Origin of the sequence: Bacillus sp. 7884-1 (genome assembly GCF_002272245.1) — a bacterium.
Classification (GTDB): domain Bacteria; phylum Bacillota; class Bacilli; order Bacillales; family Cytobacillaceae; genus Neobacillus.
This window is the reverse complement of record NZ_NPDD01000054.1, coordinates 1-57,671: the sequence shown is the minus strand read 5'-3', so window position 1 is coordinate 57,671 and position 57,671 is coordinate 1. Positions and strand designations below refer to the sequence as shown.

The 57,671-nt window shown below is 38.5% G+C and carries 57 protein-coding genes (1 of these 57 running past the window's edge); 56 read left to right on the top strand and 1 reads right to left on the bottom strand.

The window, feature by feature from the left end:
- The 4 genes from rsgA to spoVM form a co-directional block, all read left to right on the top strand.
- A protein-coding gene (rsgA, locus tag CHI06_RS06940) for a ribosome small subunit-dependent GTPase A (RefSeq protein WP_095247694.1) crosses the window boundary here: on the top strand, positions 1–420 show its 3' portion. It extends 462 nt beyond the left edge of the window; the window shows 420 of its 882 coding nt (coding positions 463–882); its start codon lies off the left edge, out of view; it ends in the stop codon at positions 418–420.
- 2 nt (positions 421–422) lie between these two features.
- Positions 423–1,067 carry a ribulose-phosphate 3-epimerase gene (gene rpe / locus CHI06_RS06935; RefSeq protein ID WP_095247700.1) on the top strand — a complete coding sequence of 215 codons (645 nt, stop codon included), beginning with the start codon at positions 423–425 and terminating at the stop codon, positions 1,065–1,067.
- 58 nt (positions 1,068–1,125) lie between these two features.
- Positions 1,126–1,773, top strand: a complete 648-nt coding sequence (locus CHI06_RS06930; RefSeq protein WP_095247693.1) for a thiamine diphosphokinase — start codon at positions 1,126–1,128, stop codon at positions 1,771–1,773.
- 95 nt (positions 1,774–1,868) lie between these two features.
- Positions 1,869–1,952, top strand: a complete 84-nt coding sequence (gene spoVM / locus CHI06_RS06925; protein WP_035445740.1) for a stage V sporulation protein SpoVM — start codon at positions 1,869–1,871, stop codon at positions 1,950–1,952.
- Positions 1,953–2,051: 99 nt separating this feature from the next.
- Here spoVM and rpmB read toward each other — a convergent pair whose 3' ends face one another.
- On the bottom strand, positions 2,052–2,240 hold the full coding sequence (rpmB, locus tag CHI06_RS06920) for a 50S ribosomal protein L28 (RefSeq protein WP_095247692.1): 189 nt from the start codon (positions 2,238–2,240) through the stop codon (positions 2,052–2,054).
- Positions 2,241–2,488: 248 nt separating this feature from the next.
- Between rpmB and CHI06_RS06915 the strand changes: the two genes are divergently transcribed.
- From CHI06_RS06915 to pnp, 52 genes are all read left to right on the top strand, one after another.
- A complete protein-coding gene (locus CHI06_RS06915; RefSeq protein ID WP_063251637.1) occupies positions 2,489–2,851 on the top strand; it encodes an Asp23/Gls24 family envelope stress response protein in 363 nt (120 codons plus the stop codon).
- 36 nt (positions 2,852–2,887) lie between these two features.
- Positions 2,888–4,570 (top strand): DAK2 domain-containing protein, encoded by a 1,683-nt coding sequence (locus tag CHI06_RS06910; protein WP_095247691.1) that lies wholly within the window; start codon positions 2,888–2,890, stop codon positions 4,568–4,570.
- 102 nt (positions 4,571–4,672) lie between these two features.
- Complete coding sequence (sdaAB, locus tag CHI06_RS06905; RefSeq protein WP_095247690.1) at positions 4,673–5,335, top strand: L-serine ammonia-lyase, iron-sulfur-dependent subunit beta; 663 nt, start codon at positions 4,673–4,675, stop codon at positions 5,333–5,335.
- 30 nt (positions 5,336–5,365) lie between these two features.
- Positions 5,366–6,244 carry an L-serine ammonia-lyase, iron-sulfur-dependent, subunit alpha gene (gene sdaAA, locus CHI06_RS06900; protein WP_095247689.1) on the top strand — a complete coding sequence of 293 codons (879 nt, stop codon included), beginning with the start codon at positions 5,366–5,368 and terminating at the stop codon, positions 6,242–6,244.
- Position 6,245: 1 nt separating this feature from the next.
- Positions 6,246–8,294: an ATP-dependent DNA helicase RecG gene (recG, locus tag CHI06_RS06895; protein ID WP_095247699.1), complete on the top strand. Its 2,049-nt coding sequence runs from the start codon at positions 6,246–6,248 to the stop codon at positions 8,292–8,294.
- Between the two features lie 115 nt (positions 8,295–8,409).
- Entirely contained in the window at positions 8,410–8,994 is a 585-nt protein-coding gene (gene fapR, locus CHI06_RS06890; RefSeq protein WP_095247688.1) for a transcription factor FapR, read from the top strand.
- Complete coding sequence (gene plsX, locus CHI06_RS06885) at positions 8,991–9,995, top strand: phosphate acyltransferase PlsX (RefSeq protein WP_095247687.1); 1,005 nt, start codon at positions 8,991–8,993, stop codon at positions 9,993–9,995. Before fapR ends, plsX begins: the two co-directional genes overlap by 4 nt.
- 14 nt (positions 9,996–10,009) lie before the next feature.
- Positions 10,010–10,957, top strand: a complete 948-nt coding sequence (gene fabD, locus CHI06_RS06880) for an ACP S-malonyltransferase (RefSeq protein ID WP_095247686.1) — start codon at positions 10,010–10,012, stop codon at positions 10,955–10,957.
- Complete coding sequence (gene fabG / locus CHI06_RS06875) at positions 10,954–11,697, top strand: 3-oxoacyl-[acyl-carrier-protein] reductase (RefSeq protein ID WP_095247685.1); 744 nt, start codon at positions 10,954–10,956, stop codon at positions 11,695–11,697. The genes fabD and fabG overlap by 4 nt, the downstream gene beginning before the upstream one ends.
- A gap of 69 nt (positions 11,698–11,766) precedes the next feature.
- Positions 11,767–12,000, top strand: a complete 234-nt coding sequence (locus tag CHI06_RS06870) for an acyl carrier protein (protein WP_095247684.1) — start codon at positions 11,767–11,769, stop codon at positions 11,998–12,000.
- Between the two features lie 166 nt (positions 12,001–12,166).
- Complete coding sequence (gene rnc, locus CHI06_RS06865; RefSeq protein ID WP_095247683.1) at positions 12,167–12,910, top strand: ribonuclease III; 744 nt, start codon at positions 12,167–12,169, stop codon at positions 12,908–12,910.
- A 54-nt stretch (positions 12,911–12,964) separates the two neighbouring features.
- Positions 12,965–16,531, top strand: coding sequence for a chromosome segregation protein SMC (gene smc, locus CHI06_RS06860; protein ID WP_095247682.1), 3,567 nt, complete (start codon positions 12,965–12,967; stop codon positions 16,529–16,531).
- 19 nt (positions 16,532–16,550) lie between these two features.
- Entirely contained in the window at positions 16,551–17,540 is a 990-nt protein-coding gene (gene ftsY, locus CHI06_RS06855) for a signal recognition particle-docking protein FtsY (RefSeq protein ID WP_095247681.1), read from the top strand.
- 85 nt (positions 17,541–17,625) lie between these two features.
- On the top strand, positions 17,626–17,958 hold the full coding sequence (locus CHI06_RS06850; RefSeq protein ID WP_095247680.1) for a putative DNA-binding protein: 333 nt from the start codon (positions 17,626–17,628) through the stop codon (positions 17,956–17,958).
- A 12-nt stretch (positions 17,959–17,970) separates the two neighbouring features.
- Positions 17,971–19,323, top strand: coding sequence for a signal recognition particle protein (gene ffh, locus CHI06_RS06845; RefSeq protein ID WP_095247679.1), 1,353 nt, complete (start codon positions 17,971–17,973; stop codon positions 19,321–19,323).
- Positions 19,324–19,431: 108 nt separating this feature from the next.
- Complete coding sequence (gene rpsP, locus CHI06_RS06840; RefSeq protein ID WP_095247678.1) at positions 19,432–19,704, top strand: 30S ribosomal protein S16; 273 nt, start codon at positions 19,432–19,434, stop codon at positions 19,702–19,704.
- A 5-nt stretch (positions 19,705–19,709) separates the two neighbouring features.
- Positions 19,710–19,940 carry a KH domain-containing protein gene (locus CHI06_RS06835; RefSeq protein ID WP_095247677.1) on the top strand — a complete coding sequence of 77 codons (231 nt, stop codon included), beginning with the start codon at positions 19,710–19,712 and terminating at the stop codon, positions 19,938–19,940.
- 86 nt (positions 19,941–20,026) lie between these two features.
- Entirely contained in the window at positions 20,027–20,413 is a 387-nt protein-coding gene (locus tag CHI06_RS06830; RefSeq protein WP_095247676.1) for a YlqD family protein, read from the top strand.
- 14 nt (positions 20,414–20,427) lie between these two features.
- On the top strand, positions 20,428–20,946 hold the full coding sequence (rimM, locus tag CHI06_RS06825) for a ribosome maturation factor RimM (protein ID WP_095247675.1): 519 nt from the start codon (positions 20,428–20,430) through the stop codon (positions 20,944–20,946).
- Positions 20,946–21,686 (top strand): tRNA (guanosine(37)-N1)-methyltransferase TrmD, encoded by a 741-nt coding sequence (gene trmD / locus CHI06_RS06820; RefSeq protein WP_179292551.1) that lies wholly within the window; start codon positions 20,946–20,948, stop codon positions 21,684–21,686. The genes rimM and trmD overlap by 1 nt, the downstream gene beginning before the upstream one ends.
- Before the next feature lie 147 nt (positions 21,687–21,833).
- Positions 21,834–22,178, top strand: coding sequence for a 50S ribosomal protein L19 (rplS, locus tag CHI06_RS06815; protein WP_095247673.1), 345 nt, complete (start codon positions 21,834–21,836; stop codon positions 22,176–22,178).
- Positions 22,179–22,259: 81 nt separating this feature from the next.
- Entirely contained in the window at positions 22,260–22,811 is a 552-nt protein-coding gene (lepB, locus tag CHI06_RS06810) for a signal peptidase I (protein WP_095247672.1), read from the top strand.
- A gap of 18 nt (positions 22,812–22,829) precedes the next feature.
- A complete protein-coding gene (ylqF, locus tag CHI06_RS06805) occupies positions 22,830–23,705 on the top strand; it encodes a ribosome biogenesis GTPase YlqF (RefSeq protein ID WP_095247671.1) in 876 nt (291 codons plus the stop codon).
- A gap of 93 nt (positions 23,706–23,798) precedes the next feature.
- Positions 23,799–24,575, top strand: a complete 777-nt coding sequence (locus CHI06_RS06800; RefSeq protein ID WP_095247670.1) for a ribonuclease HII — start codon at positions 23,799–23,801, stop codon at positions 24,573–24,575.
- A 220-nt stretch (positions 24,576–24,795) separates the two neighbouring features.
- Positions 24,796–25,956 carry an ADP-forming succinate--CoA ligase subunit beta gene (gene sucC / locus CHI06_RS06795; protein ID WP_095247669.1) on the top strand — a complete coding sequence of 387 codons (1,161 nt, stop codon included), beginning with the start codon at positions 24,796–24,798 and terminating at the stop codon, positions 25,954–25,956.
- Between the two features lie 23 nt (positions 25,957–25,979).
- Complete coding sequence (sucD, locus tag CHI06_RS06790) at positions 25,980–26,882, top strand: succinate--CoA ligase subunit alpha (RefSeq protein ID WP_095247668.1); 903 nt, start codon at positions 25,980–25,982, stop codon at positions 26,880–26,882.
- A 71-nt stretch (positions 26,883–26,953) separates the two neighbouring features.
- Positions 26,954–27,820, top strand: coding sequence for a DNA-processing protein DprA (dprA, locus tag CHI06_RS06785; protein WP_095247667.1), 867 nt, complete (start codon positions 26,954–26,956; stop codon positions 27,818–27,820).
- 338 nt (positions 27,821–28,158) lie between these two features.
- Complete coding sequence (gene topA, locus CHI06_RS06780) at positions 28,159–30,237, top strand: type I DNA topoisomerase (RefSeq protein ID WP_095247666.1); 2,079 nt, start codon at positions 28,159–28,161, stop codon at positions 30,235–30,237.
- Positions 30,238–30,436: 199 nt separating this feature from the next.
- A complete protein-coding gene (gene trmFO / locus CHI06_RS06775) occupies positions 30,437–31,744 on the top strand; it encodes an FADH(2)-oxidizing methylenetetrahydrofolate--tRNA-(uracil(54)-C(5))-methyltransferase TrmFO (protein ID WP_095247665.1) in 1,308 nt (435 codons plus the stop codon).
- Positions 31,745–32,092: 348 nt separating this feature from the next.
- Positions 32,093–32,635, top strand: a complete 543-nt coding sequence (gene hslV, locus CHI06_RS06770; RefSeq protein ID WP_095247664.1) for an ATP-dependent protease subunit HslV — start codon at positions 32,093–32,095, stop codon at positions 32,633–32,635.
- Between the two features lie 16 nt (positions 32,636–32,651).
- Positions 32,652–34,055 carry an HslU--HslV peptidase ATPase subunit gene (gene hslU / locus CHI06_RS06765; RefSeq protein ID WP_095247663.1) on the top strand — a complete coding sequence of 468 codons (1,404 nt, stop codon included), beginning with the start codon at positions 32,652–32,654 and terminating at the stop codon, positions 34,053–34,055.
- A gap of 55 nt (positions 34,056–34,110) precedes the next feature.
- Entirely contained in the window at positions 34,111–34,890 is a 780-nt protein-coding gene (gene codY / locus CHI06_RS06760) for a GTP-sensing pleiotropic transcriptional regulator CodY (protein WP_095247662.1), read from the top strand.
- 194 nt (positions 34,891–35,084) lie between these two features.
- Positions 35,085–35,789: a 30S ribosomal protein S2 gene (gene rpsB / locus CHI06_RS06755; RefSeq protein WP_095247661.1), complete on the top strand. Its 705-nt coding sequence runs from the start codon at positions 35,085–35,087 to the stop codon at positions 35,787–35,789.
- Between the two features lie 251 nt (positions 35,790–36,040).
- Complete coding sequence (gene tsf / locus CHI06_RS06750) at positions 36,041–36,922, top strand: translation elongation factor Ts (protein ID WP_095247660.1); 882 nt, start codon at positions 36,041–36,043, stop codon at positions 36,920–36,922.
- A gap of 110 nt (positions 36,923–37,032) precedes the next feature.
- Complete coding sequence (pyrH, locus tag CHI06_RS06745; protein WP_095247659.1) at positions 37,033–37,755, top strand: UMP kinase; 723 nt, start codon at positions 37,033–37,035, stop codon at positions 37,753–37,755.
- 2 nt (positions 37,756–37,757) lie between these two features.
- A complete protein-coding gene (gene frr / locus CHI06_RS06740) occupies positions 37,758–38,315 on the top strand; it encodes a ribosome recycling factor (protein WP_095247658.1) in 558 nt (185 codons plus the stop codon).
- A gap of 218 nt (positions 38,316–38,533) precedes the next feature.
- The gene (locus CHI06_RS06735; RefSeq protein WP_095247657.1) at positions 38,534–39,313 is read left to right on the top strand and encodes an isoprenyl transferase; all 780 of its coding nucleotides are present in this window, start codon (positions 38,534–38,536) and stop codon (positions 39,311–39,313) included.
- 42 nt (positions 39,314–39,355) lie between these two features.
- Positions 39,356–40,144 carry a phosphatidate cytidylyltransferase gene (locus tag CHI06_RS06730; protein ID WP_095247656.1) on the top strand — a complete coding sequence of 263 codons (789 nt, stop codon included), beginning with the start codon at positions 39,356–39,358 and terminating at the stop codon, positions 40,142–40,144.
- A gap of 21 nt (positions 40,145–40,165) precedes the next feature.
- Complete coding sequence (gene dxr / locus CHI06_RS06725; RefSeq protein ID WP_095247655.1) at positions 40,166–41,308, top strand: 1-deoxy-D-xylulose-5-phosphate reductoisomerase; 1,143 nt, start codon at positions 40,166–40,168, stop codon at positions 41,306–41,308.
- 17 nt (positions 41,309–41,325) lie between these two features.
- Positions 41,326–42,585 carry an RIP metalloprotease RseP gene (gene rseP / locus CHI06_RS06720; RefSeq protein WP_095247654.1) on the top strand — a complete coding sequence of 420 codons (1,260 nt, stop codon included), beginning with the start codon at positions 41,326–41,328 and terminating at the stop codon, positions 42,583–42,585.
- 345 nt (positions 42,586–42,930) lie between these two features.
- The gene (locus CHI06_RS06715; RefSeq protein WP_095247653.1) at positions 42,931–47,253 is read left to right on the top strand and encodes a PolC-type DNA polymerase III; all 4,323 of its coding nucleotides are present in this window, start codon (positions 42,931–42,933) and stop codon (positions 47,251–47,253) included.
- A 327-nt stretch (positions 47,254–47,580) separates the two neighbouring features.
- A complete protein-coding gene (gene rimP, locus CHI06_RS06710; RefSeq protein WP_095247652.1) occupies positions 47,581–48,051 on the top strand; it encodes a ribosome maturation factor RimP in 471 nt (156 codons plus the stop codon).
- 39 nt (positions 48,052–48,090) lie between these two features.
- The gene (nusA, locus tag CHI06_RS06705) at positions 48,091–49,212 is read left to right on the top strand and encodes a transcription termination factor NusA (protein WP_095247651.1); all 1,122 of its coding nucleotides are present in this window, start codon (positions 48,091–48,093) and stop codon (positions 49,210–49,212) included.
- A 19-nt stretch (positions 49,213–49,231) separates the two neighbouring features.
- The gene (gene rnpM / locus CHI06_RS06700) at positions 49,232–49,516 is read left to right on the top strand and encodes an RNase P modulator RnpM (RefSeq protein WP_095247650.1); all 285 of its coding nucleotides are present in this window, start codon (positions 49,232–49,234) and stop codon (positions 49,514–49,516) included.
- Positions 49,513–49,815: a YlxQ family RNA-binding protein gene (locus tag CHI06_RS06695; protein WP_095247649.1), complete on the top strand. Its 303-nt coding sequence runs from the start codon at positions 49,513–49,515 to the stop codon at positions 49,813–49,815. Before rnpM ends, CHI06_RS06695 begins: the two co-directional genes overlap by 4 nt.
- Positions 49,816–49,834: 19 nt before the next feature.
- Positions 49,835–52,108, top strand: a complete 2,274-nt coding sequence (gene infB, locus CHI06_RS06690) for a translation initiation factor IF-2 (protein WP_095247648.1) — start codon at positions 49,835–49,837, stop codon at positions 52,106–52,108.
- Positions 52,105–52,386 carry a DUF503 domain-containing protein gene (locus tag CHI06_RS06685; RefSeq protein WP_095247647.1) on the top strand — a complete coding sequence of 94 codons (282 nt, stop codon included), beginning with the start codon at positions 52,105–52,107 and terminating at the stop codon, positions 52,384–52,386. The genes infB and CHI06_RS06685 overlap by 4 nt, the downstream gene beginning before the upstream one ends.
- Before the next feature lie 16 nt (positions 52,387–52,402).
- Positions 52,403–52,774 (top strand): 30S ribosome-binding factor RbfA, encoded by a 372-nt coding sequence (rbfA, locus tag CHI06_RS06680; protein ID WP_095247646.1) that lies wholly within the window; start codon positions 52,403–52,405, stop codon positions 52,772–52,774.
- Between the two features lie 60 nt (positions 52,775–52,834).
- The gene (gene truB / locus CHI06_RS06675) at positions 52,835–53,755 is read left to right on the top strand and encodes a tRNA pseudouridine(55) synthase TruB (protein ID WP_095247645.1); all 921 of its coding nucleotides are present in this window, start codon (positions 52,835–52,837) and stop codon (positions 53,753–53,755) included.
- Positions 53,756–53,787: 32 nt separating this feature from the next.
- The gene (ribF, locus tag CHI06_RS06670) at positions 53,788–54,735 is read left to right on the top strand and encodes a bifunctional riboflavin kinase/FAD synthetase (protein ID WP_095247644.1); all 948 of its coding nucleotides are present in this window, start codon (positions 53,788–53,790) and stop codon (positions 54,733–54,735) included.
- A 229-nt stretch (positions 54,736–54,964) separates the two neighbouring features.
- The gene (rpsO, locus tag CHI06_RS06665) at positions 54,965–55,234 is read left to right on the top strand and encodes a 30S ribosomal protein S15 (protein ID WP_095247643.1); all 270 of its coding nucleotides are present in this window, start codon (positions 54,965–54,967) and stop codon (positions 55,232–55,234) included.
- Positions 55,235–55,460: 226 nt separating this feature from the next.
- Positions 55,461–57,584 carry a polyribonucleotide nucleotidyltransferase gene (gene pnp, locus CHI06_RS06660; protein ID WP_095247642.1) on the top strand — a complete coding sequence of 708 codons (2,124 nt, stop codon included), beginning with the start codon at positions 55,461–55,463 and terminating at the stop codon, positions 57,582–57,584.
- Positions 57,585–57,671 lie beyond the last annotated feature (87 nt).

Genomic DNA, 57,671 nt, shown 5'->3' with positions numbered 1-57,671 from the left:
CCGCATGTCGAAAATAAAATATCAGTGTTTGCAGGTCAATCAGGGGTGGGAAAGTCATCTTTATTAAATGTGCTGCGGCCAGATCTTGAACTAAAAACAAATGATATTTCCTCCCATTTAGGCAGAGGGAAGCATACAACGCGACATGTTGAATTAATTAGTGTGGGTAATGGTCTAATTGCTGACACACCTGGATTTAGTTCTTTGGAATTCACTACGATTGAGGCAGAAGAGCTAGCGTATTGCTTTCCTGAAATAGCACGAGAAAGCGAAAATTGTAAATTTCGAGCCTGTTTACATATCAGTGAGCCGAAATGTGCAGTGAAAGCAGCGGTTGAAGCCAAAAAGATTACTCAATATCGCTATCAACATTATGTTGATTTCCTACAAGAAATAAAAGAAAGAAAGCCGAGGTATTAATGATGGTGAAAATAGCACCTTCCATCCTTTCTGCTGATTTTGCCAGATTAGGTGAAGAAATAGTCGCCGTTGAAAAAGCAGGAGCTGACTATATCCATATCGATGTTATGGATGGTCATTTTGTTCCAAATATTACGATAGGGCCATTAATTGTGGAGGCAATTCGTCCGATAACAAAGCTTCCGCTAGATGTTCATCTTATGATTGAAAATCCTGACCAATTTATTGAAAATTTTGCTAAGGCAGGAGCAGATTACATTACAGTCCATGTTGAAGCTTGCCGACACCTTCATCGGACCATTCACCATATTAAATCTTTTGGAATAAAAGCAGGAGTAGTCTTAAATCCAGCTACTCCAGTTGAGTCTATTCAGCATATTTTAGCAGATATTGATATGGTGCTTTTAATGTCCGTAAATCCAGGTTTTGGCGGTCAAAAGTTTATACCTGAAGTCCTGCCTAAAATTAGGAAAGTTAAGGAAATGGCGAATTCAATAGGGAAAGAACTTGAGATAGAAATTGACGGCGGGGTAAATCCTGAAACTGCAAAACAATGTATGGAGGCTGGGGCAAACGTTCTAGTCGCGGGATCGGCTATTTATAATCAAGAGGACTACGCAGCTGCCATATCGTTAATAAGAGGTTAAACAGTACAAGCCGGCTATATTGCTGGCTTTTTTTGTAGTAAAAAGGGGGTTAGTTTGCGTGCATATAAATATCTTAGCCGGGGGACCTACTGAACTATTGCCTAATTTGAAGGAATATTTAGGTGATTATGAAGTTTGGGTTGGTGTTGATCGAGGGGTTTACAGCCTACTTAATATGAATATTACCCCGAAAATCGCTTTTGGCGACTTTGATTCTGTAACCAATGAAGAATATAAGGTTATCGAAAAACATGTAAAGGCTATGAAAAGGTATAAGCCTGAAAAAAATGAAACAGATATGGAGCTCGCTTTAAATTGGGCAATTAAACAAAAGCCTGATTTAATCAGAATCTTTGGTGGCAGCGGCGGCAGACTGGACCATTTCTTAGCGAATGTCCAATTATTGGTCAAGCCTTTATTGGAAGATAATCATGTAGAAATTTTTCTTATCGATAATCAAAATATCCTATCATTAAAAGGCCCTGGTAGTTATAAAATGAGAAAGAGGGCAGATAAAAAGTATGTTTCTTTTGTTCCTCTAACCCTTAACGTGAAAGGGCTCACTCTGGAAGGATTTAAGTATCCATTAAAAGATCGTCATATTACCATCGGCTCAACATTATGTATTAGTAATGAACTTATTAGTGATAATGGTACTTTTTCATTTTCAGAAGGCATATTATTAGTGATAAGAAGTAATGATTAATAGCTAATAAAGAGGTACTGATTTCGTCCGTATGAATAAAATAGAAAAGGCGTACGAGAGAAGTTTAGATGTGTGAGATTGTGAGGAGGGACATAATGAAGTTTTATACAATTAAACTGCCAAAGTTTTTAGGTGGACTTGTCCGAGCGATGATTGGTGCATTTAAAAAGAATGAATAGAAGAAAGTCTAAGCACCTATTTGTGGGTGCTTTTTTATTTTGGGGGAAAGAAGGGTAATATAGTAAGAAAGGGCACCCTAATTAGGATGCCCTCACATATTATACGCGTTCTACTTTACCAGATCTTAACGCTCTTGTAGAAACCCAAACACGTTTAGGCTTTCCATCAACAAGAATACGTACTTTTTGTAGGTTAGCACCCCATGTACGCTTGTTAGCGTTCATAGCGTGTGAACGTGTATTACCAGATGTTGTTTTTCTACCAGTTACAACACATTTACGTGGCATAAATGATTCCCTCCTTATTACCAAAAGCTTTATACAGCATTTACGTTATTGTCTAAAGATACTTTAATAATTTATCATACAACCTGTTTGAATGCAATAGTGATTAATAAACGTTTCAAGAAAAATACCTTGACATGCATGATTATTGATTATGTAGTCAATAAGAATTAAGTATCGCTTTCATATTTTTCTTGACTATAGTAAAATGACTTTAGTCAAGGAGCAATTTCCAAAAGGGGGAACGATTCATGTCCATCGAATTAAAAACTAAGTTCGGACAAATTGATATTTCAAATGAAGTAATCGCCACCATCGCTGGAGGTGCCGCTATCGATTGTTATGGAATTGTCGGTATGGCATCAAAAAGTCAGATAAAAGACGGTCTTACAGAAATTTTAAGAAGAGAAAATTTTACTCGTGGAGTTATTGTTCGCCAAGAGAATGAAGAAGTACATATTGATATGTATATAATTGTCAGCTATGGAACAAAGATTTCCGAGGTTGCTCATAACGTGCAATCAAAGGTGAAATACACACTTGATAAGACCGTTGGACTTGCCGTTGACTCGGTAAATATTTACGTTCAGGGAGTTCGTGTAACGAACCCTTAAGTGGTGTAACGAACCGCAAGTAGAGGAGGAAAGTTTGTGTCTATTACAGCTTTAGACGGAAAACGTTTTGCAGAAATGGTGATTCAAGGTGCGAATCATTTAGGAGCCAACGCAAAAATGGTTGATGCGTTAAACGTTTTTCCTGTGCCCGATGGTGATACTGGAACGAATATGAATTTATCAATGACCTCAGGGGCAAAGGAAGTAAAAAATAATGTTCAGGAACATATTGGAAAAGTTGGACTAGCTTTATCAAAGGGGTTACTTATGGGTGCTAGAGGTAACTCCGGGGTAATCCTTTCCCAATTATTCCGTGGATTTTCTAAAGCAATTGAAACAAAAGCAGCAATCACTGGAAAAGAATTCGCATCGGCTTTGGAGTCAGGTGTGGAAACTGCCTATAAAGCAGTAATGAAGCCGGTGGAAGGTACGATTTTAACGGTTGCAAAGGATTCAGCAAAAAGAGGTGTTCTTGCTTCCCAAAAATCTAACGATATTATCGAGATTATGGAAGAAGTTTTAAAAGAGGCAAAAGCATCACTTAAGCGCACACCTGACCTGCTTCCTGTTTTAAAGGAAGTTGGAGTAGTTGACAGCGGCGGGCAAGGGCTTGTGTTCGTTTATGAAGGATTTCTTGCTGAATTAAAAGGTGAGCAGCTTCCGGATTCACCTGAAAACTACCCTTCGATGGATGATATGGTCAATGCTGAACATCATAAAAGTGTCCAAAGTCATATGAATACAGAAGATATTGTTTTCGGATATTGTACAGAATTCATGGTGAAGTTTGAAGAGGCTAAGCTGGCAAAGCATCCTTTTGATGAACAGGTTTACCGTAATGATCTTAGTAAGCTTGGTGATTCCTTATTAGTTATCGCTGATGAAGAGGTTGTAAAGGTACATATTCATTCTGAACAGCCTGGTAATTGCCTTAGCTACGGACAAAAGTACGGAAGTCTTATCAATATCAAAATTGAAAACATGAGGCAGCAGCATTTAAATATTGTTGGAGAAATGCACACGCCTTTAGTTTCTGATAAACCACAGGCACATAAAGAACAGCAGGAGTATGGAATTGTTACAGTTTCAATGGGTTCTGGGATTGCCGAGTTATTTAAGAGTATCGGTGCACACGCAGTTATTGAGGGCGGACAAACAATGAATCCAAGTACAGAGGATATTGTTAAGGCTGTTAAAGAGGTGAATGCAAAAAAGGTATTTATTCTTCCAAATAATAAAAATATCATTATGGCTGCTCAGCAAGCTGCTGAAGTATCAGATGAAGAAATCTATGTAATCCCGTCTAAAACTGTTCCTCAAGGTCTCTCTGCTCTTTTAGCGTTTAATCCAGCTGGAGATGTTGAAACAAATGAAGCATCGATGACCGAAGCAATGCAGCATGTAAAGACGGGTCAAATTACTTTTGCCGTTCGCGATACCCAAATCGATGGATTAGAAATTGAGAAAGATGATTTCATGGGAATTGCTGAAGGCAAAATAGTTGTAAAAAACAAAGATAAAGGGAAAGTTGCACAAGAATTGCTTTCTAAGATGCTGGATGAGGATTCGGAAATATTAACCATTATATATGGTGAAGATGTTACCGAGGATGAGGTAAATGAACTTGTAACGTTTGCCCGCGCGCATTTCGAGGATGTTGAAGTTGAACTTCATGATGGAAAACAACCATTATATTCATTTATCTTTGCAATAGAATAAGTGATAAAATAGAAGGGGAAATAACCCTTCTATTTTCTTTTTTCTGTGTTATAAATATAGATGGATACCAAAGAGATTTATTTGTCCTAGGGGGAGAAACGAATGAAATATAGAAGTGTTTTTGACATAATCGGACCTGTAATGATTGGCCCATCCAGCTCACATACTGCTGGGGCTGCGAGAATTGGCAGAGTCGCTAGGAGTTTATTTGGCAGGGAACCAAAATGGGCAAATATTTCTTTATATGGCTCATTTGCTAAAACATATAAAGGTCATGGGACAGATGTTGCGATTGTTGGTGGCTTGTTAGATTTTGATACAGATGACGTTAGAATCATAAATGCAATAGATATAGCGAAGGAACGGGGCATCAAACTCCGTTTTATAGAAGAGGACGCTATTACTGACCACCCAAATACCGCCAGAGTGATTATTGGCGATGATAAAGGTGAATTAGAGCTAGTTGGAATTTCAATTGGCGGGGGAAAAATAGAAGTGACAGAGTTAAATGGTTTTGAACTTAAATTATCAGGAAACCATCCAGCCATTTTAGTGGTTCATAATGATCGTTTTGGTGCAATTGCCAGTGTATCAAATGTACTGGCAAAATACGAAATCAATATTGGGCATATGGAAGTTGCAAGAAAAGAAGCAGGAAAGCTTGCGCTTATGACCATTGAAGTTGACCAAAACATCGAAGATAAAATCCTTCATGAACTAGAACAACTGCCAAATATACTAAAAGTTACTAAGATAGTGGACTAAATAAACTAGAAACATCAAGGGGGAAGGCAATTGTTTCGTAATGTTGCAGAGTTAGTAGAGCTTGCCATTAGCAAAAATAAAAAAATCTCAGAAATTATGATTGAGCAGGAAATGGATGTCACCGGACGCAGCCGGGAAGAAGTATTTGCCTTTATGGATAGAAATTTAAAGGTCATGGAGGAAGCGGTTGAGCGTGGTATGAATGGAGTAAAATCACATTCGGGGTTAACTGGCGGCGATGCTGTCCTTATGCAGAAATATATTGAAAAAGGTAACTTCCTGTCTGGCAAAACCGTCCTTGACGCAGTGAGCAAAGCGGTCGCAACGAATGAAGTCAATGCAGCGATGGGAACGATTTGTGCTACACCGACTGCAGGTTCTGCAGGAGTTGTGCCTGGGACATTATTTGCAGTGAAAGAAAAACTAAATCCAACTAGAGAGGAAATGATTTCTTTTCTTTTCACGGCGGGAGCTTTTGGCTTTGTCGTTGCTAATAATGCTTCGATTTCAGGTGCTGCTGGCGGCTGTCAAGCGGAAGTTGGTTCAGCTTCAGGAATGGCTGCGGCAGCTATTGTAGAGATGGCAGGAGGTTCACCAGAGCAATGCGCAGAAGCAATGGCGATTACATTAAAAAACATGCTCGGACTGGTATGTGATCCTGTCGCCGGTTTGGTGGAAGTACCATGTGTTAAAAGAAATGCAATGGGAGCCGCAAATGCAATGGTTGCGGCGGATATGGCATTAGCAGGGATTACAAGCAGGATTCCATGTGATGAAGTCATAGACGCCATGTATAAAATAGGTCTAACGATGCCGACAGCTTTAAAAGAAACTGCACAGGGAGGGTTGGCGGCAACTCCGACAGGTCGTGAACTCGAAGCCAAGATCTTCGGTATTCCGCGCGTTTAAAGTGAATCATTATCTTAAACAATCAGTTACAGAAATAAAAGGTATTGGGGAAGAAACAGCTGAGAGTTTAGCGGAAATGAGAATATTTACCGTTCAGGATTTATTAGAGTATTTTCCATACCGTTATGAAGATTACCGACTTCGTGACCTAACTGAAGTTCAGCATGAAGAAAAAATTACAGTTGAAGGGAAGGTTCATAGTGAGCCTTCTCTTACATATTTTGGCCGGAAGAAATCGAAGCTGATGATCCGAATGTTTGTCGGGCAATATCTTATTAAAGTTGTATTTTTTAACCAGCCGTACCTAAAAAGTAAAATAATCATGAATGAAACGATTACTGTTACAGGTAAATGGGACGCCCATCGTCAAACGATAACTGCTAATGAAATGCAGGTCGGACAAAATGCAAAAATACAAGATTTTGAGCCTGTCTACTCACTTAAAGGGAAAATTACGACAAAAGGAATGCGGAAATTTATTTCGATTGCCTTTCAACAATTTGGCAAATATATTGGAGAAAGTCTGCCATACTCCCTCGTTAAAAAGTACCGTTTGCCTAACCGCAGTGATGCAATGAAAGCCATGCATTTTCCAGTTAACCAAGAGGACGTAAAACAAGCACGCCGTCGTTTAGTTTATGAAGAATTTTTACTATTTCAGCTAAAAATGCAGGCATTACGTAAATTTGAACGGGAGCATGCACCAGGAATCGAACAAAACTATCATGTGACAAAGGTTGAGGAATTTATTAAATCGCTGCCTTTTCCGTTGACGAATGCGCAGAATCGCGTTGTAACGGAGATATTAACAGATCTAAAATCACCTCTTAGAATGAATCGCCTTCTGCAGGGTGACGTGGGCTCAGGAAAAACGGTAGTGGCAGCCATTGGGTTATATGCTAGTTTTACAGCAGGTTACCAAGGTGCATTAATGGTTCCAACTGAAATTTTAGCTGAACAGCACGCTGAATCTCTAAAGGGATTATTAGAACCTTTTGGACTTAAATGTGAATTATTAACGAGTTCTGTTAAAGGAAAACGGAGAAGAGAAATTCTTCAAAACTTAGCTGAAGGAAAAGTAAATATTTTAATTGGGACACATGCTCTTATTCAGGATGAGGTATCCTTTAAGAAATTAGGGTTTGTGATTACCGATGAACAGCACCGCTTTGGTGTTGAACAACGAAGAGTATTACGGGAAAAAGGAGAAAATCCTGATGTTCTGTTCATGACGGCCACTCCAATACCAAGAACGCTTGCCATTACCGTATTTGGTGAGATGGATGTATCGGTCATTGATGAAATGCCTGCAGGGCGTAAAGCAATCGAAACCTACTGGGCAAAACCGGATATGCTTGGAAGGGTCCTTTCTTTTGTGGAAAAGGAACTGGTAAAAGGGCATCAGGCTTATGTGATTTGCCCGTTAATTGAAGAATCAGACAAGCTGGATGTCCAAAATGCGATTGACGTCCATACTACTTTAACCCATCACTTTCAAAATCGTTATAAGGTTGGACTTATGCATGGACGGTTAAGCTCGGAAGAAAAAGATACGATTATGAAGGCATTTAGTACCAATGAGGTACAATTGCTGGTATCAACAACAGTGGTAGAAGTGGGAGTCAATGTCCCTAATGCAACAATGATGGTTATCTATGATGCAGAGAGATTTGGTCTATCACAACTCCATCAGCTCCGAGGAAGAGTAGGAAGAGGCAGTGACCAATCCTATTGTATCTTGTTAGCTGATCCAAAGTCCGAAGTAGGTCAGGAGAGAATGAGAATTATGACCGATACCAATGATGGATTCGTTTTAAGTGAAAAGGACCTTGAATTACGTGGACCAGGTGATTTCTTTGGAAAAAAACAGAGTGGTGTACCAGAATTTAAACTGGCAGATATGGTTCACGATTACCGTGCACTTGAAACAGCTAGAAATGACGCTTCTCTAATGATACAGTCTAAGACATTCTGGAATGATAAAGAATATGAATATCTTAGAAATCAGCTAGATAATACAGGTGTTTTAGAAGGCGAAAAATTAGATTAACTAAATAATCCTATCAGGCAGATTGTAAGAATGTAAACTTATTCTTGCAATCTGCTTTTTCTAATTTTATACTACTATTAGTACCTAGTCATAATAGCTCGGACGGTGTGTATTGATGAGAAGAACAAAAAAAGAACGTCAGCAGATGTTAAAAGAGACCATTAAGGAAAATCCATTTATTACTGATGAAGACCTTGCAGATAAATTTCAAGTCAGTGTGCAAACCATTCGCCTTGATCGATTGGAATTATCTATTCCTGAATTGCGGGAAAGGATAAAATATGTTGCAGAGAAAAAATTTGAAGATGAAGTTCGGTCTCTGCCGATAGAGGAAGTAATTGGTGAAATTATTGATATTGATTTAGATCAGAGTGCCATTTCGATACTCGATGTGAAAGAGGAGCATGTCTTTATTCGAAACCAGATAGCCAGAGGCCATCATGTTTTCGCACAGGCAAATTCTCTTGCTACAGCGGTCATTAATGATGAATTGGCGTTAACAGCAAAGGCAAACATACAATTTAAACGGTCAGTTAAACAAGGTGAACGAGTGATTGCCAAAGCAAAAGTAATTAAAATAGATGACGGCATCGGCAGGACAATTGTCGAAGTGACAAGTTTTGTAAATAACGAGCATGTTTTTAAAGGCGAATTTGAAATGTACCGTTCAGAAAAATCATTAAAGGATGAGAAAAGATGAAGTTAGCTATCGATGCAATGGGTGGCGACCATGCTCCTAAAGAAATCGTAATCGGTGCAATGAAAGCTGTAGAAACATTTTCAGATATATATATAACCCTTGTTGGGGATGAAGTCAAAATTAAAGAATACTTAACAAATTCGGAACGGATTAACATTTTACATACAACGGAGGTTATTCTAGGAACGGACGAGCCTGTGAGAGCTGTTCGCCGCAAAAAAACGGCCTCTTTGGTATTGGCTGCACAGCAAGTAGCGGATGGAAATGCAGATGCTTGTATATCGGCAGGAAATACAGGTGCATTAATGGCTGCAGGATTGTTTGTTGTAGGCAGGATTGAGGGGATAGAACGGCCTGCCTTAACACCTACTTTACCAACAATTGGCGGAGAAGGATTCCTATTATTGGATGTCGGGGCAAATGTAGACGCCAAGCCTGAGCATTTGCTTCAATATGCCATAATGGGTTCCATCTATTGTGAAAAAGTTAGAGGAACAGCTAACCCTCGGGTGGGTCTACTAAATATCGGGACGGAAGAAAAGAAAGGGAATGACCTAACAAAAGCAGCATTTGAACTTTTGAAAAAGGCAAATATTAATTTTATTGGAAATGTAGAAGCCAGGGATTTGCTTGATGGCGCAGCGGATGTCGTTGTGACGGATGGGTTCACTGGTAATATGGTGTTAAAAACCGTTGAGGGTACAGCGCTATCTATGTTTAAAATGCTAAAAACTACGTTAATGAGCAGTATGAAAAGTAAACTTGCTGCCGCGGTATTAAAACCTGAATTCAAAATCTTAAAAAACACATTAGACTATTCTGAGTATGGCGGTGCGGGTCTTTTTGGCTTAAAGGCACCGGTCATCAAAGCCCATGGCTCTTCAAACGGACAAGCAATCTTTAGCGCGATTCGTCAAACAAGAGAAATGGTTGAAAAGGATGTTGTCGGGCTCATTAAAAAGACTATTGAAAATGAGAAGATATCTAATTCAGAAGTGTAGGAAGGGGTGCACATATGGGAAAAATAGCATTTGTATTTCCAGGGCAAGGCTCACAAATAGTTGGGATGGGACAGCAGCTTGCTGAGCAGTTTCCTGAGGTAATGCAATATTTTAAAAAAGCAGACGAAACACTCTCGGTTGATTTAAGTAAACTTATATTTGAGGGACCTCAAGAAGAATTGACCAAAACCGTGAATACACAGCCAGCCCTATTAACAACAAGTATGGCTATTCTAGAAAGATTTCAAAAATCTGCAATTAAGCCTGATTACGTAGCTGGACATAGTCTGGGTGAATATTCAGCCCTTGTAGCAGCTGGTGCACTAACCTTTGAGGATGGCGTCTTTGCAGTGAGAAAAAGAGGAGAATTTATGGAGGGTGCAGTTCCAAATGGTGAAGGTTCGATGGCCGCTATTTTAGGACTTGCCCGTGAACCTCTTTCAGAAGTAACAGCTGAAGTAAGTGACTCTGGCTTCCCAGTTTCTCTGGCGAACTTGAATTGTCCAGGTCAAATTGTTATCTCAGGATCTCGAAAGGGTGTTGAGCTTGCAGGGGTAAAAGCGAAAGAAGCCGGTGCAAAAAGAGCGATTCCCTTGGAAGTCAGCGGTCCATTTCATTCTTCATTAATGAAACCTGCTGCTGGAGAATTGCGAGATGTTTTAGATGGTCTTGATATGAAGGATGCGCATGTTCCTGTGATTGCGAATGTTTCAGCAAATCCAATGACTTCAGCATCAGAAATTAAGAAAAATTTAATTGAGCAGCTATACTCACCTGTGTTATGGGAAGATTCTGTTGTGAAAATGATTGATTTAGGTGTTGATACATTTATTGAAATTGGTCCTGGGAAAGTACTTTCAGGGTTAATTAAAAAGATCAACCGCAGTGTTAAAACGTACTCGATATCTGATGAGGAAAGCTGTCAATCTGTAATCGAGGCATTGAAGGAGGAAAATCTATGACTTTAGCAGGCAAAGTTGCCTTAGTAACGGGGGCATCCAGAGGAATAGGAAGAGAAATTGCCCTCGAGCTTGCAAGACAGGGAGCAAATGTCGCAGTCAACTATGCTGGCAGTGAAGGAAAAGCGAATGAAGTGGTAGATGAAATAAAAGCCATTGGGAGAGAAGCATTTGCGATTAAATGTGATGTATCCAATAGTGAAGAAGTGTCCACTATGGTTAAAGAGACAGTAGATCGATTTGGTAAATTGGATATACTTGTTAATAATGCGGGTATTACAAAAGATAATTTACTAATGAGAATGAAAGAAGACGAGTGGGATGATGTGATTAACATCAATCTTAAAGGCGTTTTTCTTTGTACAAAAGGCGTTACCCGCCAAATGATGAAGCAGCGTGTGGGACGTATCATTAATATCACTTCAGTTGTTGGTGTAAGTGGTAATCCAGGACAAGCTAACTATGTGTCAGCAAAAGCCGGTGTGATTGGCTTAACGAAAACTACTGCGAAAGAGCTTGCCTCCCGTAATATTACCGTTAATGCTATTGCGCCAGGATTTATCACCACCGATATGACCGATAAATTAACGGAAGAAGTCAAAGTAGAAATGTTAAAACAAATTCCATTAGCCCGTTTAGGAGAACCTAAGGACATTGCGAAAATGACAGCTTTCCTAGCTTCTGAGGAAGCATCCTATATAACAGGTCAAACGATTCATGTAAATGGCGGAATGGTGATGTAAAATTATTTTTTAATACGTTTATTATTTTATTGAAATACTCTATAATAGCTTGAGGGGAGGTGAACTACAATGGCAGAGGTATTAGAACGTGTTACAAAAATCATCGTTGACCGTTTAGGTGTAGATGAATCACAAGTTAAGCTTGAAGCTTCATTCAAAGATGATCTTGGTGCTGATTCCCTTGACGTAGTTGAACTAGTTATGGAATTAGAAGATGAGTTTGATATGGAAATTTCTGACGATGATGCTGAAAAAATCAGCACAGTTGGTGATGCTGTTACTTACATAAATAGTAAGAATTAATTCGTTGGATTTCTTTCAAAAGCTCCGTTTTCAAACGGAGCTTCTTTCTGTATTATAGAACTTGGTAGTTCCTGAAATTACTGCCAAGTTTCTTTGCGTTTTGACTGGAGATTACTTAAACTATTGATAGGTATGTGTGTAAAAAATATGCAAGGTGGAGACTTTAATGCGCAGAAAAGGTAAGGAAAAAGAAATGAACAATCGCGCAAAAGAAAATCAATTTAAGGATTTTCAGGACAAGATCGGTATTCATTTTGAAAATGAAAAGCTTTTAAAACAAGCTTTTACTCATTCATCCTATGTGAATGAGCATCGCAGAAAGCCTTATGAAGATAACGAGAGGCTTGAATTTTTAGGTGACGCTGTACTAGAACTCACTGTGTCGAAATTCCTGTTCCAGAAATATCCAATGATGAGTGAAGGGGAGCTAACAAAGCTCCGTGCAGCTATCGTATGTGAGCCTTCGCTAGTAATCTTGGCAAACGAACTTTGCTTCGGCAAATTAATTTTGTTGGGAAAAGGAGAAGAAATGACTGGGGGAAGGGAACGTCCTGCACTATTAGCTGATGTATTTGAAGCATTTATTGGTGCGTTATACCTGGATAAGGGACTTGAGGTAGTAATTGAATTTCTAGACAAAGTGGTTTTCCCTAAAATTAATGAGGGTGCTTTTTCTCATGTGATGGATTTTAAGAGCCAGCTTCAGGAATTAATCCAGAGAGATGGGACAGGTGTGATTGAATATAAAGTATTAATTGAAAAAGGTCCTGCCCACAGTAAAGAATTTGTTTCAAGAGTTTCGTTAAATGGTGAAGAATTAGGTATCGGTACAGGTAAATCAAAAAAAGAAGCAGAACAGCATGCCGCCCAAATGGCGTTGGAGGTTTTGAAGCAAAAACATCATAGTTAAACAACATAAGAATGCTAAGGAAGATTCCGGCCAAGCTTTAGGGAGGATAAGGATATGTTTTTAAAACGGTTGGACATCATTGGCTTTAAATCTTTTGCAGATCGTATTGGGGTGGACTTTGTTCAAGGAGTCACTGCTGTAGTTGGTCCAAACGGAAGTGGGAAAAGTAATATAACAGATGCAATTCGCTGGGTATTGGGTGAGCAATCTGCTAAATCACTTAGAGGCTCTAAAATGGAAGATATCATTTTTGCGGGAAGCGATACAAGAAAGCCGTTAAATTATGCGGAAGTGACCCTTACTCTTGATAATCAAGACGAAGGATTATCGATTGATTACAACGAAGTGAGTGTAACAAGGAGGGTCACCCGTTCTGGGGATAGTGAATATTTAATTAATAAACAACCTTGCAGATTAAAGGATATCGTTGATTTGTTTATGGACTCGGGTCTTGGCAGAGAAGCGTTCTCGATTATCAGCCAAGGGAAGGTAGAAGAAATTCTCAACAGTAAGGCTGAGGACCGAAGAACGATCTTTGAAGAAGCTGCAGGTGTTTTAAAATATAAAAATCGTAAGAAAAAAGCAGAATCTAAACTAATAGAAACACAGGATAATTTGAATCGAGTTAATGATATCCTACACGAACTTGAAGGACAAGTTGAACCATTAAAGATACAGGCTTCAATGGCAAAGGATTACTTAGAGAAAAAAGAAGAGCTTGAAAAAATTGAAGTAGCCTTAACGGTTTACGATATTGAAGATTTACATCAAAAGTGGACTACGTTTACAACTCAGCTAGAAGAACACCAGCAAGAAGAAATTAGGCTTTCGTCCAAGTTACAAATAAAGGAAGCAAAAATAGAAGAAACAAGGAATCAAATAGCTGCGCTTGATGAGTCAATTACTGATTTGCAAAATGTTCTCCTCCATGCTAGTGAAGAATTAGAAAAACTAGAAGGCAGGAAAGAGGTATTAAAAGAACGTAAGAAAAATGCCTCTCAAAATAGAGCTCAGCTTGAAAAAAGTATTTCTGAACTTACGGATAAAATCTTTCAATTAAAAAGTAATAGAGATATACAGGATGAACTAGTTAAAAAGCTGACACAACAAGTGAATTTTCTTCAAAATCAGTTAAAAGAAAAACAGGAAAAATTAGCTTTATTCACGGAAAATATTGATGAAAAAATTGAATCCTTAAAAAGTGAATATATTGAACTTTTAAATGACCAAGCTGGAGCGAAAAACGAGCTAAAATACATTGACCAGCAGCTTGACCAGCAGGAAATAAAGAGCAATCGCCTTGACTCTGAAAATGTCAAATTCATTGAGGAAAGACAACTTGCTCAAACGAAGAGGTTACAAATTCAATCAGCACTAGATGAAGTACAAAGCAAACTATCAAATCAAGTTACGAGTTTCAGGGAGAAGCAACGGAAACTTGAAAATGCTCAAAACAATTATCAGAAGCAGGAAAAGACCTTGTATCAAGCCTATCAAATTCTTCAACAGGCAAAATCACGGAAAGAAATGCTTGAGGAGATGGAAGAAGATTATTCAGGTTTCTTTCAAGGGGTAAAAGAAGTACTAAAAGCCCGAGGGAATAAGCTTCAAGGGATTGAAGGAGCTGTAGCTGAGCTAGTAAAAGTGCCAAAAGAATATGAGACTGCACTTGAAACAGCATTAGGCGGGGCTTTGCAGCATATCGTCGTTGATACGGAACAAAATGCCCGTATGGCTATTACTTTCTTAAAACAAAATTCATTCGGCAGGGCTACTTTTTTACCATTAAGCGTTATAAAGGGCAGAGTGTTGTCGTCCTCACAACTACACTCTATTCAAAACCATCCTTCATTAGTGGGAAGCGCGGTCGATTTAGTAAGCTTCGATCCAAAATATACAGAGGTTATCAGTAATCTTTTAGGTAATGTTGTCATTACGAAAGATTTAAAGGGTGCGAACGAACTGGCCAAAATCCTCCAATATCGGTGTCGACTAGTGACATTAGAGGGAGATATTGTCAACCCCGGCGGCTCAATGACTGGCGGGGCACAAAAGCAAAAAACCAGCTCATTATTGACAAGAAAAGGTGAGCTTGAAGAGTTGAAAGTAAAGCTTATCGTAATGACAGATAAAACCTCTAGTTTAGAAAACCTTGTTAAGTCTTTAAAACATGATATTAAATCACATGAACAAGAGCTAGAGTCCATGCGAAAGTTTGGAGAAGAATTAAGACAAGAGGAACAGACGTTAAAGGGTGATCAAAGGGAAGCTGATTTCGAGGCAAAGAATATTAATAATCGCTTGGCGATGTATGATCTTGAAAAAGGCCAATTTACAGAGGAACAGAAAACCTTAAACAAACGTAAAAGTGATCTCTATGAAGAAATGACTAGCTTTAAAAGTAAGATAGAAATTTTAGATAAACAAATTACAAAACTAACAGAACAAAAAACAAATGATATCTCTTCGAAAGAAACACTAACAAAGGAAATAACTGATTTAAAGGTCGAGTATGCAGCTAAGAATGAGCAATTTGTAAATACAAAAGAACGATTAGCTTTGATAGTCGAAGATTTAAACGAAAGTGAAGAAAGGCTGGCTCTTTATACAGAGGATTTAATGCTGCTAACCTCCGAGATGGAAGGCAGTTCTTCCGGGGAAGAACAGCTGGAAGCTGCCGCAAAACGGAAACAGCAGGATAAGGAACAAACGATTGCCCTTATTTCTTCAAAAAGGCAGGACCGTCTCCAGTTGCTTTCAGCCCTAGAAGATGCTGAGCTCGAAGCAAAGGAAATTAAGAGACTTCATAAGGGTATGGTTGAAGTTTTAAAAGATGAAGAAGTAAAGCTTAATCGTTTAGACGTTGAACTTGAAAACAAACTGGCACATCTAAGAGAAGAATATTTACTTTCCTTTGAGGGTGCAAAGGAACAATATCCACTAATACTGCCAGTAGATGAAGCTAGAAAAAAAGTAAAGCTGATAAAACTGGCGATTGATGAACTCGGCAGTGTGAATATTGGTGCCATTGAAGAATACGAGAGAGTTTCGGAACGATATGAATTTTTGAATGAACAAAAGAACGACCTTCAAGAGGCGAAGGATACGCTCTATCAGGTTATTGACGAAATGGATATAGAAATGAAAAAACGTTTTGAGCAGACCTTTACTGGAATTCGAGAGCATTTTGAACCTGTGTTCCGCGCATTATTTGGCGGCGGAAGAGCGGACTTGAAACTTACACAGCCGGAGGATTTATTAAATACGGGAGTAGAAATTGTTGCACAGCCGCCTGGTAAAAAACTGCAAAATCTTGGATTATTATCTGGCGGGGAGAGAGCATTAACAGCGATTGCTCTGCTATTTTCGATTTTAAAAGTGCGCCCAGTTCCATTTTGTATCCTAGACGAGGTTGAAGCAGCCCTTGATGAAGCAAACGTTTTTCGATTCAGTCAATATTTAAAGAGTTTTAGTGCAGAAACTCAGTTTATTGTCATCACTCACAGAAAAGGAACAATGGAAGAAGCAGATGTTCTATACGGTGTAACCATGCAGGAATCAGGTGTCTCAAAGCTTGTTTCTGTCCGACTTGAGGATACGAAGGAACTTGTTGAAACTTAAAGGATAGGAAGTGAAGATAGTGAGTTTTTTTAAAAAATTAAAAGACAAAATCACGAAACAAACGGAGAGTGTTACAGAGAAATTTAAAGATGGTCTTTCGAAAACAAGAAATAACTTCTCAGGAAAAGTAAATGACCTTGTTGCAAGGTACCGCAAAGTGGATGAAGATTTCTTCGAGGAATTAGAAGAAATCTTAATACAAGCAGATGTAGGCTTCGATACAGTCATGAAACTAATTGAAGAGTTGAAAATGGAAGTCAAACGCCAAAATATACAAGACCCAGGGGAAGTTCAAAGTGTTATTTCGGAGAAGTTAGTCGAAATTTACAATTCTGGTGAGGAGCAATCATCCAAATTGAATATTCAAGAGGATGGGCTTACTGTTATCTTATTTGTTGGTGTTAATGGTGTTGGAAAAACAACGACAATCGGAAAACTTGGTCATAAGTTTAAAAGTGAAGGGAAATCAGTTCTATTAGCCGCTGGTGATACTTTCCGTGCTGGTGCGATTGAACAGTTAGAGGTATGGGGAGAAAGAGTCGGCGTTGACGTTATTAAACAGGCAGAAGGTTCTGATCCGGCTGCGGTAATGTTTGATGCGATTAAGGCTGCTAAGTCAAGGAAAGTGGATATTTTAATTTGTGATACAGCTGGACGATTACAAAATAAAGTTAACCTGATGAAGGAACTTGAAAAGGTCAAACGGGTAATCGAACGGGAGGTACCAGGTGCACCACACGAAGTCCTGCTTGTTTTAGATGCAACCACAGGTCAAAATGCACTCATTCAGGCAAAAACCTTTAAAGAGGTAACGAATGTGAGCGGGATTGTTCTTTCAAAGTTGGATGGGACAGCAAAGGGCGGTATTGTATTAGCCATTCGAAATGAATTGAAGATTCCTGTAAAGTACGTGGGCCTTGGTGAAAAAATGGATGATCTTCAGGAATTTAACGCAGAGCAATACGTTTATGGTTTATTCGCTGATCAAGTGGATAATGCTGTAAATTGATGTAAAGATATTTTCTTGACAGACTGTATATGTCTGTGTAAACTACATTTGTAAAGGCTTTTCACTTAACAAGGGAGGTATACGCATGCTTGAAAAAACAACGCGAATGAATTATCTCTACGATTTCTATTATTCGTTGTTAACACCAAAGCAGCAAAGCTATATGTCTCTCTATTATTTAGATGATTACTCACTTGGAGAAATCGCTGAAGAGTACGATGTAAGCCGTCAGGCCGTCTATGATAACATCAAACGTACGGAAGCTATGCTTGAGGAGTATGAAGAAAAGCTATTACTATTTCAAAAATTTCAAGAGCGCAGCAAGTTATTAAGGCATGTAAAAGAAGTGCTTAACGAAGAACACCCTTCAAAGCAGGCAATGATGGAAATGGTTGCCGAGCTTGAAAAATTAGATTAGGAGGCGGCATGAATGGCGTTTGAAGGATTAGCCGACCGACTGCAGAATACGATTCAAAAAATCCGTGGAAAAGGTAAGGTTACTGAAGCGGATGTAAAAGAAATGATGCGTGAAGTCCGCCTTGCATTACTCGAGGCCGACGTTAATTTTAAGGTCGTAAAGGATTTTGTAAAAAAAGTCAGCGAACGTGCAGTAGGACAAGAAGTACTAAAAAGCTTAACACCAGGCCAGCAGATCATTAAAATCGTTAATGAAGAATTAACGGAGTTAATGGGTGGTGAACAAAGCAAAATTGCTGCCTCTAATCGTCCGCCAACTGTCATTATGATGGTAGGGCTTCAGGGTGCGGGTAAAACCACGACAACAGGAAAGCTTGCTAACCTGCTTCGTAAAAAGTACAACCGCAAGCCTCTCTTAGCAGCCGCTGATATTTACCGTCCTGCTGCCATAAAGCAACTTCAAACATTGGGAAAACAATTGGATATGCCTGTATTTTCTCTTGGCGATCAAGTAAGCCCGGTCGAAATTGCAAAGCAAGCCATTGCGAAAGCAAAAGAAGATCATAATGACTACGTCCTTATTGATACTGCTGGGCGTTTGCATGTCGATGAAGCATTAATGGGTGAACTGAAGGATATTAAAGAACTTACAAAGCCAGACGAAATTTTCCTTGTTGTTGATGCGATGACCGGTCAAGATGCCGTTAATGTAGCCCAAAGCTTTAATGAACAGCTTGGTTTGACTGGTGTAGTCTTAACGAAACTTGACGGTGACACACGTGGAGGAGCTGCGCTTTCGATTCGTGCTGTTACCCAAACACCGATTAAGTTTGTCGGTTTAGGTGAAAAAATGGACGCAATCGAACCCTTTCATCCCGAGCGGATGGCCTCAAGGATCCTCGGAATGGGTGACGTCTTAACGCTTATTGAAAAAGCGCAGGCGAATGTTGATGAGGAAAAAGCGAAAGAGCTTGAACAAAAGATGCGGACAGCGACTTTTACGCTTGATGACTTTTTGGAACAGCTTGGACAAGTCCGTAATTTAGGACCGCTTGATGAATTATTAAAAATGATGCCTGGTGCAAATAAAATTAAAGGTTTGAACAATGTTCAAATCGAAGAAAAACAAATTGCACATGTGGAAGCAATCATTAGGTCCATGACAAAAGCAGAAAAAGAACATCCTGAGATCTTGAATTCAAACCGTAAAAAGAGGATTGCCAAAGGGAGCGGCAGGACTGTTCCTGAGGTAAACCGCTTATTAAAACAGTTTGAGGACATGAAGAAGATGATGAAGCAAATGACTGGAATGCAGCAAAAAGGCAAGAAAAAAGGCGGATTTAAATTTCCTTTTAAACCGTTTTAAAGTTGAAAAAATTGGCAATACTACTGTAAAGAAAAAACACTTTACAAATGAATTAATAATTGATAATATACTATCTTGTGTGAAACTATTCGGAGGTGCTTATTTAAAATGGCAGTAAAAATTCGTTTAAAGCGTATGGGAGCTAAAAAGACTCCTTTTTATCGTATCGTAGCAGCAGATTCTCGTTCTCCTCGTGACGGACGTTACATTGAAGTTATTGGAACTTACAATCCAGTTGTTCAACCGGCAGCAATCCAAATCAACGAAGATTTGGCTCTTAAATGGTTACAAGACGGTGCAAAACCATCTGATACAGTTCGTAACCTTTTCTCAAACCAAGGCATCATGGAAAAATTCCATAATGCTAAGCATAGCAAGTAATTTCTATGAAGCAATTAATAGAAAGTATTGTTAAGCCCCTTGTTGATTTTCCAGAAGATGTTCAGGTTATTGTCAACGAAGAAGATCAACGAATCACTTTTCATCTTACTGTTAATAAGACAGATATGGGAAAGGTGATTGGAAAGCAAGGGCGTGTTGCAAAGGCCATTAGGACTGTTGTTTATGCAGCAGGATCATCACAACAAAAGAAAATTTTTCTAGAAATTGGTGAATAGCTTTTTGCATCTAGATGAAAGGGAGGATTTCAAATCCTCCCTTTTTTGCTATCATGAAAGTAGGAGCTTGAGGAGGAGTTAATTATATGCAACTTATTCGTACTGTTGTGGTGAAGCAAATATTAACGGAACACAGCAAACAAAAGCTGCTTGATAAATACTTTGCTGGCAAGCTGCAGATGCAAAAAGAATATGAGCAGCTTCAATTTGAGTTAAAAAAGTTAGAAAAAACCAAAAAGTATCAATCAAGCGCACTTAAAAGTCACTTTGAAAAAGAACTGCAAAAACGCCATGATAAAGAAAAGCTTTATGAGTTTCAAATTGAACAATTACATATGCTACCATTAGGAAGTGAATTGAAGCAAAAAGAAGTACAAGCCCTTGTTGATGTAAAGGTTGGAGACAATTGGGATGAAGTAATGGAGCAAACAACAATTATCATAAAAGACGGCATTATCGAGGAAATAAGATAGAGGTGACGAACAAGATGGAAAAATGGTTTAATGTTGGTAAAATCGTCAATACACACGGAATTAGAGGTGAAGTAAGGGTAATTTCTAAAACCGATTTCCCAGAGCAGCGCTACAAGGTGGGAAATATATTGTATTTGTTTATGCCTGGATCCAATAAGCCTATTGAATTAACGGTAAAAACCCATAGAAGTCATAAAAATTTTAATTTACTAACCTTTGAAGGTTTTGAAAATATCAACGAGGTTGAAAAATTTAGGGACGGAATCATTAAGGTGCCAGAATCCCAACTTGGAAATCTTGAAGATGATGAATATTATTACCATGAAATTATTGGATGTCTAGTGGCGACAACTAGTGGTGAGGAAATAGGTAAGGTTATTGAGATATTATCCCCCGGCGCTAACGACGTATGGGTAATTAAATCACCTACAGGCAAGGAAATATTGATTCCTTATATCGAGGATGTTGTGAAAAAAGTAGATGTGAAAGAAAAGGTTATCTTAATTGAACCAATGGAAGGTCTACTTTCATGATGAAAATAGATGTGCTGACGTTATTTCCTGAGATGTTTTCTGGTGTATTCGGGCATTCCATTTTACATAAGGCTGCTGAAAAAGCTGCCGTTCGCTATAATGTTGTCAATTTCCGTGAGTATGCTGATAATAAACATCAAACCGTAGACGATTATCCCTATGGCGGCGGAGCAGGTATGGTCTTAAAGCCGCAGCCTCTCTTTGATGCAGTTGCAGCATTAAAGGAACAAGCGGAAAGTAACACAACAAGAGTGATTCTACTTTGTCCTCAAGGAAAACGGTATGACCAGAAAATAGCAGAAGAATTAGCAAAAGAGAAACATCTTATTTTCGTATGCGGCCATTATGAGGGTTATGATGAAAGAATCCGTGAACATGTGGTAAGTGATGAAATCTCAATCGGTGATTATGTGTTAACTGGCGGAGAGCTTGGAGCAATGGTTGTGATTGATAGTGTTGTTCGTCTTTTACCAGAAGTCTTAGGAAATGAAGAGTCACATATGAAAGATTCTTTCAGCACGGGTCTTTTGGAGCATCCACACTATACAAGGCCATCTGACTTTCGTGGAATGAAGGTTCCGGAGGTCCTCCTCCAAGGAAATCATCGATTAATCGAAGAATGGCGAAACAAAGAAGCTTTACGACGAACATTCCTTAGGAGGCCTGACTTATTAGAAAAAATGGAATTAAATAAGGATCAGGAAAAATGGCTGAATGAAATAAAAAAAGAATACGAGTAGATATTGCATGAAGTTGTCTTTTATGTTAAGATACTTCTTGTGACTTGAGCTGAGTAACGTATTCAGTATGGTCTTATAAAGATGTTCCGCTGCAATGGAAAAGGATAGTAGATGTGCATGAGCGTCTGTTGGAAGGAGATGAAAACGATGCAACATTTGATTGAAGAAATCACAAAAGAACAACTTCGTTCTGATTTACCTGCGTTTCGTCCTGGTGATACCGTACGTGTACACGTTAAGGTTGTCGAGGGTACTCGTGAGCGTATTCAGTTATTCGAAGGTGTAGTGATTAAGCGTCGTGGTGGTGGCATTAGCGAAACTTTCACAGTTCGTAAGGTATCTTACGGAGTAGGCGTTGAGCGTACTTTCCCTGTACACACACCTAAAATTGCGAAGCTTGAAGTATTGCGCCGCGGTAAAGTTCGCCGTGCTAAGCTATACTACTTACGTAAGCTACGTGGTAAAAAAGCTCGTATTAAAGAAATTCGATAATAAAGAAAGAGCTTGCTTTGCAAGCTCTTTTTTCGTACTTATCTTATCAAACATTTTTATGTGATTGGTGGGGAACAAAAGATGATTAAAAAGAAAAATGAACTTTGGGAATGGACGAAGGCGCTTTTAATTGCGGTTGTATTGGCAGCTGTCATTCGTTACTTTCTTTTTGCACCAATTGTAGTAGACGGGCTATCGATGATGCCCACACTGCAGCACCAAGACCGTATGATAGTGAACAAGCTAAGCTATAATATAGGTGAGCCAAAACGGTTTGATATTATCGTCTTTCATGCGCCTGAACAGAAGGATTATATAAAAAGAGTCATTGGGCTTCCAGGTGACCGTATCGAATATAAAAATGATACTTTATATGTTAATGGAAAAGCGTTCGAAGAACCATATTTGGATGAGTATAAGAAAAAAGTCGAAGGACCTTTAACAGATCCTTTTACGCTTGAAGAAACTCCTGCAGGTGTAGAAACAGTACCAGAAGGTGAATTGTTCGTTATGGGGGATAACCGTCGTTTCAGTAAAGACAGCAGGCATATTGGAACCATCTCATTGGACAAAATAATCGGTAAAACAAGTATTGTTTACTGGCCATTAAAAGATGCACACATCGTGAAATAGATTTAGGAGGTGGCTGCTTTGACAATCCAATGGTTTCCAGGCCATATGGCAAAGGCTCGAAGAGAAGTCACGGAAAAATTAAAACTAGTAGATATTATTTACGAATTGGTGGACGCAAGAATTCCATATTCGTCTCGCAATCCAATGATTGATGTAATTATTCAGCATAAACCAAGACTGGTCCTCTTAAATAAAGCCGATTTGGCAGATAAAGCAATTACCAAAGAATGGATTGCCTATTTTGCAGCAAGAGGAATAAAAGCAATAGCCATTAACTCTCAGGCTGGAGAAGGTATGAAGGATATTGTAAAGGCATCCCATGAAATCTTAAAGGAAAAGTTTGATCGTTTAAGAGCAAAGGGTGTTGTGAACCCTAGAGCCATTCGTGCCATGATTGTTGGAATCCCGAATGCAGGAAAATCAACTTTAATTAATCGACTAGCAAAGAAAAATATTGCAAAGACAGGAAATATGCCAGGTGTAACAAAAGCCCAACAGTGGATTAAAGTTGGAAAAGAGTTAGAGTTATTAGATACACCGGGAATTCTCTGGCCAAAGTTTGAAGACCAAGAGGTTGGTAAGAAGTTAGCTGTAACGGGAGCAATCAAAGACACTCTTCTGAATTTGCAGGACCTCGTTGTTTATTCAATTAAGTTTTTAGAAGAGCATTATCCAGAGAGACTTAAGGAACGCTATAAGCTTGAATCAGTCCCTGAAAATGTGGTAGAGATGTTTGACCAAATTGGTGAGCTTAGAGGCTGTCTCGGGACTGGTGGAGTCGTTGATTATGATAAAGTATCAGATTTAGTCATTAGAGAAATTAGATCTGAGAAATTTGGACCGCTGACTTTCGAAAGACCTAGCGATTTTGCTGATAAAATTGAAAATAAATAAGCAAATGAACTCTCCATGTGGTGAGTTTTTTTGTTTATTTTTGGTCATTGTAAATAAATACAGGAGAAGGTATTATTACAACGGGTGAAGAAAATGAAAGTACAGACAATAGCAGAAATAGAACAACAACTTAATGGCATAAAGGCTGAAAATGACCCTTTATTGCAAAAACTCAAACAGGATGAGCGTAAAGGTGTACAACATCTACTACATAAATGGTATAGGAAATTGGAACAGGAAAGACAACTTGAGGAAAAGTTTCTTGAAATGAATGTCTTTGAAAATAAATGGCGTGCACAGGGATATAAGTCTATTGCCGGTGTCGACGAAGTTGGCAGGGGACCTCTTGCAGGTCCAGTAGTAGCTGCGGCAGTTATTTTACCCAAGGATTTTTACTTACCAGGTATTGATGATTCCAAAAAGCTTTCAGAGAAAAAGCGGAATGAATATGATGAAATCATTAGACGAGAAGCAGTAGCTGTTAATGTCGCGATGATTGATGCACCTGAAGTTGATTCTATCAATATTTACGAGGCTACTAAGAAGGCAATGAAAGCTGCAATAGCTTCACTAGCTTCTAATCCAGAAGTTTTACTGGTCGATGCTATGAAGCTGGAAACACCTTATATAGTGGAGTCTATTATAAAAGGGGATGCAAAGAGCGTATCGATAGCGGCAGCTTCCATCGTAGCAAAAGTGGCAAGAGATTCTCTAATGATAAAATTATCAGCTGAATTTCCGGAATATGGCTTCGAGCGTAACATGGGGTATGGGACAAAAGAACATATCTTAGCGATTCAAAAGCATGGCCTTACTCCCTATCATCGGATGAGCTTTGCGCCAATTAAGGATATGTTAATAGGACAATAACAAAACAAGCTTCTATTGCTTGTTTTGCTATTGTTAAAAAGTAATTAGTTGTTTATATTTGGTTTCGTTTTATATGTAAGCGCTTTAATTGTAGGTTATGAGAATTCACAATATTATGAGGATGATAATTTTTTTACGCATAATGGTGGACAAGGTATCTGTCATTCTATAAAATGAAAACGGAGTCAATTTTTTGAAGAGTTTGATAGGAGGATGGGAAATGAATATCCATGAGTATCAGGGGAAAGAAATCCTCAGAAAATATGGGGTAAGTGTTCCTAATGGCAAAGTGGCATTCAGTGTTGAAGAAGCAGTGGAAGCCGCGAAGGAATTAGGTACACAAGTATGTGTAGTAAAAGCGCAAATTCATGCTGGCGGCAGGGGTAAAGCCGGCGGGGTAAAGGTTGCTAAAAACCTTGAAGAAGTGCGTACATATGCAAGCGAAATCCTTGGAAAAACGTTGGTTACACACCAAACAGGTCCTGAAGGCAAAGAAGTAAAGCGACTATTAATTGAAGAAGGCTGCGATATTAAAAAAGAATATTACATTGGCCTTGTCTTAGACCGTGCTACATCAAAAGTTGTGCTTATGGCTTCTGAAGAAGGCGGAACGGAAATTGAAGAAGTAGCAGAAAAAACTCCGGAGAAAATCTTCAAAGAAGAAATTGATCCGGTTGTTGGCTTAATGCCTTATCAGGCTCGCCGAATTGCATTCAATATCAACATTCCAAAAGAGCTTGTTAATCAAGCTGTTAAATTTATGATGGGCTTATACAGTGCCTATATTGAAAAGGATTGTTCAATTGCCGAAATCAACCCATTGGTTGTAACTGGAGATGGAAAAGTAATGGCATTAGATGCAAAGTTAAACTTTGACTCAAATGCTTTATATCGTCAAAAAGATGTACTTGAATACCGTGATCTTGAAGAAGAAGATCCAAAGGAAATCGAAGCATCTAAATATGATTTAAGCTATATTTCATTAGATGGAAATATCGGCTGTATGGTAAATGGCGCTGGTCTTGCAATGGCAACAATGGATATTGTTAAGCACTATGGCGGCGACCCGGCGAACTTCCTTGATGTTGGGGGCGGTGCAACAGCTGAGAAAGTTACAGAAGCATTCAAAATTATCCTTTCTGATCCAAACGTAAAAGGTATTTTTGTTAATATTTTTGGCGGAATTATGAAATGTGATGTTATTGCTGAGGGTGTTGTAGAAGCTGCTAAGCAGGTTCAACTAAGTGTACCTCTTGTTGTACGTTTAGAGGGAACAAACGTTGATTTAGGTAAGAAAATTCTTGCTGAATCTGGTTTAGCTATCACTCCTGCAGAATCAATGGCTGACGGTGCACAAAAAATCGTTTCACTTGTGAAATAGGATCGAAAGAAAGGGGAATTAACGTGAGCGTTTTTATTAATAAAGATACAAAAGTAATAGTTCAAGGGATTACAGGTTCAACTGCCCTTTTTCATACAAAACAAATGCTAGAATACGGTACACAAATTGTTGCTGGGACCACTCCTGGAAAAGGCGGCATGGAGGTTGAAGGAGTACCTGTTTATAATACAGTGAAAGAAGCTGTTGCTGCTACAGGCGCTACTGCTTCAGTTATCTATGTTCCAGCACCATTTGCAGCCGATGCCATTATCGAAGCGGTAGATGCGGAATTAGATTTAGCTATCTGTATTACTGAGCACATTCCAGTATTAGATATGGTTAAGGTTAAACGTTATATGGAAGGTAAGAAGACTCGCTTGGTTGGTCCTAACTGCCCAGGGGTTATTACTGCAGATGAATGTAAAATTGGTATCATGCCTGGTTACATCCATACAAAAGGTCATGTTGGGGTTGTTTCCCGCTCTGGAACATTAACATATGAAGCTGTTCATCAGTTAACTCAAGCAGGAATTGGGCAAACTACTGCTGTTGGAATCGGCGGAGACCCAGTTAATGGTACTAACTTCATCGATGTATTAAAAGCATTTAATGAAGACCCAGAAACTTATGCTGTTATCATGATTGGTGAAATTGGCGGTACAGCTGAGGAAGAAGCGGCTGAGTGGGTAAAGGCAAATATGACTAAACCTGTAGTCGGCTTCATCGGCGGCCGTACAGCTCCTCCTGGAAAGCGAATGGGCCATGCTGGTGCAATCATTTCAGGTGGTAAAGGTACAGCAGATGAAAAAATTCGTGTTATGAATGAATGCGGAATTAAAGTTGCTGACACACCATCTGTTATGGGTGAAACGTTAATTGAAGTTCTAAAAGAACAAGGTATATATGATAAGTGTATAACACACTAAAAATAGTAGAAATAGTCCCTATAAACGAGGGGCTATTTCTTCTTTTTATTATTAAATAATGGAGGCCAAGAATGGATGATTTTAGAGAAAAACTCATTCGTATTATGCATTACCCTGGTATTTCGTGGAGTGCAGTTTTGCAATATTTAAAGAAAGATTCATCTTTTCAAATGAAACCTCATTACATCCAACAAAACCTATTCTCTTCCACAGCACATACAAACCTTCCTTCTACAACTTCCTTACAATCCGAAATCATTATGGAACAAATCCAGCAATATGAAAAAAATGGAATTAAGGTTATCACTATCTTTGATGAAAATTACCCCAGCCTATTAAAAGAAATCTATCAGCCGCCCTGGGTGTTATTTGCAAAGGGAAATCTCTCTTTGCTAGTAAAACAGCCAAAGCTTGCAGTAGTGGGTTCCCGCCAAGCGACCCAGTATGGTAAGAGTGCGATTCGGTTACTGTTTCCGCCTTTAGTGGAAAAAGGAGTGGTTATTGTCAGCGGTTTAGCTAATGGTATAGATTCTCTCGCACATGAGTACGCAATGAAAAATGGCGGTAATACCATTGCTGTAATAGCTGGAGGATTGAATCATATTTATCCAAAGGAAAACGCTGAATTAGCAAGAGAAATGATGAAAACACAGCTGGTCGTTTCAGAATATCCACCAATTACGAAGCCGGAACGATGGCATTTTCCAGCGCGCAACAGAATCATAAGCGGGATGTCAAACGGGACATTTATAATAGAAGCAAAACGAAAAAGTGGATCTCTGATTACGGCCAATTATGCAGTCAATGAAGGACGTGAAGTTTTTTCACTGCCTGGAAGTATCTTTAATCCGTATTCATTGGGTACAAATGACCTAATCCAGCAGGGGGCAAAGCCTGTAATGTGCAGCGAGGATATTTTAGATGAACTTCCGTTATAACCTACATTGATTTTCAAATTTATTAATAGTATTCGCAGTTTTTTAAAGATTTTTTCGATTTATTGTAGATTTAAGTTAAAAAAGCTTGAAATTATTTCAAATATGTTATACATTTTCCAACAGATATTTGAAAAAAAGAATGTGTAAATAGGAATAATTTGGCGTATTATTATCATTAACTAGTTGTAAACGGTTTCGTCGTTATTGACATCAATAGTTATTTGTTTAAGAATAAGAAGTATTAATTATGAATACTTTTTCCAGTTTTTAAAAAATGATCATATAAATGGAAAAATAGGGATAAGGTTTTTTGTGAAGTACTGAGGAGGATAATTTGCATGTCAGAGTTTCTTGTAATTGTAGAATCACCTGCAAAAGCGAAAACAATTGAACGTTATTTAGGAAATAAATATAAAGTTAAAGCATCGATGGGGCACATACGAGATCTACCTAGAAGTCAAATGGGTGTAAACGTTGAAAATATGTACGAACCGAAATACATTACGATTCGCGGTAAAGGTCCAGTATTAAAGGAATTAAAAACAGCTGCAAAAAAAGCAAAGAAAGTTTATCTCGCGGCTGACCCGGATCGCGAAGGGGAAGCAATTGCATGGCATCTTGCTCATAGCTTAAATGTAGATATACATTCAGATTGTCGTGTTGTATTTAATGAAATTACCAAAGAAGCAATTAAAGAATCCTTTAAACACCCGCGTCCAATCAATATGGATTTAGTCGATGCACAGCAAGCAAGAAGGGTTCTAGATCGTCTAGTTGGATATAATATTAGTCCGCTTCTTTGGAAAAAAGTGAAAAAAGGGTTAAGTGCGGGACGAGTTCAATCTACCGCTGTCCGATTAATTATCGAACGAGAGAAGGAAATAAAAGCATTTGTTCCTGAAGAATATTGGACAATTGAAGGAGAGTTGGTTAAGGGAAAGGATCATTTTAGTGCTTCTTATTTCTCGCTAGCTAACAAAGAAAAAACAGAACTGAAATCAAAACAGGATGTTGAAGAGATTTTTAAAAAAATGGAAGGCGATAATTTTAAGGTGGTTTCGGTAACTAAAAAAGAGCGTAAACGAAATCCTTCTCCACCATTTATTACGTCTTCCCTCCAGCAGGAAGCTGCTAGAAAACTCAATTTCCGTGCTAAGAAAACCATGATGCTGGCACAGCAATTATACGAGGGAATTGAGCTTGGTTCATCTGGAACAGTTGGTCTTATCACCTATATGAGAACAGATTCAACTCGTATATCCGAAGTGGCTCAAAAAGAGGCTGCGGATTATATTCTTCAGGAATATGGCCAGGATTACTTAAAAGAAGAACAAAGAAAAGAGAAAAAACAATCAAATGCTCAGGATGCTCACGAAGCTATCCGTCCGACGAGTACATTGCGTGAACCAAATAGTTTGAAACAATATCTATCAAGAGACCAACTGCGTCTATATAAGTTAATTTGGGAACGATTTTTAGCGAGTCAAATGGCCCAGGCTGTTATGGATACAATGAGCGTTGACTTACAGAATGGAAATGTCATATTCCGAGCAACCGGTTCAAAAATAAAGTTTCCTGGATTTATGAAGCTATACGTGGAAGGTTCAGATGATCAAGTTGAAGAACGCGACAAAATGCTGCCAAATCTACAAGAAGGCGATGTTGTATTCAAAAAAGATATTGAACCAAAACAACATTTTACACAGCCGCCGCCAAGGTATACAGAGGCTAGATTGGTTAGAACACTTGAAGAACTAGGCATAGGACGTCCATCCACCTATGCACCAACTTTGGATACAATCCAAAAGCGTGGATATGTCGCGCTGGATAATAAACGATTTGTCCCTACTGAGTTAGGTGAAATTGTTGATGAATTAATACTTGAATTCTTTCCGGATATTATCAATGCAGATTTTACTGCCAAAATGGAGCGGGATTTGGATAATGTTGAGGATGGTAAAGTTCGCTGGGTTGAAATCATTGATGGTTTTTATCAAGAATTTGAGAAACATCTTGTTATTGCCGAAAAAGAGATGCAGTCTGTTGAAATTAAAGATGAGCCGGCAGGCGAAGATTGTGAATTATGCTCGAGCCAAATGGTATTTAAAATGGGCCGATACGGTAAATTTATGGCATGCAGCAATTTCCCGGATTGCCGTAATACAAAAGCCATTGTAAAAGAAATCGGCGTTACCTGTCCAAAATGTAAAGAAGGAAATATCATTGAACGTAAAAGTAAGAAGAAAAGAATCTTTTACGGATGTGACAAGTTTCCAGGATGTGAATTTATTTCATGGGATAAGCCTTTACCAAGAGCCTGTCCTAAATGTGAAGGAACGCTCGTTGAAAAGAAATTAAAAAAAGGTGTCCAAGTACAATGCACCGAATGTGATTACAAAGAAGAACCACAAAGCTAAGGGTGAGCACAGCTCACTCTTTTATATTTTTTAATCCAGCGCAAGCAGCTTCCGCTTATTTTTATAAATCATAAAACTTTTTTGTTTTTGATTCGTATAGTACAATGCAAGATGGGCTAAAAAGAGGGAAAAGTAATCATAGTAATAAGTAAAGCTAGATTCATGAATCATCAGCTTTGTGAAAATCAGGAGGTCAAACATGATTGATGTAACAATAAATGTAATCGGAGCTGGTTTGGCAGGGAGTGAGGCTGCGTGGCAAATCGCTAAACGGGGTGTAAAAGTCAGACTTTATGAGATGAGACCCGTTAAACAAACACCCGCTCATCATACTGATAAGTTCGCTGAATTAGTATGCAGTAATTCCTTAAGAGCAAATAACTTAACAAATGCGGTTGGTGTATTAAAGGAAGAAATGCGATTGCTCGATTCTGTTATTATCGCTGCTGCTGATGCATGCTCGGTCCCGGCAGGAGGAGCCTTGGCGGTTGACCGTCATGAGTTTGCGGCTAAAGTGACAGAAATGGTAAGAAATCATGAAAATGTAACAGTCATTAATGAAGAAGTGACGGAAATTCCTGAGGGAATAACCGTAATAGCAACAGGACCTTTAACAAGTCCTGATTTATCCGCACAACTAAAGTTTTTAACGGGCGAGGATTACCTTTATTTTTATGATGCTGCAGCACCAATTCTTGAAAAAGACAGTATTAATATGGAAAAGGTGTATTTGAAATCACGTTATGATAAGGGTGAAGCTGCTTATTTAAATTGTCCAATGACAGAGGAAGAATTCAACACCTTTTATGAAGCATTAATTGCAGCAGAAACAGTACCTTTAAAGGAATTTGAAAAGGAAATCTTTTTTGAAGGTTGTATGCCAATCGAAGTCATGGCACAAAGAGGCAAGAAAACAATGTTATTCGGTCCATTAAAGCCAGTTGGTTTAGAGGATCCTAAGACAGGAAAAAGACCTTATGCGGTTGTTCAGCTGCGGCAAGATGATGCAGCAGGAACCCTTTATAATATTGTTGGTTTCCAGACACATTTGAAATGGGGTCCACAAAAAGAAGTCCTGCGGTTAATACCAGGACTTGAAGATGTAGAGATTGTCCGCTATGGGGTCATGCATCGAAATACCTTTATCAATTCACCAAAGGTTCTTAAAGCTTCTTACCAATTTAGGGAACGGGAAAATCTGTTTTTTGCTGGACAGATGACAGGTGTGGAAGGATATGTAGAATCGGCTGCAAGTGGACTAGCCGCTGGAATAAATGCTGCTAGATTAGCACAGGGGAATAATCCAGTCGAGTTTCCTGTTGAAACAGCGATTGGAAGTATGGCACGATATATCACCACAGCTAACGCAAAGAATTTCCAGCCTATGAATGCTAATTTTGGGCTGTTTCCGGAATTACCTGAAAAAATTAAGGGGAAACAGGAACGAAATATGCAGCATGCAAACCGAGCATTGGAAACAATTCAGAACTTTGTGAAAGTTTTGTAAAATTTATTGCAAGGGGTAAAAAAGTGTGTTACGCTTTAGTAGCCTTTGTGAGGTGGACATATTAATAAATGTGACTGATTTAGCAACGTTCGTTCACAACCATTTACAAATGGAGAGAACTTTATCACAATATACAATTGGACAATCCCATATGCTTAGCGTAAATTCAACTTGTTCATGGATGAACAAGTGCGGATTTAATGGAGTCAATTGAAACGTATATGCCCATACATATAAGGGAATAAATGAATAAAGTTTTCATACTATTCTAGTGTAATGCACTTGTCTGCTTATGACAATCTCTTGTTAGATAGGTTTACTAGTAAAAATGCAAGAGGAGGAAGAATGATGAACCAATTTCATGCCACGACGATATTTGCAATCCATCATAACGGTCAATGTTCAATGTCAGGTGATGGTCAAGTCACGTTTGGGAATGCTGTAGTGATGAAGCACACAGCAAAAAAGGTTAGAAAGATATTTAATGGAAGAGTATTAGCTGGTTTTGCCGGATCTGTAGCCGATGCCTTTACCCTTTTTGAAATGTTCGAAGGGAAATTAGAAGAATATAACGGAAACCTCCAACGAGCAGCTGTTGAGCTTGCTAAACAGTGGAGAAGTGATAAGATCCTAAGAAAGCTAGAAGCCATGTTAATTGTTATGAATCAGGAAGATATACTCCTAGTATCTGGAACAGGAGAAGTAATTGAGCCTGATGATGGAATTCTAGCAATTGGTTCAGGTGGGAATTATGCACTGGCAGCTGGACGTTCTCTAAAGAAATATGCTGGTGACCATCTTACAGCAAAAGAAATCGCAAAGGCTTCTTTAGAAATAGCTGCAGAAATATGTGTATACACAAACCACAACATTATCGTGGAAGAGCTCTAACGGGAGGGAACCTACAATGGCTAAAACAGATAACCTAACACCGCGTCAAATTGTTGAGAGACTTGATCAATATATTATAGGTCAGAAGGACGCAAAAAAGGCAGTGGCGGTTGCACTAAGAAATCGATATAGACGAGGCTTGCTAAACGAAAAACTCCGCGAAGAAATTATTCCTAAAAATATTTTAATGATTGGTCCAACTGGTGTTGGTAAAACGGAAATTGCCAGAAGAATTGCGAAGCTGGTTGGAGCACCATTCGTTAAAGTAGAGGCTACTAAATTTACGGAAGTCGGGTATGTTGGCCGTGATGTGGAATCTATGGTTCGTGACCTCGTTGAAACATCTGTCAGATTGGTTAAAGAGGATAGAATGTTGTCTGTTAAGGAACGTGCAGAGGAAAACGCAAATGCTAGGCTAGTTGATTTACTTGTTCCATCAGCTAAGAAAGCACAAAATTATAAAAATCCACTTGAAATGTTATTTGGCGGCGGAAATGCAACTCCGGATCAGGATACACATCAAGAGGATTACTCTATTACTGAAAAACGTAAGATTGTAAGGGAAAAGCTTGCTCTTGGTCAATTGGAAGAAGAGATGGTTACGGTTGATGTTGAAGAGCAAACACCATCCATGTTTGATATGCTTCAAGGTTCAGGGATGGAACAAATGGGTATGAACATGCAAGATGCGCTCAGCAGCTTTATGCCGAAGAAACGGAAGAAAAGAAAATTAACTGTGCGCGAGGCAAGGAAAGTATTAACCAGCGAAGAAGCCGCAAGATTGATTGACATGGATGAGGTTACCACTGAAGCAGTTTACCGTGCTGAACAGACAGGTATCATCTTTATTGATGAAATTGATAAAATTGCCAGCAAAAACTCTGGAGGTTCCTCAGCGGACGTGTCTCGTGAGGGTGTTCAACGAGATATTTTACCGATTGTTGAAGGTTCAACCGTTGTTACCAAATATGGCTCAATAAAAACAGATTATATTTTATTTATCGCAGCTGGTGCGTTTCATATGTCAAAACCCTCGGATTTAATACCAGAATTACAGGGTCGTTTACCGATTCGTGTTGAACTAACGAAATTAACGGTAGATGATTTCTTTAGGATTTTGATTGAACCTGATAATGCTTTGATTAAACAATATCAAGCATTATTAGAAACAGAAGGTATACAAATTGAATTTTCTGACGATGCTATTCGTAGAATAGCTGAGGTTGCTTTTGAAGTGAATCAAAATACAGATAATATCGGAGCAAGAAGACTTCACACAATATTAGAAAAATTATTAGAAGACTTATCGTTTGAAGCACCTGATATTTTAATGGAGAAGGTTACCATTACTCCACAATATGTTGATGATAAGCTTGGAGCAATAGCGAAAAATAAAGATTTAAGCCAATTTATCTTATAATGATTTAACAATAAAACTTAATAATGGTTCTGAGTTAATTAGGAGGAAGAAACAGATGGATTTACTTACAAAAACTAGAAAAATTAATGTGTTATTACAAAAGGCAGCAGGAAAACCAGTTAACTTTAAGGAAATGTCAGAGACCCTAAGTGAAGTAATTGAAGCAAACATTTTCGTTGTCAGTCGCCGTGGTAAGCTTTTAGGCTTTGCTATTAATCAGCAAATCGAAAATGACCGTATGAAAAAGATGCTAGAGGATCGTCAATTTCCAGAAGAATATATAAATGGACTATTTAATATTCAAGAGACATCTTCAAATCTTGATGTGGAAAGTCAATATACAGCATTTCCTGTTGAAAATAGAGACCTATTCCGTGAAGGGTTAACAACAATCGTTCCGATTATTGGCGGAGGTGAACGCCTTGGAACATTAATTCTTGCACGATTGCAAGAGAAATTCCACGATGATGACCTTATTCTTGCCGAGTATGGTGCAACTGTTGTTGGTATGGAAATCCTGCGTGAAAAGTCTGAGGAAATCGAAGAAGAAGCGAGAAGCAAGGCTGTTGTTCAAATGGCGATCAGTTCATTATCTTACAGTGAACTTGAAGCGATTGAACATATCTTTGAAGAGTTAAATGGACACGAAGGCTTATTAGTTGCTTCGAAAATTGCAGACCGTGTTGGTATTACTCGTTCTGTAATTGTTAATGCTTTAAGAAAGCTTGAAAGTGCCGGAGTCATTGAATCTCGTTCTCTTGGTATGAAAGGAACGTATATCAAAGTCTTAAATGATAAATTCTTAGTTGAGTTAGATAAATTACGTTCTAACTAATTCATGGAAAAATCCCTGGTTTTACCGGGGATTTTTTTTGAAAGTAAAACTTGATTGTTATCTTTAGTTATGCTATATTATTTCATGGTGTTATTACACACGCTTGTTGATTTAAGCAGCCGGTGCTGTTAATACAGTTGCTGTTTGAAAATGAGACTTAGCGGAGGAAAACGAAACCATAGGAGGAAAAAAACATGTCAGTAATTTCAATGAAGCAATTGCTTGAAGCTGGTGTACACTTTGGACACCAAACTCGCCGTTGGAACCCAAAAATGAAGAAATATATCTTCACAGAGCGTAACGGTATTTATATCATCGACCTACAAAAAACAGTTAAGAAAGTTGAAGAAGCTTATAACTGGGTTAAGGATCTAGCTGCTAATGGCGGGACTATCCTTTTTGTTGGTACTAAGAAACAAGCTCAAGATTCTGTTAAAGAAGAAGCAGCTCGTTCAGGTATGTACTTTGTTAACCAACGTTGGTTGGGTGGTACTTTAACAAACTTTGAAACAATCCAAAAGCGTATTGGTCGCTTAAAAGATATTGAAAGAATGTCAGAAGACGGTACTTTCGAAGTTTTACCTAAAAAAGAAGTAGTTCAATTAAAGAAAGAACTAGAACGCCTTGAAAAATTCTTAGGCGGAATCAAAGATATGAAGCAGCTTCCTGATGCACTTTTCATTATCGACCCTCGTAAAGAGCGTATCGCTGTTGCTGAAGCTAAAAAATTAAACATTCCTATCGTAGGAATTGTTGATACTAACTGTGATCCAGACGAAATCGATGTAGTTATTCCTGCGAATGACGATGCGATTCGTGCGGTTAAGCTTTTAACAGGTAAAATGGCAGACGCTATCCTTGAAGCAAAACAAGGTGAAGAAGTAGCTGTAGAAGCGTAATAGAAAAGCGGAATCGCCTTGGTTAGCCCCGACAAGCAAAAGACAAGCACTGTGGAAGGCGCTCTTTGCCTTCTGCAGTGATTGGCTTTTGACCTCGAGGGGCTAGGCGATGGAGCTGGACAAGTCAAATAGTTTGAACTAAAAAAGGTGATAAGAGGGAGACCCTTTATCACCTTTTTTTAAGGGTTTATCTTAGCGTTCAATGGCTAAGCTATTAGTATGTACATAAGGAATTAAAGGAGGAAAAAATCATGGCAGTTACTGCTCAAATGGTAAAAGAACTACGCGAAAAAACTGGCGCAGGAATGATGGATTGTAAAAAAGCTTTAACAGAAACAAATGGTGATATGGAAAAAGCAATCGACTTCTTACGGGAAAAAGGGATTGCTTCAGCTGCGAAAAAAGGCGACCGTATTGCTGCAGAAGGTTTAACGTATGTTGTTGCAGAAGGAAACGAAGCAGTTATTTTAGAAGTAAACTCTGAAACTGATTTCGTTGCAAAGAACGAAGCTTTCCAAAGCCTAGTAAAAGAATTAGCTGCACACTTGCTTGCTAACAAACCAGCAACAGTTGAAGAAGCTTCTGCACAAACGATTAATGGAGTGACTGTAGCAGACTATATCAATGCTGCTATTGCTAAAATTGGTGAAAAACTTTCACTTCGTCGTTTTACTGTAGTTTCTAAAACAGATAATGATGCATTTGGTGCATACCTTCACATGGGAGGACGTATTAGTGTATTAACAGTTCTAGAAGGAACTACTGATGCGGATGCTGCAAAAGATGTTTCTATGCACATTGCTGCTCTTAGACCTTTATATGTTTCACGTGATCAAGTTTCTCAAGAGGAAGTTGAGCGTGAGCGTCAAGTGTTAACTACACAAGCACTTAACGAAGGAAAGCCAGAAAAAATCGTAGAAAAAATGGTAGAAGGCCGTCTTGGAAAATATTTTGAAGATGTTTGCTTACTTGACCAGACTTTCGTTAAAAACCCAGACCAAAAAGTTCGTCAGTTCGTTGAGTCAAAAGGCGCTTCTGTTCGTGAATTCATACGCTACGAAGTGGGCGAAGGTATTGAAAAGCGTGAAGACAACTTCGCTGAAGAAGTCATGAACCAAGTTAATAAAAAGTAATTGGTTTGTTTATAAGGTATGATAGGCAAAATATGTCTTAAATAGGGAACACGATGTGTTCCCTATTTTTAAAGTTTTTTTATAATCATATACATAATAAGGAGGTTTATATGAGCGGTCCTAAGTACAAACGCGTCGTTCTAAAATTAAGCGGGGAAGCACTTGCAGGAGAATCAAGCTTCGGTATTAAACCATCCGTAATAAAATCAATCGCTGGGCAGGTAAAGGAAATTGCAGAACTTGGTGTTGAGGTTGCAGTTGTTGTTGGCGGTGGTAATATTTGGCGTGGTAAAATAGGCAGTGAGATGGGAATGGACAGAGCAACTGCTGATTATATGGGGATGTTAGCCACTGTAATGAATTCTTTAGCCCTTCAGGACAGTTTAGAACACCTGGGAATTGAATCAAGAGTACAAACTTCAATTGAAATGCGTCAAGTTGCAGAACCATATATTAGACGTCGAGCAATGAGACATTTAGAAAAAAAGAGAGTCGTTATTTTTGCAGCCGGGACAGGAAATCCGTATTTCTCAACCGATACAACTGCGGCTTTACGTGCAGCTGAAATCGACGCAGAAGTAATCTTAATGGCAAAAAATAATGTTGATGGTGTATATTCAGCGGATCCACGTCTGGATCCTAATGCAACAAAATACGATGACCTTTCTTTCCTTGATGTCATTAAAGAGGGATTAGCTGTCATGGATTCAACTGCATCTTCATTATGCATGGATAATGATATTCCACTTATTGTTTTCTCGATTATGGAACAAGGAAATATTAAACGTGCGGTAATGGGTGAAAAAATTGGAACGATTGTTAGGGGGAAATAATAATGCCAAAACAAGTGGTTTCAGCAACGAAGGATAGAATGCTTAAAGCAATTCAATCGTATTCCCGTGAGCTTGCTAGTATTCGTGCAGGGAGAGCGAGTGCTTCTTTATTAGATAGGATTACAATTGATTATTATGGAGCACCGACACCAGTGAATCAAATGGCTGGAATTTCTACTCCAGAAGCAAGACTTCTTGTCATCCAGCCTTATGATAAATCAATTCTTGGTGATATTGAAAAGGCGATTCTAAAATCTGATTTAGGGTTAAATCCATCAAATGATGGTATGGTCATTAGATTAGCCATCCCCCAATTGACTGAAGAACGCCGAAAAGAGCTAGTGAAATTAGTAAAGAAAGAATCTGAAGAGGCGAAAGTAGCGATTCGTAATATTCGACGTGACGGTAACGATGATTTGAAAAAGCTGGAGAAAAACGGAGAAATTACGGAAGATGCCCTTCGAGGTTATTCGGATGATATTCAAAAACTAACTGACGAACACATTAGTAAGATTGACCAAATAACAAAAGACAAAGAAAAAGAAATCTTGGAAGTTTAATTATTGTGAGAACCCTCTTTTTTAGGGGGTTTTTTCACTATTCGTCATTCTTATTTCTTGTACAAGTACATAACTTATTTAGTAGAAGATATATTTTTACTTTTTTGGTATGATAAAAGCATGCGAAAATCAGCATTCTTCATATATATCAACACAGGCTCTGTGGGCATGATCTATTATCGGAGGAAATGATTATCTTAATTTGGAGGAGCAATGTTATGTTTAATAAAATAAGGCTTTGGAAGAATCAAAACAATAACTCTTCCACACTCCGAGAAAATATAGAAAAGATTAAAAAATTGCCGGTACCGGAACATGTTGCGATTATTATGGATGGCAATGGACGTTGGGCTAAGAAGAGAGCCTTGCCACGAATTGCCGGACATCATGAAGGTATGAAGGTCGTGCGTAAGATAACGAAGTTAGCCAACAACCTTGGAATTAAAACACTTACGTTATATGCTTTTTCAACTGAAAACTGGAAGCGGCCAAAAAATGAAGTGGACTATTTAATGAAGCTTCCAGAGGAGTTTTTAGGAACCTTTCTGCCTGAATTAATTGAAGAAAATGTTCAAGTAACGATGATGGGGTATAAAGATCAACTTCCGGTACATACATTAAATGCAATTGAAAGAGCGATTGAGGATACAAAGAATAATGATGGACTTGTATTAAACTTTGCACTTAACTATGGCAGTCGATCTGAAATTATTGATGCGGCCAAAAAAGTCTTAAATGATTATAAAAGTGGAATACTAAAAGAGAGCGAGTTAAACGAAGAGATTTTCTCCTCATACCTGATGACTTCTAACCTCAATGACCCGGATTTATTAATCCGTACGAGTGGTGAAATCAGGCTAAGTAATTTCATGTTGTGGCAATTAGCATATACGGAGTTTTGGTTTACGGATGTATTATGGCCGGATTTCAAAGAAAAACATCTAGTTGAAGCAATTGAAGTATATCAAAACCGTCAACGCCGTTTTGGCGGTATCTAAAGTTTATCTCTCTCAAGTACTATAAAGGTGTTGAAATCTTAGATGAAGCAAAGAATCATTACAGGAGTTGTAGCAGCTGCTTTATTTTTACCAATTGTTTTTTATGGTGGACTGCCTTTTGTCCTTTTAACATATTTCCTCGCAACTGTGGGATTGTATGAGTTATTAAAAATGAAAAAACTTAGTATTTTTTCTGTTCATGGATTGCTGACTGTTTTATTTCTCTGGGTTATGCTTTTTCCAGAGCAGTATAGTGATATAGTAAATACTTTTATTTATACAAAAACAGAAATTGGTATTGCTTTTATCCTTTTGCTATTGGCATATACCGTGATAACAAAGAACCGATTTACCTTCGAAGATGCTGGTTTTTCGATTTTGTCAGCCATTTATGTGGGAATAGGCTTTTATTTCTTTATTGAGACGCGTGATGCGGGTATCGTCTATATCTTCTACTCATTATTCATGATTTGGGCGACTGATTCAGGTGCTTATTTTATCGGTAAAGCTACAGGGAAAACGAAACTTTGGCCTGAAATAAGTCCTAATAAGACAGTTGAGGGATCCATAGGCGGAGTAGTTTCAGCCTTAATTGTTGCTATATTGTTTGCTATATTTTCTGAAATCAATGCAACAATATTTACATTAATGGCGATAACTGTTGTCCTTTCTATTTTTGGACAAATTGGTGATCTGGTTCAATCTGCGTTCAAACGGCATTTTAATGTGAAGGATTCTGGAAATATATTACCAGGTCATGGGGGAATCCTTGACCGTTTCGATAGTCTATTATTCGTTTTGCCATTATTACACTTTTTTCATCTATGGTAGAGTTAGGGAGTTGAATTTTCTTTGAAAAAGATTTGCATTTTGGGTGCTACAGGCTCGATAGGCACTCAAACTTTAGATATACTTCGTGAACACCCATCTGATTTTAAATTAGTTGCCATTTCGATAGGGAAAAATTTAGATTTAGCCCGAAAAATGATACATGAATTTAAGCCAGAGCTAGTTTCTGTACAAGAGTACCAAGACTGTAATACATTAAAAGCAGAGTTTCCTAATACTAAATTTACCTTTGGTGAAGAGGGCCTCATAGAAGCTGCAGTATATCCTTCAACGGATATCCTAGTAAATGCAGTGATTGGAAGTATTGGTTTGAACCCTACCTTACATGCAATTGAAGCGGGAAAAACCATTGCGATTGCCAATAAAGAGACACTTGTTACGGCGGGTCATCTAGTTATGGAGGCTGCGAAGAAAAGTGGAGTGGCATTACTTCCGGTGGACAGTGAACATTCTGCTATTTTTCAGTGCTTACAGGGTGAAAAGGATAAGAATATAGAAAGATTGATTTTGACTGCTTCTGGCGGCAGCTTCCGTGACCGGACTCGTAAAGAGTTAGAAGGAGTTACGGTTAGAGAAGCCTTAAATCATCCCAATTGGTCAATGGGAGCAAAAATAACAATAGATTCCGCAACCATGATGAATAAAGGGCTTGAGGTGATTGAGGCTCATTGGCTGTACAACATGCCCTATGAAAAAATTGATGTACTGCTTCATAAAGAAAGTATTATTCATTCAATGGTAGAATTTCATGACAGCAGCATAATTGCACAGCTTGGAACACCAGATATGAGAGTACCGATCCAATATGCACTCGCTTATCCTGACCGGTTACCCCTAACTTCCTCTCAAAGGTTAGATTTAGCTAAAATTGGACAATTGCATTTCCAGGAAATGGACGCAAATCGTTTTCGCTGTATGCAATTTGCTTATGAGGCTGGCAAACAAGGCGGAACACTGCCTACAGTTTTAAATGCAGCAAATGAAGTTGCTGTAGCTGCTTTTTTAAATGAAAAGATTAGTTTCTTACAAATTGAAGATATGATTGAGAAGGCATTAAATAAACACGAATTAATAAAAAATCCTGACTTATCCATTATTCAAGAGGTGGACAAAGAAACAAGACAATATGTAAATTCACTTCAATAAAAAAGGTGGTTTTTAGTTTGACTACAGTTATTGCCTTTATCGTTATCTTTGGTGCACTAGTATTTTTTCATGAATTAGGCCATTTGGTTTTTGCGAAACGAGCAGGTATTTTGTGCCGCGAATTTGCAATCGGCTTTGGGCCAAAGGTTTTCACTCATAAAAAAGGGGAAACAACGTATACAATTAGGTTACTGCCAATTGGTGGATTTGTTCGGATGGCTGGTGAAGATCCGGAGGTTGTGGAACTAAAACCTGGTTACAGAATCGGGCTTTTGTTTGACAAAGAGAATAACGTAAATAAAATCATTTTGAACAATAAAGAAAAGTATCCAGATTGCCGAATTGTGGAAGTAGAGTATGCTGATATTGAACATAAGCTGTTCATTAAGGGATACCCAGAGGATGAGGAAGAAAGGTTGCAAACTTTTCCTATAAGTCCGACTGCTGTTACGGTTGAAAATGGGGTAGAAACACAATTGGCCCCTTATGATCGTCAGTTTGCTTCAAAAACGCTGCCTCAGAGAACCATGGCCATTTTTGCTGGCCCGATGATGAATTTCGTCTTGGCATTCTTTTTGTTCATTATAATTGCCTTTTTACAAGGTGTCCCTACTAACGAGCCGAAATTAGGTGTAATTACGCCTGATGGCGCTGCGAATGCAGCGGGATTATTAGAAGGAGATATAGTCCAAAGTATCAATGGCGCTGAAATCTCCAGCTGGTCTGATGTCGTAGAAATTATCAGAGAAAATCCTAATGAAACACTTGATTTTTCTATAAGCCGTGATGGAAAAGAACAGGAAATTACCGTAACTCCGAAAGAGCAAAGTGTTGAAGGAGAAAAGATAGGTCTAATTGGTGTTTACAGCCCAATAGAAAAATCACCATTAAAAGCCATTACTGCTGGTTTTACTGAAACTTATTTTTGGACAAAGCAAATTTTTGTCATGCTTGGACAGCTTGTTACTGGTCAGTTCTCAATTGACATGCTCTCTGGGCCAGTTGGAATATATGCTTCCACTGATACGGTAGTTCAATCAGGAATTTACTATGTGATGAAGTGGGCAGCTATTTTAAGTATTAACCTAGGAATCATGAATCTCCTGCCAATCCCAGCACTAGATGGCGGAAGGCTAATGTTCTTTGCAGTCGAAGCAGTAAGAGGAAAGCCGATAGATCGTCATAAGGAAGGAATGGTCCATTTTATTGGATTTGCTCTCTTAATGCTCCTTATGCTGGTTGTTACTTGGAATGATATCCAAAGATTTTTCTTGTAAGTTCATTTGAAAGTTGAGAAAAGGTTCCCTGGCGAACCTTTTTTTATTTACTTTTTTGGTTTTATTTTTCTGTCGAAATAAGCCGAATGATTAGGTATCATATGATATAATTACTTTTTGATAATAGATAAATTAGAGATTTAACGAAAAGCGGAAGCGCCTTCGGAACAAGCACAGCTTGTTCCTGCGAAGAGTATTCAAAGGAGCTTTCCTTTGTGTTCAGCCCGACAAGCATAAGACAAGCGCTGACGGTAGGCGTTTTTTTGCCTTCCAGAAGTGATTGGATGTAGACCATAGAGGGGCTAGGCGCTGAAGCTAGACAATATATAGATGGGAGAGGGAATGATGAGCGAACATGCCTCTGGCAAAAAAGAGCGATTCTTACTCTTGCTCCAGCAACTAGAATTAAAAGAGGACGCTGTAGTAGCACAATTTCAAAATGCTCAAATTGAAAGATTTATAGTAGAAAAAAAGTCACGTAAATGGCATTTCCAATTTTTATTAGAAAAAATTCTTCCTTTTAGTTTATATCTTCGTTTTACTACGCAGCTTGAAAGAAAGTTTTCTACTATTGCAAAGATTTCCTATGATTTAAAAGTAGAAAACCCAAGCTTTCATCCCGAATTGTTTCTGGAGTATTGGAATTATAGTATTCAGCAAATCGATGGCATCTCACCGCCAATGTTAAAATTACTAAATGAACAGGTGCCGGTACTTAGCGGGAATAAGTTAACGGTATCAGTGCGTAATGAAACAGAAGGAATGGCCTTAAAAAGGAAATATGGATCCCTGATTACCAGTCTTTATCAGTCATATGGATTCCCAAGCTTAACGGTTGAAACTGATATTCAGAGCGGAGAAAAGAATGACGAATATCAACAATTCTTAATAGCCAAACAAAAAGAGGATCAGGAACGCGGACTGATGGCCTTAGCAGATTTACAAAAGAAAGAAGCTGAGAAAGATACTGGCGGATCTGTTCCAGAAGGGCCTCTTTCAATCGGGCTAACCATCAAGGATGATCAAGACCTAAGAAGTATGATTGAGATTGTAGATGAAGAACGCAGAGTCACCGTTGAAGGGTTTATTTTTGATGCGGAGACAAGGGAACTTAGAAGTGGCCGTACGCTATTAACATTTAAGATTACCGATTACACCAGCTCGCTTATGGTTAAGATGTTCTCTCGCGACAAAGAAGATGCAGCCCTTTACCAGCTCGTCAAAAAAGGAATGTGGGTAAGAGTAAGAGGCAGTATCCAAAATGATACATTTGTACGTGATTTAGTCATGATTGGTAATGATATAAATGAAATTAAACCTGCTGGCCGTAAGGATACGGCACCTGAAAATCAAAAAAGAGTAGAACTGCACCTTCACACTCCAATGAGCTCAATGGATGCTGTCACTCCTGTAGGAGCGCTCATTGCTCAAGCGAAGAAGTGGGGTCATAAGGCGATTGCAGTTACAGACCATGCTGTTGCACAATCCTTTCCTGAGGCGTATAGCGCTGGAAAGAAAAATGATATTAAAATTCTTTATGGTGTTGAAGTAAATCTTGTAGATGATGGTGTTCCAATTACTTATAATGACGCCCATCGTCTACTAGCAGAAGATACATTTGTTGTATTTGACGTTGAAACGACAGGTCTTTCAGCCGTATATGACACGATTATTGAACTAGCGGCAGTAAAAATACGAGATGGGGAAATTATTGACCGGTTTGAATCATTTGCGAATCCGCATCATCGACTATCAGCAACAACCATCAATTTAACAGGGATTACGGACGATATGGTCCAAAATGCTCCAGAAGTTGGAGAGGTAATCCAAAGGTTTCATGATTGGGTAGAAGACGGTGTCCTGGTTGCACACAATGCATCCTTCGATATGGGATTTCTTAATGTAGGCTATAAAAACATTGGCCTTGAAAAGGCAAAAAATCCAGTAATTGATACCCTTGAACTAGGTAGATTTCTCTACCCAGAAATGAAAAATCATCGCTTAAATACATTAACGAAGAAATTTGATATCGAATTAACTCAGCACCATAGAGCCATTTATGACGCAGAAGCTACAGGGTATTTACTGTTGAAAATGCTAAAGGATGCTTCTGAAAAAGGAATAGAGTACCATGATCAATTTAACGATAACATGGGAAAGGGAAATGCTTATCAGCGAGCACGCCCTTATCATTGTACTTTACTGGCACAAACGGAAGTGGGTTTGAAGAATTTATTTAAACTTGTATCCATTGCTCATATTGAATATTTTTATAGAGTACCAAGGCTGCCACGGTCCATTCTTCAAAAATTCAGAGAAGGAATTCTTGTTGGTTCCGGCTGTAATAAAGGAGAGGTATTCGAGGGGATGATGCAAAAATCTCCAGATGAAGTGGAAGCTTATGCACAATTCTATGATTACTTTGAGGTAATGCCAAAGGAAGTCAATGCTCCATTGATTGAGATGGAACTTGTTCGTGATGAAAAGGCACTAGAAGATATTATTGGTAATATTGTAAAGCTTGGCGATAAATTAGGGATTCCTGTTGTTGCAACTGGTAATGTCCATTATTTAAATGAGAATGATAAGATTTACCGTAAAATTTTAGTTAACTCTCAAGGTGGAGCCAACCCGCTAAATCGTCACAAACTACCAGATGTCCATTTCAGGACAACAAATGAAATGCTTGCTGCTTTTTCATTCCTTGGAGGAGAAAAGGCAAAAGAAATTGTAATAACGAATACAAACAAAATTGCTGATATGATTGACGTTATTAAGCCGATTAAAGACGACCTATACACTCCGAAAATTGAAGGCGCAGATGAAGAAATGCGAGAAATGAGTTATTCAATGGCAAAGAAGATTTACGGAGAACCACTTCCGGAAATCGTTGAGGCACGCCTTGAAAAAGAATTGAAGAGTATTATCGGCCATGGATTTGCGGTAATCTACTTGATCTCCCATAAGCTTGTAAAAAAATCTTTGGATGATGGGTATCTTGTTGGTTCACGTGGTTCAGTAGGTTCTTCCTTAGTTGCCACTATGACAGAGATTACAGAGGTAAATCCTTTACCTCCACATTACGTCTGCCCAACCTGTAAGCACTCAGAGTTCTTCAATGATGGTTCGGTGGGATCTGGATTTGATTTACCTGATAAAGATTGCCCGCAATGTGGCGGAAAGTACAAAAAAGATGGACACGATATTCCGTTTGAAACCTTCCTTGGCTTCAAAGGGGACAAGGTTCCCGACATCGATTTGAATTTCTCCGGAGAGTATCAGCCGCGGGCACATAACTACACAAAGGTTCTTTTTGGAGAAGATAATGTTTTTCGTGCGGGAACGATTGGTACTGTTGCAGATAAAACAGCCTTCGGCTATGTTAAAGCCTATCAACAGGACAATAATTTACAATTACGCGGGGCAGAAATAGAAAGACTTGCATCAGGCTGTACAGGTGTAAAAAGGACAACTGGTCAGCATCCTGGCGGTATCATTGTTATTCCTGATTATATGGATGTCTATGACTTTTCACCAATTCAGTTTCCTGCTGATGATAGAAATTCAGAATGGAAGACGACTCATTTTGATTTCCATTCTATTCATGATAATGTTTTAAAACTAGATATACTTGGTCACGACGATCCAACGGTGATCAGAATGCTGCAGGACCTGAGCGGTATGGATCCTAAAACCATTCCAACTGATGATCCAGAAGTAATGAAAATCTTTAGCGGCACAGAATCATTAGGTGTTACTGAACAGCAAATAATGTGTAAAACCGGTACCCTTGGGATACCAGAATTCGGTACACGCTTTGTTCGTCAAATGCTAGAAGATACAAAACCTACAACTTTTTCGGAATTAGTCCAAATTTCTGGTTTATCACATGGAACAGACGTATGGCTGGGAAATGCACAAGAATTAATTCATAACCGAACCTGTAACCTAAGTGAAGTTATTGGATGCCGGGATGATATTATGGTCTACCTAATTTACCAAGGATTAGAGCCATCTTTTGCCTTTAAAATAATGGAATCTGTACGTAAAGGGAAAGGCCTCACAGACGAAATGGAAGCGGAAATGCGTAAAAATGAAGTGCCTGAATGGTATATTGATTCTTGTAAAAAGATTAAATATATGTTTCCAAAGGCCCACGCAGCCGCGTACGTGTTAATGGCAGTTAGAATTGCATATTTCAAGGTTCATCTTCCGTTGTTATACTATGCAGCCTATTTTACAGTTCGTGCCGAAGACTTTGATATTGAAGCAATGTCACGTGGTTCTGAATCTATTCGGGCAATTATTGAAGAAATTAATGCAAAGGGACTTGAGGCGTCAAACAAGGAAAAGAACCTGTTAACAGTCCTTGAACTAGCACTGGAAATGACGGAAAGGGGTTTTACTTTCCAAAATTACGATTTGTATAAATCAGATGCATCTGAGTTCATCATTGAAGGAAATTCATTAATCCCTCCATTTAACTCCATACCGGGACTTGGAACAAATGCCGCTTATAATATTATAAAGGCAAGACAAGATGGAGAGTTTCTTTCTAAAGAAGATTTGCAGCAACGTGGTAAAGTGTCAAAAACTATTCTAGAATATTTAGATAAACTAGGTTGTCTAAGTTCGTTACCAGAACAAAACCAGTTATCCCTATTCTAGCTTTTCTAACTTAGATTAACGTCAAGCTACTGCGCCTAGGGGCTCTCAGGTCTAAGCCAATCCGTCAGAAAGGTAAAGAACGACCTTCCCGCCGGCTCGTCTTATGCCTGTCGCCCCTGAGCAAGGCGCTTCCGCTATTGGGTGTTTGCATATAAAATTTGGTTATGGTATAGTTTTATTGGAAATACTAAGAAATACTCTCGTGTTCAAGAGTGGGGAAACCCGCTCTTTCGTTTTTGTATACAGATTTTTTTTGAAGAGTTATTTATAAAACTTTCCGTGAATTACCAATAATATGGGTGAGAATGTCGGTAAAGGAGGTTAAACATGAGCAAAGTAACGGAAGTAGTAGAAGAGCTAGCGCAGCCAATTATCCAGGAGCTTGGATTAGAATTGGTGGAAATCGAGTTTGTTAAAGAAGGGAAAAACTGGTTTCTGCGCGTATATATTGATAAAGAAAACGGTGTTGATATAGAGGACTGTGGCAATGTCAGTGAACGGCTTAGTGAAAAACTCGATGAGCTTGACCCGATAACCCAAAATTATTTTCTTGAGGTATCTTCTCCAGGTGCAGAACGACCGCTTAAAAAAGCAAAAGATTATGAAAAGGCAATTGGTAAAAATGTGTTCATTAAAACATACGAGCCGATTGACGGTGAAAAAGGTTTTGAAGGGGAATTACTTTATTATGACGGGCAAACAGTAAAAGTAGAGATGAAAATCAAAACCCGTAAAAAAGTAATTGAAATTCCTTTTGAAAAAGTGGCTAGTGCAAGACTAGCAGTTATTTTTTCATAATGAAAGATAAATATATAATGGATAGGGGGATATAATCAAATGAGCAGCGAATTATTAGATGCTCTTACAATACTAGAAAGAGAAAAGGGCATTTCTAGAGATGTTTTAATTGACGCGATTGAAGCTGCACTTGTATCGGCATATCGACGTAATTTCAACCAAGCCCAAAATGTTCGGATTGATTTGAATTTGCAATCTGGCTCAATGAGAGTATTTGCAAGGAAAGAAGTAGTGGATGAGGTTTTTGACCCTCGACTTGAAATATCGTTAGCAGATGCAAGAAACATAAATCCAAACTATGTTGTTGAAGATGTAGTTGAAATGGAAGTAACACCTAAGGACTTCGGCAGAATTGCTGCCCAAACAGCTAAGCAAGTTGTTACACAAAGGGTTAGGGAAGCTGAAAGAGGAATTATTTATTCTGAGTTCATCGATCGTGAAGAAGATATCATGACAGGAATTGTTCAAAGGCTTGACTCGAAGTTTATTTATGTCAGCCTTGGAAAAATTGAAGCGCTGCTGCCTGTAAATGAACAAATGCCAAATGAGCGTTATAAGCCTCATGACCGTATAAAGGTTTTTATTACTAAAGTAGAGAAAACAACAAAGGGTCCTCAGATTTTCGTTTCACGAACACATCCTGGCTTGCTCAAGCGATTGTTCGAAATTGAAGTTCCAGAAATATATGATGGAACAGTTGAGATTAAATCTGTTGCTCGTGAAGCAGGAGACCGTTCGAAAATTTCTGTTCATTCGGATAACAATGAAGTTGACCCAGTTGGATCATGTGTAGGTCCAAAAGGTACAAGGGTTCAAGCCGTTGTGAATGAATTAAAAGGTGAAAAAATTGATATTGTTAAATGGTCTGACAATCCCGTCATCTTTGTTGCAAATTCTTTAAGCCCATCTAAAGTTTTAGATGTTAAGGTAAATGAAGCTGAAAAAGCGACAACTGTTGTTGTACCAGACTATCAGCTTTCACTAGCAATTGGGAAGCGTGGACAAAATGCCCGCCTTGCAGCGAAGTTAACAGGTTGGAAAATAGATATCAAATCTGAAACAGAAGCACGTGAACTAGGAATCTATCCACGTGAAGAAATGATTCGACTTTTTGATGATCAAGTAGATGTTGACTTTAACGAAGAAGAAGAAAAGGAATAATAAATGAGGTGAATGGATTGTGAACAATCGTAAAAAAGTTCCTATGCGGAAGTGTGTCGCAACCGGTGAAATGAAGCCGAAAAAAGAACTCGTTCGCATCGTTCGCTCAAAAGAAGGGGAAGTTTCTATCGACTTAACTGGGAAAAAGTCGGGTAGAGGTGCCTACCTTTCTAAGGACAAAGAAGCAGTCCTACTAGCCAAGAAGAAAAATACCTTATCTAATCATTTACAGGTTACTATAGATGAATCATTATATGAAGAACTATTGGATTTGATAGAAAAGGAAAACAGGCAGTCTATATGAATACAAATCAATGGATGTCGTTACTTGGCTTAGCCAATCGAGCACGGAAAATCATTTCGGGTGAGGAGCTTTCTGTTAAGGAGATTCGAAGCGGAAAAGCAAAGCTCGTTTTATTATCGGCAGATGCATCTGCAAATACGACAAAAAAAATTACAGATAAATGTAAGTCATACGAAGTTCCCTATAAACTAGTGGAAGATCGCCACCTTCTAGGCCAAGCGATTGGCAAAGAAGCCCGCGTAGTTGTAGCTGTACTGGATAATGGATTTGCAAAAAAACTGATGACGTTGCTCGATTAATTCTAGCGGGGGTGAAAATATGAGTAAAATACGTGTTTATGAGTACGCAAAGAAACACAATATTTCAAGTAAAGATGTAATCACTAAACTGAAAGAAATGAACATAGAAGTTTCAAATCATATGGCAACAATTGAGGATGCTGCAGTTGTAAAGTTAGATGCAACCTATAATAAAAACCAAAGCAATCCTGGGCAAAAGCAAGCTAGACCACAACAACCAAATCGCCAGAATCAGAATCCACAGCAGCAGGGAGTTAAACCACAAGTGCAAAGTAAAACAAGTCCAAAAGCTTTTGAGGATGACGACGCAAAAACTACTACACCAAGCAAGGTGAAAGTGGCCTCTCCACCAAAAACGGCTGACACTAAAAAGCAAAATCAACAATTCCAATCTAAGGAAAATAAGGTTTTCAGCGCTGGAAAAGGAAATAAAAAACCTTTTAATAATAATAATCAAAATCGCAATAATAATAACAACCGGAAAAAGAACCATACACCGGTTCAACAAGCACAGCCACAAGTAAGGAAAGTGAAAGATCTTCCAGCTAAGATTACATTTAGTGATTCTTTGACTGTTGGAGAATTTGCTAAGAAAATCTACCGTGAACCTTCTGAAATTATCAAGAAGCTATTTTTACTGGGAGTTATGGCGACAATTAATCAGGTATTAGATAAAGACGCAATTGAATTAATCGCGAGCGAATATGGGGTTGAGGTTGAAGAGGAAATTAAAATCGATACAACCGACCTTGAAGTTTATTTTACAGAAGATGAATCTGAAAACCTTGTAGAAAGACCATCTGTAGTTACGATTATGGGTCACGTTGACCATGGTAAAACCACTTTGCTTGATTCCATTCGTCATACAAAGGTAACAGAAGGTGAAGCGGGGGGAATTACTCAGCATATTGGTGCTTACCAGGTTGTTGAAAACGGTAAAAAGATAACATTCCTTGATACACCGGGACATGCTGCCTTTACAACGATGCGTGCACGTGGTGCGAAAATCACGGATATCACTATCCTGGTAGTAGCTGCTGATGATGGTGTAATGCCGCAAACAGTTGAAGCAATTAATCATGCAAAGGCTGCAGAGGTTCCAATTATCGTGGCGGTTAATAAAATGGATAAAGAAGCTGCTAACGCCGATCGTGTTATGCAAGAACTTACCGAGCACGGATTAGTTTCTGAAGCTTGGGGCGGGGATACAATCTTTGTTCCACTATCCGCGAAAACAGGAGAAGGAATCGATAATCTGTTGGAAATGATTCTACTTGTTAGTGAAGTGGAAGAATGGAAAGCAAACCCTAATCGTAAAGCAGTTGGAACAGTAATTGAAGCACAATTAGATAAAGGCCGTGGATCAGTGGCTACCTTGCTCGTTCAGAATGGTACACTGAAAATAGGTGACCCTATTGTTGTAGGGAACACGTATGGTCGTGTTCGTGCAATGGTAAATGACCTTGGACGCCGTGTGAAAGAAGCTGGACCGTCTACACCTGTTGAAATTACAGGCTTAAGTGATGTTCCACAAGCTGGTGATCGTTTCGTTGTATTTGACGATGAGAAAACAGCTCGTCAAGTCGGTGAAGCACGTGCACAGCTAGCATTGGTAGCGCAGCGTGGTGAGAAATCAATCGTCAGCCTAGATAATTTATTTGAACAGTTAAAGCAGGGTGAGATGAAGGATTTAAATATCATCCTAAAAGCAGACGTTCAAGGTTCGGCTGAAGCCGTGGCCGCTTCACTGCAAAAAATTGACGTTGAAGGTGTTAATATCAAAATTATTCATAGTGGTGCTGGTGCCATTAATGAGTCAGATATTACTCTTGCCTCTGCTTCAAATGCGATTGTGATTGGCTTTAATGTTCGTCCTGATGTAAATGCGAAGCGCGCAGCTGAGCAAGAAAAGGTCGACGTTCGACTTCACAGTATTATTTACAAGGTTATTGAAGAAATTGAAGCAGCTATGAAGGGTATGCTTGATCCTGAATTTAAAGAAAAAGTGATTGGTCAAGCGGAAATTCGTCAAACCTTTAAAGTTTCAAAGGTTGGAACCATTGCTGGTTCTTATGTAACAGACGGAAAAATTACCCGTGATAGCGGAATTCGTTTAATTCGTAATGGGGTTGTTATCTTTGAAGGAAATATTGATGCATTAAAACGATTTAAAGATGATGCCAAAGAGGTTGCACAAGGTTACGAATGTGGTATTACCATTAAAAACTTCAATGATGTAAAAGAAGGAGATATTATTGAAGCTTACGTAATGGAAGAAATTGAGCGTAAATGATTGTAGGTTTAGCACATTGTGAATGTATTATCTATGATGCACATTCATTGAAAGATAAACGTGCTGTTTTGCAGCGTATTCTTACCAGGTTGAAACAAAAATTTAATGTATCGGTTTCAGAAGTTGGCTATCAGGACGTATGGCAAAGGACGAAAATAGCCATCGTTGCGGTAACATCTAACAGGGTAATGACTGAACTGGAACTGCAAAATGCACTTAAATTAATTGATTCTTTTCCTGAAATAGAAAGAACGATCACCGATATAGAATGGCTTTAAGTTAAGAGGTGAAGTGATGAGCCACAGAGCAAATCGTGTTGGAGAACAAATGAAGAAAGAACTAAGTGACATCATAGGTCGAAAAATTAAGGATCCCCGGATCGGATTTGTGACAGTTACGGATGTTCAAGTAACAGGAGATCTACAACAAGCAAAAGTATATATTTCTGTTTTGGGCGATGAAGAGCAAAAGGAAAACACACTTAAAGGTCTTGCAAAGGCGAAAGGATTTATCCGAACTGAAATTGGACATCGTATTCGCTTACGCAAAACTCCTGAAATCCTTTTTGAATGGGATGAGTCAATGGATTACGGAAATCGAATTAACTCTCTTATTCACCAATTGCACCATGAAGAAAGAAGCATAGAAAAAAATGAAGAAGAATAAATGGATAGACAAATGTCTATCCTTTTTTTTCGATACAAAATAGAATTGGAGTGACCAAGGGTGGAAGGAATCTTACCTTTATATAAACCGGCTGGGCTAACGTCGCATGATTGTGTATTTAGATTAAGGAAAATATTAAAAACAAAAAAAGTGGGTCATACGGGAACGCTTGACCCAGATGTGACTGGAGTGCTTCCTATCTGTATAGGGAAGGCAACAAAAGTAGCTGAATACATAACTGACGCCGGAAAGAGCTATGAAGGCGAAGTAACCCTTGGGTATTCCACTACAACCGAAGATGCTTCAGGAGAAAAGGTTGAGGAGAAAAAGGTTGTTGATACCTTTAGCAGGAAGGAAATACTTAAAGTCCTTGAATCCTTTACAGGTGAAATCGAGCAAACTCCCCCGATGTATTCTGCAGTAAAAGTAAATGGAACTCGTTTATACGAATATGCCCGCAAAGGAATTGAAGTGGAACGTCCAACGAGAAAAGTTACCATTTATAGGTTAGAGTTGCTTGATGAAAGAGAAGAGTTTTCAGGAGAAACTATTTCTTTTCGATTTAGAGTAAGCTGCAGCAAGGGAACCTATATTAGGACATTAGCCGTAATGATTGGGGAAAGCCTTGGATACCCGGCACATATGTCAAATTTAATTAGAGTCCAATCCGCTGCATTTACAATTGATGATTGCCTGACGTTTGAACAAATAGAAAAGTTAATGGAAACAGGTACTATTTCAACATGTTTAAGACCCTTAGAAATGGCACTTTCTCATTTGCCGAAATACATAATAAATGATAAAGTAGCAGAGAAAGTGAAAAATGGCGCACTTTTACCAATACCAGATTATTTAATAAATAGTAACGGACCTATTATCGCTCAAACGGAAGAGGGAAATGCTCTGGCCATTTATTCGGTACATCCGAACAAGTCAGGCCTCTTAAAACCAGTTAAAGTCTTGCGTAATGATCAAGGTTAAAAAGGTTACTGTTAAGAAAAGGTGAGTTTCAATTGGAAGTAATAAAGCTAAAATTCCCATTAAATATAGATAAAACTGAAATACCTCCATTAGCCATGGCACTTGGTTATTTTGACGGTGTTCATCTTGGTCATCAAAAGGTAATTCTTGAGGCCAAAAAACAAGCACATCAAAAAGGACTCCACACTGCAGTCATGACCTTTGACCCTCACCCATCGGTAGTCTTAAGGAAAAATGATAAGCATGTTCAATACATAACGCCCTTAGCAGAGAAAATAAAAATTATTGAGGAATTAGGCATTGATTATCTTTTCATTGTCCATTTTACAACAGAATTTGCAAACCTCCTGCCACAAGAATTTATCGATCAGTTCGTGATTGACTTAAATGTAAAACATGTGGTTGCAGGATTTGACTTCTCATACGGTCGGATGGGAAAAGGTACTATGGAGGTCTTGCCTTTCCATTCTAGAGAAAAGTTTACTTTCACCATTGTTGAAAAATTAACCAGTGGGAATGAAAAAGTAAGTTCAACGCGAATTCGTCAATATATAAAAGGTGGAAGAACCGCGGAGCTGCCAGAATTACTCGGAAGATTTTATATGACAGCAGGTATTGTTGTTCATGGAGATAAAAGAGGAAGAACGTTAGGGTTTCCAACTGCAAATGTTGAAACAAACGATGAATATATTTTACCTCCGCTTGGTGTTTACGCTGTAAAAATCAAGATTGGTGAAGACTGGTACGAAGGTGTATGCAATGTAGGCTACAAACCAACCTTTAATAAGGAAGCTTTAAGGGTGTCAGTTGAAGTGCACGTGTTTGACTTTAACAAGGATATTTATGGTCAGGTAGTAGTCGTTGAATGGCATCAATACCTGCGTAAAGAACAAAAATTCTCCGGAATCGAAGAACTCGTTAAACAAATCGAAAAAGACAAACAAAATGCTATTGATTATTTTAATAAAAAACAGTGTTAAAGCGAAGTGCCTTTCGTTACAATCAACAGACCCTATTTAACGCGTCTAATAAAATCGACAAACACTTACCGAATAATTGCGAATAATAGTCTTTTCTTAGGTAATAACTTGCTTTTTGAACAGAAACGTTGTATTCTTATTAACGTATTAAAAATAACCTTTGCTTGGCAAGTCGAGTCACCGACGCTTGCTCAGTAACAGGGGATATGAAATTTAGGAGGTGAATAGGATGGCAATCACACAAGAACGTAAAAATGAACTTATCGCTGAGTACAAAACTCATGATAACGATACTGGATCTGCAGAGGTTCAAATCGCTGTCCTTACTGAATCAATCAACAATTTGAATGAGCACTTACGTACTCACAAAAAGGACCACCACTCACGTCGCGGTCTGTTGAAAATGGTTGGTAAGCGTCGTAATCTATTAACGTACCTACGTAATAAAGATGTTCAACGTTACCGTGTATTAATCACTAAGCTTGGACTTCGTCGATAATCAAAAGAAGCGGGATTTTTCCCGCTTTTTTGTTAGGTTAAAAAAAGAAATCATACGAGCACCACAAAATCTTATATACATATTTTAAGACGCGAAAATTTGTGCATACTAATAGTATATTTGTATTGATAACATAAGCGTAAAACGCTTTTTTTATATTAGATGATTAGAGCGATATTAATTCGCATTATCCTCTAAAGTGATTTGGATAGAGAGGGGTAAGAATATGGAACATACGAAACATGAGTATTCCATGGATTGGGCTGGACGCAAATTAACCGTTGAAATTGGACAATTAGCCAAACAAGCAAATGGAGCCGTAATGGTCCGTTATGGAGATACGGCAGTTTTAAGTACAGCTACAGCTTCAAAAGAACCAAAAAACTTAGACTTTTTTCCATTAACATGTAACTATGAGGAACGATTATATGCAGTGGGGAAAATACCTGGAGGCTTTATTAAACGGGAAGGTCGTCCGAGTGAAAAAGCTATTTTAGCTAGTCGCTTAATTGACCGGCCAATTCGCCCGCTTTTTGCTGATGGTTTCCGTAATGATGTCCAAGTTATCAGCATTGTTATGAGTGTGGACCAAGATTGTTCTTCAGAGATGGCAGCGATGTTTGGATCTTCTTTAGCATTAAGTACATCTGACATTCCATTCGAAGGACCAATTGCTGGTGTAATCGTTGGTAGAGTTGGCGGAGAGTTCGTAATTAATCCAAACGTAGAACAAGCTGAAAAAAGTGACATTCATTTAACCGTTGCTGGTACTAAAGATGCAATTAACATGGTTGAAGCTGGCGCAGATGAAGTATCTGAGGAAGTAATGCTAGAAGCTATCATGTATGGACATGAAGAAATCAAACGTCTCATTGAATTTCAAGAAAAAATTATGGCTGAAGCAGGCAAGGAAAAAAGAGAAGTTATTCTTTATGAACTTGATAAAGATTTAGAAGCTGAAGTTAGAGACATGTGCGAAACGAATATGGTGGCTGCGATTCAGGTTCAAGAAAAACATGCTCGTGAAGATGCCATTAAAGAAGTGAAAAATCAAGTAATGGCAAAGTTCGAAGAGAATGAAGCAACAGCCGATGACTTGAAGCAGGTAAAACAAATATTAGATAAAATTGTTAAAGGTGAAGTTCGCCGTTTAATAACAGTTGAGAAAATCCGTCCAGATGGTCGAAAAATCGATGAAATACGTCCTTTATCTTCACAGGTAGGTATCCTGCCGCGTACGCATGGTTCAGGATTGTTTACACGTGGACAAACTCAAGCATTAAGTATTTGTACTTTAGGTGCAATGGGCGATGTTCAAATTCTAGATGGATTAGGTATTGAGGAAGAAAAACGTTTTATGCACCATTACAACTTCCCATTATTTAGTGTTGGCGAAACTGGACCAATCCGTGGACCTGGCCGCCGTGAAATTGGACATGGCGCTCTAGGAGAACGGGCATTAGAACCAATTGTGCCATCTGAAAAGGACTTTCCATACACGATTCGTCTTGTTTCTGAGGTACTGGAATCAAATGGTTCAACCTCTCAAGCAAGTATTTGTGCTAGTACGCTAGCGATGATGGATGCAGGTGTTCCAATTAAAGCTCCAGTTGCTGGGATTGCGATGGGACTTGTTAAATCAGGTGATTATTACACTGTTTTATCTGATATTCAAGGTATGGAAGACCACCTTGGCGATATGGATTTCAAAGTTGCAGGAACGGCTAAGGGAGTAACAGCCCTTCAAATGGATATTAAGATTAAAGGTCTTTCCCGTGAAATCCTTGAAGAAGCATTGCAACAGGCTAAAAAAGGCAGAATGCATATCTTAGATTCTATGCTGGCAACTATTGCTGAGCCTAGAACAGAGCTTTCACAATTTGCACCAAAAATCTTAACAATGAAAATTAACCCAGATAAAATCCGTGATGTTATTGGGCCAAGCGGTAAGCAAATCAATAAAATTATTGAGGAAACTGGTGTTAAGATTGATATCGAACAAGATGGAACAGTATTTATTGCCTCTACAAATCAGGAAATGAATCAAAAAGCAAAGAAAATTATTGAAGATATCGTTCGTGAGGTTGTAGTTGGCGAAATGTATCTTGGAAAAGTCAAACGTATTGAAAAGTTCGGTGCGTTTGTCGAAATTTTTGCTGGCAAAGATGGACTTGTCCATATTTCTGAATTGGCTGAAGAGCGAGTTGGAAAAGTGGAGGATGTCATTAAAATTGGTGACGAATTTTTAGTGAAAGTTACAGAAATTGATAAACAAGGTCGTGTAAACTTATCACGTAAAGCAATACTAAAGGAACAACGTGAAAAGGCTGAAGCTGAGAAACAACAATAAGTCATATTCGTCAAAAGTGAAATAGGAAAGGTCAGGGGGAACCCTGACTTTTTCCATGTTAGATGTATCTTGTACTATCTAGCTACA

What these genes read in the sequence shown, in the direction of transcription:
- rpe (WP_095247700.1), top strand. Translation starts at nt 423, where the DNA reads ATGGTGAAAATAGCACCTTCCATCCTTTCTGCTGATTTTGCCAGATTA.
- spoVM (WP_035445740.1), top strand. Translation starts at nt 1,869, where the DNA reads ATGAAGTTTTATACAATTAAACTGCCAAAGTTTTTAGGTGGACTTGTC.
- rpmB (WP_095247692.1), bottom strand. Translation starts at nt 2,240, where the DNA reads ATGCCACGTAAATGTGTTGTAACTGGTAGAAAAACAACATCTGGTAAT.
- CHI06_RS06915 (WP_063251637.1), top strand. Translation starts at nt 2,489, where the DNA reads ATGTCCATCGAATTAAAAACTAAGTTCGGACAAATTGATATTTCAAAT.
- sdaAB (WP_095247690.1), top strand. Translation starts at nt 4,673, where the DNA reads ATGAAATATAGAAGTGTTTTTGACATAATCGGACCTGTAATGATTGGC.
- fapR (WP_095247688.1), top strand. Translation starts at nt 8,410, where the DNA reads ATGAGAAGAACAAAAAAAGAACGTCAGCAGATGTTAAAAGAGACCATT.
- plsX (WP_095247687.1), top strand. Translation starts at nt 8,991, where the DNA reads ATGAAGTTAGCTATCGATGCAATGGGTGGCGACCATGCTCCTAAAGAA.
- fabD (WP_095247686.1), top strand. Translation starts at nt 10,010, where the DNA reads ATGGGAAAAATAGCATTTGTATTTCCAGGGCAAGGCTCACAAATAGTT.
- fabG (WP_095247685.1), top strand. Translation starts at nt 10,954, where the DNA reads ATGACTTTAGCAGGCAAAGTTGCCTTAGTAACGGGGGCATCCAGAGGA.
- CHI06_RS06870 (WP_095247684.1), top strand. Translation starts at nt 11,767, where the DNA reads ATGGCAGAGGTATTAGAACGTGTTACAAAAATCATCGTTGACCGTTTA.
- rnc (WP_095247683.1), top strand. Translation starts at nt 12,167, where the DNA reads ATGCGCAGAAAAGGTAAGGAAAAAGAAATGAACAATCGCGCAAAAGAA.
- smc (WP_095247682.1), top strand. Translation starts at nt 12,965, where the DNA reads ATGTTTTTAAAACGGTTGGACATCATTGGCTTTAAATCTTTTGCAGAT.
- CHI06_RS06850 (WP_095247680.1), top strand. Translation starts at nt 17,626, where the DNA reads ATGCTTGAAAAAACAACGCGAATGAATTATCTCTACGATTTCTATTAT.
- ffh (WP_095247679.1), top strand. Translation starts at nt 17,971, where the DNA reads ATGGCGTTTGAAGGATTAGCCGACCGACTGCAGAATACGATTCAAAAA.
- rpsP (WP_095247678.1), top strand. Translation starts at nt 19,432, where the DNA reads ATGGCAGTAAAAATTCGTTTAAAGCGTATGGGAGCTAAAAAGACTCCT.
- CHI06_RS06835 (WP_095247677.1), top strand. Translation starts at nt 19,710, where the DNA reads ATGAAGCAATTAATAGAAAGTATTGTTAAGCCCCTTGTTGATTTTCCA.
- CHI06_RS06830 (WP_095247676.1), top strand. Translation starts at nt 20,027, where the DNA reads ATGCAACTTATTCGTACTGTTGTGGTGAAGCAAATATTAACGGAACAC.
- rimM (WP_095247675.1), top strand. Translation starts at nt 20,428, where the DNA reads ATGGAAAAATGGTTTAATGTTGGTAAAATCGTCAATACACACGGAATT.
- trmD (WP_179292551.1), top strand. Translation starts at nt 20,946, where the DNA reads ATGAAAATAGATGTGCTGACGTTATTTCCTGAGATGTTTTCTGGTGTA.
- rplS (WP_095247673.1), top strand. Translation starts at nt 21,834, where the DNA reads ATGCAACATTTGATTGAAGAAATCACAAAAGAACAACTTCGTTCTGAT.
- lepB (WP_095247672.1), top strand. Translation starts at nt 22,260, where the DNA reads ATGATTAAAAAGAAAAATGAACTTTGGGAATGGACGAAGGCGCTTTTA.
- CHI06_RS06800 (WP_095247670.1), top strand. Translation starts at nt 23,799, where the DNA reads ATGAAAGTACAGACAATAGCAGAAATAGAACAACAACTTAATGGCATA.
- sucC (WP_095247669.1), top strand. Translation starts at nt 24,796, where the DNA reads ATGAATATCCATGAGTATCAGGGGAAAGAAATCCTCAGAAAATATGGG.
- dprA (WP_095247667.1), top strand. Translation starts at nt 26,954, where the DNA reads ATGGATGATTTTAGAGAAAAACTCATTCGTATTATGCATTACCCTGGT.
- topA (WP_095247666.1), top strand. Translation starts at nt 28,159, where the DNA reads ATGTCAGAGTTTCTTGTAATTGTAGAATCACCTGCAAAAGCGAAAACA.
- trmFO (WP_095247665.1), top strand. Translation starts at nt 30,437, where the DNA reads ATGATTGATGTAACAATAAATGTAATCGGAGCTGGTTTGGCAGGGAGT.
- hslV (WP_095247664.1), top strand. Translation starts at nt 32,093, where the DNA reads ATGAACCAATTTCATGCCACGACGATATTTGCAATCCATCATAACGGT.
- hslU (WP_095247663.1), top strand. Translation starts at nt 32,652, where the DNA reads ATGGCTAAAACAGATAACCTAACACCGCGTCAAATTGTTGAGAGACTT.
- codY (WP_095247662.1), top strand. Translation starts at nt 34,111, where the DNA reads ATGGATTTACTTACAAAAACTAGAAAAATTAATGTGTTATTACAAAAG.
- rpsB (WP_095247661.1), top strand. Translation starts at nt 35,085, where the DNA reads ATGTCAGTAATTTCAATGAAGCAATTGCTTGAAGCTGGTGTACACTTT.
- tsf (WP_095247660.1), top strand. Translation starts at nt 36,041, where the DNA reads ATGGCAGTTACTGCTCAAATGGTAAAAGAACTACGCGAAAAAACTGGC.
- pyrH (WP_095247659.1), top strand. Translation starts at nt 37,033, where the DNA reads ATGAGCGGTCCTAAGTACAAACGCGTCGTTCTAAAATTAAGCGGGGAA.
- frr (WP_095247658.1), top strand. Translation starts at nt 37,758, where the DNA reads ATGCCAAAACAAGTGGTTTCAGCAACGAAGGATAGAATGCTTAAAGCA.
- CHI06_RS06735 (WP_095247657.1), top strand. Translation starts at nt 38,534, where the DNA reads ATGTTTAATAAAATAAGGCTTTGGAAGAATCAAAACAATAACTCTTCC.
- CHI06_RS06730 (WP_095247656.1), top strand. Translation starts at nt 39,356, where the DNA reads ATGAAGCAAAGAATCATTACAGGAGTTGTAGCAGCTGCTTTATTTTTA.
- CHI06_RS06715 (WP_095247653.1), top strand. Translation starts at nt 42,931, where the DNA reads ATGAGCGAACATGCCTCTGGCAAAAAAGAGCGATTCTTACTCTTGCTC.
- rimP (WP_095247652.1), top strand. Translation starts at nt 47,581, where the DNA reads ATGAGCAAAGTAACGGAAGTAGTAGAAGAGCTAGCGCAGCCAATTATC.
- nusA (WP_095247651.1), top strand. Translation starts at nt 48,091, where the DNA reads ATGAGCAGCGAATTATTAGATGCTCTTACAATACTAGAAAGAGAAAAG.
- CHI06_RS06695 (WP_095247649.1), top strand. Translation starts at nt 49,513, where the DNA reads ATGAATACAAATCAATGGATGTCGTTACTTGGCTTAGCCAATCGAGCA.
- infB (WP_095247648.1), top strand. Translation starts at nt 49,835, where the DNA reads ATGAGTAAAATACGTGTTTATGAGTACGCAAAGAAACACAATATTTCA.
- CHI06_RS06685 (WP_095247647.1), top strand. Translation starts at nt 52,105, where the DNA reads ATGATTGTAGGTTTAGCACATTGTGAATGTATTATCTATGATGCACAT.
- rbfA (WP_095247646.1), top strand. Translation starts at nt 52,403, where the DNA reads ATGAGCCACAGAGCAAATCGTGTTGGAGAACAAATGAAGAAAGAACTA.
- rpsO (WP_095247643.1), top strand. Translation starts at nt 54,965, where the DNA reads ATGGCAATCACACAAGAACGTAAAAATGAACTTATCGCTGAGTACAAA.
- pnp (WP_095247642.1), top strand. Translation starts at nt 55,461, where the DNA reads ATGGAACATACGAAACATGAGTATTCCATGGATTGGGCTGGACGCAAA.